Origin of the sequence: Mucilaginibacter terrae (assembly GCF_042679325.1) — a bacterium.
In the GTDB taxonomy this organism is placed as follows: Bacteria; Bacteroidota; Bacteroidia; order Sphingobacteriales; family Sphingobacteriaceae; genus Mucilaginibacter; species Mucilaginibacter terrae.
Genome location: NZ_JBHTMJ010000010.1, coordinates 172,626 through 223,585, shown reverse-complemented (window position 1 = coordinate 223,585; position 50,960 = coordinate 172,626). Strand labels below are relative to the sequence as shown.

General features: G+C 41.7%; 42 protein-coding genes and 1 tRNA gene (1 of these 43 only partly in view). 14 read left to right on the top strand and 29 right to left on the bottom strand.

The annotated features are described in order from the left end of the window. Window positions 1–77 precede the first annotated feature (77 nt). Window positions 78–153 (top strand) — tRNA-Gly (locus ACFQ3S_RS09565). Window positions 154–325: 172 nt separating this feature from the next. Continuing rightward, the gene (locus ACFQ3S_RS09560; RefSeq protein WP_377163703.1) at window positions 326–1,180 is read left to right on the top strand and encodes a hypothetical protein; all 855 of its coding nucleotides are present in this window, start codon (window positions 326–328) and stop codon (window positions 1,178–1,180) included. A 311-nt stretch (window positions 1,181–1,491) separates the two neighbouring features. Here the strand turns inward: ACFQ3S_RS09560 and ACFQ3S_RS09555 are convergent, their stop codons facing one another. The 3 genes from ACFQ3S_RS09555 to ACFQ3S_RS09545 are packed head-to-tail and all read right to left on the bottom strand — an operon-like array spanning window position 1,492 to window position 3,113. Continuing rightward, the gene (locus ACFQ3S_RS09555; protein WP_377163701.1) at window positions 1,492–1,875 is read right to left on the bottom strand and encodes a DUF2200 domain-containing protein; all 384 of its coding nucleotides are present in this window, start codon (window positions 1,873–1,875) and stop codon (window positions 1,492–1,494) included. 54 nt (window positions 1,876–1,929) lie between these two features. After that, window positions 1,930–2,511, bottom strand: a complete 582-nt coding sequence (locus ACFQ3S_RS09550; protein ID WP_377163699.1) for a YdeI/OmpD-associated family protein — start codon at window positions 2,509–2,511, stop codon at window positions 1,930–1,932. 35 nt (window positions 2,512–2,546) lie between these two features. Further along, window positions 2,547–3,113, bottom strand: a complete 567-nt coding sequence (locus ACFQ3S_RS09545) for a DUF4256 domain-containing protein (protein WP_377163697.1) — start codon at window positions 3,111–3,113, stop codon at window positions 2,547–2,549. Between the two features lie 256 nt (window positions 3,114–3,369). Between ACFQ3S_RS09545 and ACFQ3S_RS09540 the strand changes: the two genes are divergently transcribed. The 3 genes from ACFQ3S_RS09540 to ACFQ3S_RS09530 all read left to right on the top strand — a co-directional run bounded on the left by ACFQ3S_RS09540 (window position 3,370) and on the right by ACFQ3S_RS09530 (window position 6,423). After that, complete coding sequence (locus ACFQ3S_RS09540) at window positions 3,370–3,939, top strand: Crp/Fnr family transcriptional regulator (protein ID WP_377163695.1); 570 nt, start codon at window positions 3,370–3,372, stop codon at window positions 3,937–3,939. Between the two features lie 118 nt (window positions 3,940–4,057). Continuing rightward, entirely contained in the window at window positions 4,058–4,447 is a 390-nt protein-coding gene (locus ACFQ3S_RS09535) for a RidA family protein (RefSeq protein WP_377163693.1), read from the top strand. Between the two features lie 182 nt (window positions 4,448–4,629). Further along, complete coding sequence (locus ACFQ3S_RS09530; RefSeq protein WP_377163691.1) at window positions 4,630–6,423, top strand: ATP-binding protein; 1,794 nt, start codon at window positions 4,630–4,632, stop codon at window positions 6,421–6,423. An 89-nt stretch (window positions 6,424–6,512) separates the two neighbouring features. Here the strand turns inward: ACFQ3S_RS09530 and ACFQ3S_RS09525 are convergent, their stop codons facing one another. Next, complete coding sequence (locus tag ACFQ3S_RS09525; protein ID WP_377163689.1) at window positions 6,513–7,985, bottom strand: ComEC/Rec2 family competence protein; 1,473 nt, start codon at window positions 7,983–7,985, stop codon at window positions 6,513–6,515. A 231-nt stretch (window positions 7,986–8,216) separates the two neighbouring features. On the opposite strand from ACFQ3S_RS09525, the gene ACFQ3S_RS09520 reads away from it, so the two are divergent. Beyond that, entirely contained in the window at window positions 8,217–8,690 is a 474-nt protein-coding gene (locus tag ACFQ3S_RS09520; protein ID WP_377163687.1) for a VOC family protein, read from the top strand. A gap of 23 nt (window positions 8,691–8,713) precedes the next feature. Here the strand turns inward: ACFQ3S_RS09520 and ACFQ3S_RS09515 are convergent, their stop codons facing one another. Beyond that, window positions 8,714–9,169: a GNAT family N-acetyltransferase gene (locus tag ACFQ3S_RS09515; RefSeq protein ID WP_377163685.1), complete on the bottom strand. Its 456-nt coding sequence runs from the start codon at window positions 9,167–9,169 to the stop codon at window positions 8,714–8,716. Between the two features lie 34 nt (window positions 9,170–9,203). Next, window positions 9,204–9,665: a hypothetical protein gene (locus ACFQ3S_RS09510; protein ID WP_377163683.1), complete on the bottom strand. Its 462-nt coding sequence runs from the start codon at window positions 9,663–9,665 to the stop codon at window positions 9,204–9,206. Between the two features lie 128 nt (window positions 9,666–9,793). Here ACFQ3S_RS09510 and ACFQ3S_RS09505 point away from each other — a divergent pair, with 128 nt between their 5' ends. Continuing rightward, entirely contained in the window at window positions 9,794–10,009 is a 216-nt protein-coding gene (locus ACFQ3S_RS09505; RefSeq protein WP_377163681.1) for a VF530 family protein, read from the top strand. Between the two features lie 126 nt (window positions 10,010–10,135). Here ACFQ3S_RS09505 and ACFQ3S_RS09500 read toward each other — a convergent pair whose 3' ends face one another. From ACFQ3S_RS09500 to ACFQ3S_RS09470, 7 genes are all read right to left on the bottom strand, one after another. Beyond that, window positions 10,136–12,226, bottom strand: coding sequence for a PAS domain S-box protein (locus ACFQ3S_RS09500; protein WP_377163679.1), 2,091 nt, complete (start codon window positions 12,224–12,226; stop codon window positions 10,136–10,138). Window positions 12,227–12,268: 42 nt separating this feature from the next. Further along, window positions 12,269–13,036, bottom strand: coding sequence for a CHASE3 domain-containing protein (locus ACFQ3S_RS09495; protein ID WP_377163677.1), 768 nt, complete (start codon window positions 13,034–13,036; stop codon window positions 12,269–12,271). Between the two features lie 481 nt (window positions 13,037–13,517). Next, a complete protein-coding gene (locus tag ACFQ3S_RS09490) occupies window positions 13,518–13,850 on the bottom strand; it encodes a hypothetical protein (RefSeq protein ID WP_377163675.1) in 333 nt (110 codons plus the stop codon). 49 nt (window positions 13,851–13,899) lie between these two features. Next, entirely contained in the window at window positions 13,900–14,067 is a 168-nt protein-coding gene (locus tag ACFQ3S_RS09485) for a hypothetical protein (protein ID WP_377163673.1), read from the bottom strand. Window positions 14,068–14,195: 128 nt separating this feature from the next. Then, window positions 14,196–15,056, bottom strand: a complete 861-nt coding sequence (locus tag ACFQ3S_RS09480) for a hypothetical protein (protein ID WP_377163671.1) — start codon at window positions 15,054–15,056, stop codon at window positions 14,196–14,198. 267 nt (window positions 15,057–15,323) lie between these two features. Continuing rightward, window positions 15,324–16,637: a DEAD/DEAH box helicase gene (locus ACFQ3S_RS09475; RefSeq protein WP_377163669.1), complete on the bottom strand. Its 1,314-nt coding sequence runs from the start codon at window positions 16,635–16,637 to the stop codon at window positions 15,324–15,326. A gap of 332 nt (window positions 16,638–16,969) precedes the next feature. Then, on the bottom strand, window positions 16,970–18,049 hold the full coding sequence (locus tag ACFQ3S_RS09470) for an AI-2E family transporter (RefSeq protein WP_377163667.1): 1,080 nt from the start codon (window positions 18,047–18,049) through the stop codon (window positions 16,970–16,972). A 299-nt stretch (window positions 18,050–18,348) separates the two neighbouring features. Between ACFQ3S_RS09470 and ACFQ3S_RS09465 the strand changes: the two genes are divergently transcribed. Beyond that, complete coding sequence (locus ACFQ3S_RS09465) at window positions 18,349–18,648, top strand: ArsR/SmtB family transcription factor (protein WP_377163665.1); 300 nt, start codon at window positions 18,349–18,351, stop codon at window positions 18,646–18,648. Window positions 18,649–18,669: 21 nt separating this feature from the next. Next, window positions 18,670–19,776 carry an NADH:flavin oxidoreductase gene (locus ACFQ3S_RS09460; RefSeq protein ID WP_377163663.1) on the top strand — a complete coding sequence of 369 codons (1,107 nt, stop codon included), beginning with the start codon at window positions 18,670–18,672 and terminating at the stop codon, window positions 19,774–19,776. A 71-nt stretch (window positions 19,777–19,847) separates the two neighbouring features. On the opposite strand, the gene ACFQ3S_RS09455 is transcribed toward ACFQ3S_RS09460, so the two are convergent. The 5 genes from ACFQ3S_RS09455 to ACFQ3S_RS09435 all read right to left on the bottom strand — a co-directional run bounded on the left by ACFQ3S_RS09455 (window position 19,848) and on the right by ACFQ3S_RS09435 (window position 27,107). After that, window positions 19,848–20,834, bottom strand: coding sequence for a 2-hydroxyacid dehydrogenase (locus ACFQ3S_RS09455; RefSeq protein WP_377163661.1), 987 nt, complete (start codon window positions 20,832–20,834; stop codon window positions 19,848–19,850). Window positions 20,835–21,013: 179 nt separating this feature from the next. After that, window positions 21,014–21,310, bottom strand: coding sequence for a TIGR03643 family protein (locus ACFQ3S_RS09450; protein WP_377163659.1), 297 nt, complete (start codon window positions 21,308–21,310; stop codon window positions 21,014–21,016). Window positions 21,311–21,670: 360 nt separating this feature from the next. Then, window positions 21,671–22,579, bottom strand: a complete 909-nt coding sequence (locus ACFQ3S_RS09445; protein ID WP_377163657.1) for a glycerophosphodiester phosphodiesterase family protein — start codon at window positions 22,577–22,579, stop codon at window positions 21,671–21,673. 128 nt (window positions 22,580–22,707) lie between these two features. Beyond that, complete coding sequence (locus ACFQ3S_RS09440; protein WP_377163655.1) at window positions 22,708–25,158, bottom strand: TonB-dependent siderophore receptor; 2,451 nt, start codon at window positions 25,156–25,158, stop codon at window positions 22,708–22,710. 95 nt (window positions 25,159–25,253) lie between these two features. Beyond that, window positions 25,254–27,107: a PAS domain S-box protein gene (locus ACFQ3S_RS09435; protein ID WP_377163653.1), complete on the bottom strand. Its 1,854-nt coding sequence runs from the start codon at window positions 27,105–27,107 to the stop codon at window positions 25,254–25,256. 186 nt (window positions 27,108–27,293) lie between these two features. On the opposite strand from ACFQ3S_RS09435, the gene ACFQ3S_RS09430 reads away from it, so the two are divergent. Next, window positions 27,294–29,924, top strand: a complete 2,631-nt coding sequence (locus ACFQ3S_RS09430) for a glycoside hydrolase family 3 C-terminal domain-containing protein (protein WP_377163651.1) — start codon at window positions 27,294–27,296, stop codon at window positions 29,922–29,924. Window positions 29,925–30,038: 114 nt separating this feature from the next. Here ACFQ3S_RS09430 and ACFQ3S_RS09425 read toward each other — a convergent pair whose 3' ends face one another. From ACFQ3S_RS09425 to ACFQ3S_RS09410, 4 genes are all read right to left on the bottom strand, one after another. Beyond that, window positions 30,039–31,649, bottom strand: a complete 1,611-nt coding sequence (locus ACFQ3S_RS09425; RefSeq protein ID WP_377163649.1) for a S8 family peptidase — start codon at window positions 31,647–31,649, stop codon at window positions 30,039–30,041. 126 nt (window positions 31,650–31,775) lie between these two features. Continuing rightward, the gene (locus ACFQ3S_RS09420; protein ID WP_377163647.1) at window positions 31,776–32,237 is read right to left on the bottom strand and encodes a redoxin domain-containing protein; all 462 of its coding nucleotides are present in this window, start codon (window positions 32,235–32,237) and stop codon (window positions 31,776–31,778) included. Window positions 32,238–32,465: 228 nt separating this feature from the next. Then, on the bottom strand, window positions 32,466–33,746 hold the full coding sequence (locus ACFQ3S_RS09415) for an SGNH/GDSL hydrolase family protein (protein WP_377163645.1): 1,281 nt from the start codon (window positions 33,744–33,746) through the stop codon (window positions 32,466–32,468). Between the two features lie 62 nt (window positions 33,747–33,808). Beyond that, complete coding sequence (locus tag ACFQ3S_RS09410) at window positions 33,809–35,032, bottom strand: OmpP1/FadL family transporter (protein ID WP_377163643.1); 1,224 nt, start codon at window positions 35,030–35,032, stop codon at window positions 33,809–33,811. 217 nt (window positions 35,033–35,249) lie between these two features. Between ACFQ3S_RS09410 and atpD the strand changes: the two genes are divergently transcribed. Together atpD and atpC are read left to right on the top strand one after the other, a co-directional pair. After that, complete coding sequence (gene atpD, locus ACFQ3S_RS09405; RefSeq protein ID WP_377163641.1) at window positions 35,250–36,755, top strand: F0F1 ATP synthase subunit beta; 1,506 nt, start codon at window positions 35,250–35,252, stop codon at window positions 36,753–36,755. Window positions 36,756–36,846: 91 nt separating this feature from the next. Continuing rightward, complete coding sequence (atpC, locus tag ACFQ3S_RS09400) at window positions 36,847–37,095, top strand: ATP synthase F1 subunit epsilon (protein WP_377163639.1); 249 nt, start codon at window positions 36,847–36,849, stop codon at window positions 37,093–37,095. A gap of 204 nt (window positions 37,096–37,299) precedes the next feature. On the opposite strand, the gene ACFQ3S_RS09395 is transcribed toward atpC, so the two are convergent. The 6 genes from ACFQ3S_RS09395 to clpB form a co-directional block, all read right to left on the bottom strand. After that, on the bottom strand, window positions 37,300–39,792 hold the full coding sequence (locus ACFQ3S_RS09395; RefSeq protein ID WP_377163715.1) for a TonB-dependent receptor: 2,493 nt from the start codon (window positions 39,790–39,792) through the stop codon (window positions 37,300–37,302). 712 nt (window positions 39,793–40,504) lie between these two features. Next, window positions 40,505–41,044 (bottom strand): ferritin, encoded by a 540-nt coding sequence (locus tag ACFQ3S_RS09390; RefSeq protein ID WP_377163637.1) that lies wholly within the window; start codon window positions 41,042–41,044, stop codon window positions 40,505–40,507. 236 nt (window positions 41,045–41,280) lie between these two features. Then, window positions 41,281–41,646, bottom strand: a complete 366-nt coding sequence (locus ACFQ3S_RS09385) for a hypothetical protein (RefSeq protein WP_377163635.1) — start codon at window positions 41,644–41,646, stop codon at window positions 41,281–41,283. Between the two features lie 70 nt (window positions 41,647–41,716). Beyond that, window positions 41,717–42,907, bottom strand: a complete 1,191-nt coding sequence (locus ACFQ3S_RS09380) for a DNA cytosine methyltransferase (protein WP_377163633.1) — start codon at window positions 42,905–42,907, stop codon at window positions 41,717–41,719. Between the two features lie 6 nt (window positions 42,908–42,913). Continuing rightward, window positions 42,914–44,092 (bottom strand): HNH endonuclease, encoded by a 1,179-nt coding sequence (locus tag ACFQ3S_RS09375; RefSeq protein ID WP_377163631.1) that lies wholly within the window; start codon window positions 44,090–44,092, stop codon window positions 42,914–42,916. 150 nt (window positions 44,093–44,242) lie between these two features. Continuing rightward, window positions 44,243–46,834 carry an ATP-dependent chaperone ClpB gene (gene clpB, locus ACFQ3S_RS09370; RefSeq protein ID WP_377163629.1) on the bottom strand — a complete coding sequence of 864 codons (2,592 nt, stop codon included), beginning with the start codon at window positions 46,832–46,834 and terminating at the stop codon, window positions 44,243–44,245. A gap of 343 nt (window positions 46,835–47,177) precedes the next feature. Between clpB and ACFQ3S_RS09365 the strand changes: the two genes are divergently transcribed. Then, window positions 47,178–48,512 (top strand): ATP-binding protein, encoded by a 1,335-nt coding sequence (locus tag ACFQ3S_RS09365; RefSeq protein ID WP_377163627.1) that lies wholly within the window; start codon window positions 47,178–47,180, stop codon window positions 48,510–48,512. A gap of 489 nt (window positions 48,513–49,001) precedes the next feature. Here ACFQ3S_RS09365 and ACFQ3S_RS09360 read toward each other — a convergent pair whose 3' ends face one another. Next, window positions 49,002–50,423, bottom strand: a complete 1,422-nt coding sequence (locus ACFQ3S_RS09360; protein WP_377163625.1) for an ATP-dependent DNA helicase — start codon at window positions 50,421–50,423, stop codon at window positions 49,002–49,004. A gap of 65 nt (window positions 50,424–50,488) precedes the next feature. Here ACFQ3S_RS09360 and ACFQ3S_RS09355 point away from each other — a divergent pair, with 65 nt between their 5' ends. Beyond that, on the top strand, window positions 50,489–50,960 hold the 5' portion of the coding sequence (locus ACFQ3S_RS09355; protein WP_377163623.1) for a DUF3822 family protein. 344 nt of this gene lie beyond the right edge of the window; the window shows 472 of its 816 coding nt (coding positions 1–472); its start codon is at window positions 50,489–50,491; the stop codon falls past the right edge of the window.

Sequence of the window (50,960 nt, the reverse complement as noted above, 5' to 3'; positions counted from 1 at the left end):
CTTTTTAGACTTACTAAAATCTATGCCTAAGCTTTCGTTCCCCCAACTTTTCGGACTGATCCTTTTGTTATCTAAATGCGAAAGTAGCTCAGTTGGTAGAGCACGACCTTGCCAAGGTCGGGGTCGCGAGTTCGAATCTCGTCTTTCGCTCCAAAAGCCTTTCCTGTTTCAGGGAGGGTTTTGTTGTTTTATGGGGATTTGTTGATCTATGGTATATATAGGTTAATTAGTAGGCCACCATTACTTTAGAGCGGTGATTAATTTTCAAGTATAAATTCAAACAACTTGGTAAATACTGCTTTATATAAATTAAATTCATCCAATTATGAAAAACATTGAGGATGCTAATCAATCTTATATTGAGAGCTTTGTAAACAAGTGTGCTTCAGGTCATAAAAAGCTTTTTAGGGAAATGTTTGAAGAATTGGTGCACACAGGTTGGAGTTATAATATGGATTTTAATTTTAACAGATACTTACGGCATGATGCATTCGTCTATAATGTTTTACCCAACGATAAGCAGCTGTCAGCAATTCTACTTCGTTATCAGGAATTAATTAGCACGTCTTGTGAAATCTGTAGTGCATCGGCAAAGTTAGTTGACATAGACGGTTGTTGGTATATTTTATGCAAAGAGCATTACGTACTAAAATATCCCAAAATTTTAGATATCGACTATACAGGCTTTACTTACAACGAATCATACTTCTTTTCCAAGCAAAATAGATATTTATGGAAAGATATAACAGAAATTAAGTTTTTGGAATATTTAGACGCTCCTAATAACAACTTTACAGACAGAATATCTTGGGCGGAAGTGCGCTTCGAAAATGCAGATATGGTATTAATTCGCTGCTCGGACTTAAACTGGCTTATATTCCTTGAAAGTATTCCATCGAAACTTGTAACTGCTGATTTAGAGCCGTATTTGATAAATTTCAGAAACAACCTGATTGATTGCCAGGTTTGTGAATATCATGCAGTTCACGATAACAAATGCTTAAAGTGCAATTTATACGTTGATTTAATGAATTCTGAAAAAAAATATGCGATGGAGAATGGTAAGGTGTTTAAAGAATTTGATTGTATACAAGAAGATAAAGAATTGTTACCTAAAAATTGGTTTTACACTTTATTGATGCCTTTGGAGTTATCATTTAAGAGGAGCAAAATCAAATAAGTTTTTAACATTTTTTTTTCGTAAAGTAAAAATAAACTTCTGTTTAGTTCGATATTCTTCTCTCTCCCTTTATAAATTATATTTCCTAAAAACGCAAATATTCAGATCTTAAGAAAGGTTCAAAACCTGTAAATGCTGAAGTACAAAAGCTCCTTTTTCATATGAGCTTTTGTTATCTAAATGCGAATTAGCTCATTAGTAGACCCCCGACCTTGCCAAGGTCGGGGTCGCGAGTTCGAATCTCGTCTTTCGCTCCAAAAGCCTTTCCTGTTTCAGGTAGGGCTTTGTTGTTATATGGTTCGACTCCGGCGCTATGTACTGAAAAGGCCGTTCCCATCCCGCAATATTTTCTCCATCTTTCTCCCTTTCGCCAATTCATCCACCAGCTTATCCAAATACCGTACCTGCCGCGTTAACGGGTTGTCGATCTCTTCTATCCGATACCCGCAGATGGTTCCGGTAATAAGATGGGCATTGGGGTTGAGCGTAGCTTGTTGAAAGAAGGTTTCGAACGTTACTTTTTCGTTAATTAATTCCTGTAGTTGATCATCATTAAAGCCGGTTAACCAGGTGATCACCTCGTGCAGTTCTTCTTTGGTTCTGCCTTTCTTCTCCACTTTGGCAACGTACATAGGATATACCGATGCAAAGGTCATTTTGGCCATGCGCTGGTTGTGTGTATCGGTAGTATTCATTCTTATATATTCATTAGTGCATTAAACAATTCTCCTGATTAGTATCGCCTATTTTCAATCATCCAAACCCTTACCACTCAATATTTGCGGCAAATATTTTTCAACCCTGCCTTCGCGGGTTTTAGCTTGCTTGGGTGCGGAAAAATAAAGTAAGTAAGCCCTTTGCCTTCCGGGTGTCAAGTTTTCAAAAGCCGTTTTCAGGGCTGGGGTTGCTGCTAACTTCAACTGAAATTCTTCCGGCATTTTAAATTCGGTCGTTTTTTTCAGGCTTACCTGCAAGCCTGCCTTTTCCACTTCTACAGCTTCGTATATATAAGCCTTTATAACTGGTACCAACTCCTCAATTTCTTCGGCATGGCTAAACCTGAGCTGTCGCGCTGCCTGCACATTTTCCGTTTGCTGAACCAGGATGCCGTTGGCATCTTTCAACAAAGCACCCTTCATAAATAGCAGCGCGCAGTATTCCTTAAAATCGTGTATTAAAACAACATTGCTTTTATGGTGCGTATAACAAGGCTTACCCCACTTCAGTTCCTCAGTTAGCCCACAGTTTAAAACAATTGTTCGTAGTAATTTTACTTCTTGCTGCCACTTTTTGGCTTTGGTAAAGTAAAAATCAACCTCAAGACTCATCATAATATTTATTGATTAGGTGTTACTCTGTGTATAATTTAAAACTTTAAACAGCTCCGAAATCCCCTCACAGCATAGTAAGAAGACGCGCCATTATGGTACACAAACACCTGCCCGTAACGGTAATCGGCAAAAATAGAACCACCCAGCTTGCGAATAGCTGCAGGTGTTTGCAACCAGCTCGATGTTTTGGTATCGAACTTACCAAGCGTTTGTAAGTGGCGGTATTGCTCTTCTGTCAAAACTTCAATACACATTTCATAAGCCATACCTAAAGCACTGTTTACCGGTTTGTTTTCTTTGCGCGCTTCCATGGCCTCTTGATCATAGCACAGGCTCCGGCGGCTTTTAGGGCTTTCGGCCGAGCAATCGAAAAATATAATTTCGCCGGTTTGGCTATCCTCACCTACCACATCCGGCTCTCCCCCCGTTATTTCCATTTCCTTTAACGACCATAGCTTCTCGCTGTTAGCTTCCAGCCTGGCTTGCACCCTGTCCCAATCTACACCTTTATGGCGTTTAGTGTTGTTCTTAAAACGCGACTTCAGTATATCAAACAATTCAGTACGTTCATCTGCCGATAATCCCTTACTAACAGTTTTCATGGTTTAAATTTTACCGTTGGAATATACAATTTTGCAAATGTATAAAACGGGTATTATAAAAATTTCGGTTTGCTTTTTATACTACATAGGGTTATTGATAATCTCACTTAAACTTGCTACAAAAACGCATAACCGTAATTGCCGAACTGGCCGCTCAAAAGCTGAAATCACAGCAGTTAGGGTAAGTGGGTAACTTTTAAAATTGGGGTAAGCACTTCATTTATACTCATTTCAAAATACTAACTTTGCCTGTGGTATGAGCCATAAACTAAGAGACCACATAGAGAAAATTATACCGCTTACCGATGATGAGTTTGCATTGGTTAATTTAAACTTTATTACAAAAAAATACAAAAAACACCAGTTCCTGATTCAGCCCGGAGAAGATGTAAATTATCATCACTTTATTATTTCGGGGCTTTTAAAACTGGTTTACACCGACGATACCGCAAAACAACATATTGTTTCTTTTGCAATGGAAGACTGGTGGGAAAGTGATTTTTTGGCTTTTTATACACAAACCAAGGCTACACTATCTTTAGAATGCCTTGAAGATACCGAAGTATTATGCCTGTCGTTACCAAATTACAGAAAGCTATGCAACGAACTTCAAAAAATGGAAAAGTTTTTTTTAGAAAAAGCAACCTTTGGTTTTTTGGCCGCACAGCGGCGCATTATATCTTCACTAACCTCTAATTCAAAAGAGCGTTACGAGCAACTTATTCAACAATACCCTTCACTTGTTCAACGCGTACCTAAGAGCTTGCTTGCATCCTACCTGGGCGTTTCGCGTGAAACATTGAGCAGGCTTTATCTTAAAGTGTGATGTACATCACCTCATAATTGTGAGTTATCTCAACAGCAGTTTCCGGCTGTTATGATGAACTTTGTTGTGTAAATTTTAAACACAGCGCCGCTTTGGCGTAACACAAAAAATCATCAAAATGGAAACAAGAAGCATTAATCCCTGGAAATGGCAAGACGAACGTAGTTACTCACAAGCCGTTGAAGTAAAACAAGCAAATAGCACCCTATATATTTCGGGTCAGGCAGCAATTTACCCCGATGGCATATCGAGCAACGAAGATATGCCATCGCAAATAAAACTGGCCCTGCAAAACCTCAAACAGGTTATTACCGAAGCCGGCTACAACCTTAACGGTATTGTGCGATTGAACATATACACCACCTCAACCGCCGAACTATGGCCCAACTTTCCTATTTTTCAGGATTGGATAGCCAAACACGGTATTAAACAGGCAACCTCTATGTTAGAAGTAAAAAGTTTATTTGAAACACTAAAAGTTGAATTTGAAGCTACTGTAGTTAAATAAAAGTTAACTAAATCAATTGGGGGCTGTGCTATTTTTTTAAATAGCACAGCTTTTATTTTATATTCTTCACTATATTTATAATTTTATTTTAATAATTATAGCCATAAACAATTACCCTTTCATGATGTTGGTTTATTGAATTAGTAGCATACAAATTACATACCGTTCTTTTTCAGTTCAAGATGGATAACACTTTTGGTATAAATATCATCCCCGAAAACGATGAAGAACGGATCGCGGCTTTAAACCGTTACAAAATTTTAGATACACCTCCCGAGGGTGCGTTTGATAATGTGGCCCGCCTGGCCACTCAGATTTTTAAAGTACCAATTTCCCTGATATCGCTGGTTGATGCCGAAAATGTTTATTTTAAGGCTAATATAGGTATGAGCAATACACGTGTTACATCACGCGGAGTAAGTTTATGTTCCCTTGCCGTATTAAAACCCGAAGTTACGGTTTTTGAAAATGCCTTTACCGAACCCTGCCTGCTTACCAACCCCAATGTAGCGGGCCAGTTTGGGTTAAAGTTTTATGCGGGTGCGCCCATAACCACCCACGATGGCTTTTTGATAGGTACCCTCTGCATAATTGATAAATCGCCACGCGAATTTGATAGCCATCAACGAGAAATATTGCAAAGCCTGGCCGAAATTGTAATGGACGAAATAGAGCTCCGATTATCGGCCATTGAAGAAATTGAAAAGCAACAAGCCTACATTGAAGAAGCTGCCGCCACTTACGAAGAGTTACTAACCTCTAATGAAGAATTAGAACTATCGCAGCAACAGGTGAGCGCTTTGAATGAAGAACTGGCGGCAACCAACCAAGAAATAGCCAATGCAAATAAAGAACTACTTGTTACCAACAATGAATTAACCGAGACCCAGGAAAGGCTCCTGCTTTTAAACACACAGTTAGCCGATAGCCAGGAACTTAAAAACATAGCTATTGAACAAGCCAAACTGGGCATTTGGTATATAGATGCGGTAACACGCCAGTTTATGCCTTCGTGCCGTTTAAAAGAATTTTTTGGATATAACACCGATGAGGTGATGCCCTACGATGCCACCGTTGAACAAATAAGAGATGACTACCGCAATAAAGTTGTTAACGAAGTTAACGCGGCCATAAAACAGGGCAAAACTTACGATCTGGAATACCCCATTATACAATTCCGAACGCAGCAGTTGCGCTGGGTTAGGGCTACTGGTAAACTCAACCCTGCCCTAAATGGCAGAGACTCTTACTTTTCGGGCACTGTAATGGATATTACCGAGCAAAAAAAGGACGATCAGCGAAAAAACGATTTTATAGGCATGGTAAGCCACGAGTTAAAAACGCCGTTAACATCGTTAAGTGCCTACATACAAATGCTGCTGGGGAAAGCGCAGCATAATAAAGACAGCTTTACCGTTGGGGCATTAGAGAAAGCCAGGAGGCAGGTACAAAAAATGACCACCATGATCAACGGCTTCCTGAACGTTTCGCGTTTAGAGTCGGGCAAAATTCATATTGACAGGCAGCACTTTAACATGAAAGACCTGGTTAAAGATGCAGAAGACGAAGCCATAGCCACCAACATGACCCATCATATTGTATTTAAACCGGTAGAACCTACTTTTGTTAAAGCCGACCATAATAAAATTGGACATGTAATTAATAACTTTATAAGTAATGCTGTTAAATATTCACCTGTGGGCAGTACCATTAACGTGGCCTGTGTAACAGTTAACGGCAGCGCGCAGGTAAGTGTTACAGACCAGGGTATTGGCATAAAACCCGATGATATGGCCAGGCTGTTTGAACGCTACTATCGTGTGGAAAATAACTCTACCCAATCTATATCGGGATTTGGGATCGGCTTGTACCTGTGCGCCGAAATTATAGAGCGGCACAATGGCAGCATTTGGGTTGAAAGCGAATGGGGTATAGGTTCAACCTTTTATTTCAGCATACCGCTGGCTGCAAATTAATCGGCATTGTAATTAAGCTTATCTCAGCTTACCATTCAAAATTTATTAAAAAAGAGTATTTACGCTTAACAAAAAAGGCTTTGTTTTTACTATGATTTCTTATAAAAAAGTTTCCCATCCAGGCCGGGGTGCAGCTCATAAATAATAAATCCTCCGCCACGTTCTTCTTTCTTTTGAGCTATTATCACCTTTTCGCCATCGGTGCGCACGTTAATCATTCCGTACACCGCTATTACCCGTTCCATATTATATTTAATAGCTGCTATTTTTTTATCCAGCCCGGGTTTGTCATCGTCGGCGGCAACTTTTCTTTCTTCTATCAGTTTATATAATTCGGCAATGTCCTTATCGTTAACGGTTAGCTTTTCTTTTGCCGAGCGAGCCAGTTCGGTACTAAATATAAGCGGGCGTTTGCCCCTGCTGTGTTTGCCAATTGCACCCAGGGTATCGGGTCTTGGATGGGTGTGGCTTTCGTTATCGCCGCTGGAAATAACTGTGGCTACAGGATTAAAAAAACTCAAAAAATCATCGATAAATTTATGGCTGCCGTGGTGGCATGATTTTAACACATCCGATTCAAAAACCTCCCGCCCTTTACTAATCATATCTTCCCGTTCGGCTTCGGTGGTAATTTTTTTAGGATTATAACCGGTGTAGTGTTCGGCCAAATATTCTTCAGATGCATCATTGAGGTCGCCACCCAGCAAAATCTTCACCTTGCCCATTATAAGCTGTACTATTACCGAATGGCCGTTTTTGGCCTCACCATCGTTTTTATTAAAGTAACGCAATGCTTTTTTGCCATCCACCTGCTCGGTTACCGGGCCTAATATTTTGAATTGCACCTTATCCTGCTTACCATACCCGGCTATTTCCCCGCCTTTTTCCAGCATGCTGATATGAGGCTGAGGCTGCATTTTAAGTGCATTAAATAACAAGTTAGGATATTGTTTGCTGCCGCGCATGGCCGCATTTTCTACCAGGTCTTTTGCTTGCTGGTGGGTAGCGTACAAATCGGTTAAATATAGTCCGCTGGCATCAACCGGGCCCAGGTTTTTACCTGTGCGCTCAATAATGCCGTTATGGTAAATATTCTCGATACTAAAGCGGGGCGAGTTTACAATGTATTTAAAGCCGTTATAGTGGTCTTCATCAGGGTGCGAAATAATCAGGTGCTTAATGGGCACCCTAAACTGGTTATGATCGAGATTGAAACGCCATTTTAAAAAGCGGTACATATTATCGGCCACACCGGCATCTACCAATATGAACTCATCTTGCGGGGTTACTATAAAACAGCCGTCGCCCTGGCCAACGTCAATAAAATTTATTTCCAGGATCCGGTCTGTCTGTAGTTTGGTATGGTGTACCCATCCTACGGCATTTCGGCAATGTATCTTGCGGAATTCGCCATCGGTATCTACTACCTCGGCCCAATCGCCCCATAAAACCTTTTTAACCGTGGCCGATTTGGGTTCGGCGGTGGACTTTAGTGTAGCTTCGGGAAAACCAATATACATTACATTGCTCATAGCCAGTAATTTTAATTTAGGAGCAGCCATTAGTAAAAGTATGGTATAGTATAAATAAGGGTACGGATATAATTTTAACTATTATAAAATTAGGCATTAATATAGTAACAAGTAACCCGTTAAATCACGGTAATTATACAAACTGTTTTAACCTTTATTTGCCGTTAACACCCCCTTACATTGTCGTATTGGCACCACCAATGTATAGCGGATAAACAATACCTTTATTAAGACCAACAAACCAATTAATTAAAAAAAAATATGCAAAAGGTAAGTCCGTTTTTATGGTTCAGCAATAATGCAGAGGAAGCTGTAAATCATTATGTATCTGTATTTAAAAACGCAAAAATCACCAGCACTGCGCGCTATGGCGAGGGTGGCCCAGGTAAGCCCGGTTCGGTAATGACAATGGGTTTTCAACTGTTCGGACTTGATTTTACGGCGCTTAACGGTGGTGATTTTGCCAATTTCACACCGGCTATTTCTTTTGTGGTAAGGTGCGATAACCAGGATGAGGTTGACCATTACTGGGATAAATTACTGGAGGGCGGTAAGGCTATGCAATGTGGCTGGTTAACCGATAAGTATGGCGTAACCTGGCAAATTGTACCTGTTCAACTTTTTAAATTGATGGGCGATAAAGATGCTGACAAGGTCCGTAAAGTAACCCAGGCCATGATGCAAATGGTGAAACTGGACATTGCCGGTTTAGAAAAAGCATATAGTGAGGCTTAACTGCGCCTGTAAATGCATACTGATTATAGCTTTTTACGGAAACAAACGCTATCGGGCAGATTAACATAAGGTTCGTACAAAGGGATCTCGAGATAACCGGCTTTAGGATACAATGATAAGGCTTCTACCTGCTTTTTGCCGGTTTCGAGGACCGTGTACGTAAAACCCGACTCGCGGGCCCAGTTCTCCAAGGCCTGCAATACCTGCTTACTTAGTCCCTTGCCTCTGAATTGCGGTTGCACAAACATGCGCTTGATCTCTACCGCATGGTCATCGAACGGTTTAAAGCAACCGCAGGCGGCGGGAGTATTATTTACATAAGCAATAACCACGGTGTCAATTGCTTCGATCCTGTTATGCTGATCGTAAATATCCATCATCTCACCGTTACGGATGCGGAGGTCGTGATCCAGTTGGGTTACCAGCATGCAAAAATCCGGGTGGGCACTGGTAGTGCGTTTAAGTTGTATGGTATTCATTTGCAAAGCAACTAAGTTACGCAATCAGGGCCAATTAATAGCCAACCTTTTCAAAAGTAGACCTGGCAACCACGGGTGCATCGGCCGGGTAACTCAAGTATTTAAGGGCAAGAATGTTATTATTTAGCTTAAACGTAGCATTATCCAATACCTGACCATAAATTTTAATTTTCGAAATTACTTTATTATCGCGCTTGGTTACCGACTCATTAAAATTAACTTTCAAGCTATCCCCTTTAATGTTATAAGTACCGCTAAAATAGCTCTCCTCGTTAAAGTTCCCAATCGGTTTAAACATCAGGAAGATACTGTCTTGGGTCACCTTTAAAAACTTGTTAAAATTGGGGGTCGATTCCCTATCTTTCCAGGTACCCTGCAGCGTATTGAACTCCACATCGGGCCTTGCTTTGTCTTTTTTGCAGGCACTTACTAATAGTACAAGCAGCAATAATGCATACACTGCAAATTTTACTCGGGTAACGTCGGTTATTTTCATTAGTGAACGTGTTTAGTAACTATACGGCATTTTTGATTGATCTGCTACAGCCTGAAACAATATAACGAAACTCTCCTGAGCATATCACGCTCACTAACCTTCCATATTTTATTATACTTTTGTATCTTATGCCCACCCAACCCAATAACCCGCTTCACGGCAAAACACTTGAAAATGTGTTGAACGAACTGGTAGCACATTACGGTTGGCCGGAAATGGGCAGGAGAATCCGTATTAACTGTTTTACAACCGATCCGGGCATACCATCGAGCCTGAAGTTTTTACGCAAAACGCCCTGGGCCCGTAAAAAAGTAGAGGACCTGTATTTGGATACTGATTTTTAAATACCCGCGCATGGGGGTTTCGAAGTATAACACTTATATGTTAAGCTTGAACGCTAAGCAGCGTACCCCTGTTTGGCGTTGACGCCTGACAAGTGAAAACAGATCTTCCACAACAGGAAACCTTATTTAACTTGCCAATCTTAACTTTCCGGGTATAGGCAATAAAATACAGAACTCCGTACCCTTATCCAGTTCGCTTTTTACATGAATACTGCCACCCAGGGCTTCTACCTGAGTTTTTACCATAAACAGCCCCATCCCCCGTCCATCGCCGCTTTTATCATAACGGCGGTAAAGGCCAAACAAGGTAGGCCCGTTCTTTTCCAGGTCTATACCCCTGCCATTATCGGTAAAGGTTATTTCAAATAAATCATCAATAATATTGGTTTTAATTGTTATAACAGGCTGGGTGTCGGCATAACAATATTTAATACTGTTTTGTACCAAGTTCCAAAATATATTTTGTACGTAGTTGCTTATGCTATACAATTCATCGGCATGTTTAAAATCGCAAACTATTTTTGTTTTTTTATAAGCAATTAATGCCTGTAAACTAACTTCTACTTTTACCATCACATCATTTAGGTTCACGGTTTCCATTTTTTCGCTCATTTTTTCCCTAACCTGCAATACCATGTTTAAGTCGCGCACCATGTTATCCAACTTATCAACCGACGACAGTATTTTCTCAATTACACTTTGCTGGTGAGACGATACGTCGTCCTCTACTTCCAGCATTTGGCTGAGGCCTATGATATTAGCCACCGGCGCCCTCAGGTTATGCGAAACAATGTAGGTAAATTCTTCAAGCGTACGGTTACGTCTTACCAGTTCGGCAGTAAACCTTTCATGCTCCAGTAAAGCCTTTTTTCTTTCGGTAATATTAATTTTAGAAAGTATATAGCCTCTGTTTTTTTGATCGCCGGTGCTGGTAATTTTCACCCAGTGTGCCTCAAACCACAATAGTGAACCCTCATTTTGGGAGATAGAATATTCGTAATTAACACTTGGGCCGCGTTGTATTCTTTTTAAATACTGATATATTTCATTACGGCGTGCATAAGGGAAATAATTAAAAATAGAATACCCCGGCTCAAGCATTTTATCACTAAGCTTTTGAAAATGCTGTAAGGCTGGCTTATTAAATGAAACAATGTCCATGTTTTCACTTAACCGCACATAAGATATATCGGTGTTATCAAACAGGGTACGCAGGTTGGCTTCAGATTGTATAAGTGCTTCCTCATTCAGTTTACGCTGGGTAATATCGGTAACCATAGCCAGCATACCTATATACTTGCCGCTATCATTATGCAACGAACTGGTTGATAAGCTGGCCCAAACATCTTTGCCGGTTTTGCTTATAAACTTAACATCGTAGTTTTCATTACTATGCCCAGCATCATTCTGAGCCTGTTTTACTATCATGTGTTTACCGTTTTCATCTACCAGGTCAAAAAAATCTTTACCTTGTAGTTCTTCAGCCGTGTATTCCAGTAAATTACAAATCCGCTGGTTAAAAAAGGTAAGCTTATTATGTTCATCGGCGGTCCATATACCCTCATGGCTGGTTTCTACGATCTGCCGGTAACGCTCTTCACTTCGCCTCAACCTATCGTCGGCCGCAACACTGTCTGTAATATCACGTATCACGGCATCAATGCGTAACAGTTCGCCTTCCTCATTCATGGTAGGCACTATGGTATTTTCCACCCAACGTATTACCCCACTTTTACGAATAATACGGTAACGGTTAGTAATTTGATTACCCTGGGCCAACCGGGCATTACCTGTTGTTACTATGTGACGGTCATCGGGGTGTATAGTGGTTATCCAAAGGTCGGGGTTATCCATAAATTCGGCTGCGGCGTACCCCAGCAACTGGTTGGTGGTGTCAGATATCTGTATAAATTTCCCGTTAACCACGTCTCTCGAAAACAGCACATCTCCAATACGGTTCAAAAGCAGCGTAAGTTCATCATTAGCTTCTTTAAGCTTCACAGCCGATGTAATTTTTTCGGTAACATCCTGTACATAGCCGGTAATGCGTGAAAGCTCCCCGAAATCATCACGACTTACATTTACGCCCGATCGGAGGTATTTAACGGCGTTTCCATCCAACAAACGAAACAAATAGCTGTCCGCTTCTTTATGTGTGGTCAAAGTTTTAAATCTTTGCCTCACCATCTTCTGATCATCGGGGTGTATTCTTTTCACAAAATCCTCAATCACATACTGTTTACCGTCCGCATCCCACCCTCAAATACGGTACATACCTTCCGAGCCGTTAATTTTCCCGGTAACCATATCTAAATCCCAGGTTCCCAAAACAGCCATTTCTTCGGCCCGCTTGTTGCGCTCGTTATTATTAATCAAATCGGCCACTAAACGGTTATGTACCAAACTTTCATTATGAGCTTTCCGTAACAACATCATAATCATAGCCAAAATAAAAACCACTGTTACCACCAAGCTAACATTCAGCATCAGAAGCGCACTGCCCGAATCTGCTTTGCGTAAGGCCATTAAGCTGTTTTCATTTTGTTCAATCTTGTTTATGAAATACGTGGTTTTGTTTCCATAAACCTGCCCTTCGCCACCTTGTATAAATTCAACTGCATTTTGGAAACCATTTTTACCGAACAAATTTATCACGCGCTGATAAAAGAAAATACGTTTAGCAAGGTAAAAACTGAGCGAGTCAATAACGGGTTGTATGGAGGCATTATCTATCGTAAAATTTTTAACCGTATCTAATTGCCTTATTACAGCTGCATTGGTAGCTTTAAACTGTTTTACATAAATGGGATGACCCGACATCACGTAGTTGCGTGCCTGAATCTCACTTTCGGCAGCCAGAATCTGGACTCGACCGATATGAATAAATACCTCATCGGAGTGGTTAACCCATAGTTCCCGGCTATCGGCCCTCTTAATATTATAATATGTGGCAAAAAGCAAACAAACCAGTATAATGGCAAAAAGTTCTAAACTATAGATAATCCTTTTACTGAATGCATTCATCATAGGAAAATCTTTTAGTATGGGGTAAGTAGAAATTACATCGGTAGTAAGCTTGTATATAGGCTTAATTAGAATTTATATTACTTATACGAAATAAATGTACTTAATGTTTCTGTAAAACACACGATAATTCAAAACAACTTAAAACGATACTTAACCTAAAAAGCGATTTTTACAGGTTTAGCTAAGTTACTTAATAGATTTTTGGGTATAGAGAAAGTTTTTCATGAAGCTACAGATTTGGCTATTAGATATTTTTAGGGAGGTATTATATATTATTTTACAATATTTTTTGAACGTGGAAGCACACTAAAATATTTCCCGATTTGGAGCACATATTAACCGGACGGTACGTTGATTAACTAATAATCAATGCGGTTAATTACTCTTGAATTGCTGTTTCAATGCTTTTCTTTCTAAGTTGTGATGATAACTACTTTTACCTGTTTAATGTTATTGTTACCGTTTAAAGACCATGGCGGACTCAGCAACAACGACAAGGTAGATGCGCCGGATTTATTATTGATTTTTTGGTACGAAACCCATAACCCAAATTCAATTGGGCAAAAAGCAGATCGATACCCAATGTTGGGCCAGCATGAAAAAAATTTTTAGGAAACCCCGGTTCGTTGCTTATGGTATAACCGGCAGAAGCTTCGGCAAACAGGAACAAAAAACGATATCCCCCGCTAAAGGCAAAATCACCCGATCTGGTAGCCGGATAGTACCCGCCGCTTAGTTGGTAACTTGTTCCAGCCAGATAAGCCAGGCTGCCTAATGGCCCGCTACAATCACTTCCGCCGGCAGCATTTACCATTTTTACGCCTAAGGTACACCATGTTTTAAGGTACCATTATAATTATAACCTATAGCAGGTAAAATAAAAGGATTACAAGGTGTACCGCCGGTGCAGCAGTTATTGCGGGCATTACAATAGCTTTAAAGTCGTCATATACAAATTCTTTATCTATCTGCTTTTCAATTGAGCTATGCAACAACGGTTGTTGCTGTGCCGCTACGGTTAGTATTAACATACAAAGTACTAACAATACACATAGTGATAGTACGCTTTTTTTAAGGAGGTGTGTGCTTTTTTCATAACAAATAGTTTAGGTGATTTTTTCATGACGAGAATGTACAGGTTGCTTAATATTGAATGCGGCTACAGGTTAACGGTTCCAGCGTCGTCCCATTCATCATAAGTACTAACATTGTTTTTTGTAACGAGTATTTTCCTGGTATTCAAATCGTTATTTTTGAAGTAACCAACAACCGTCTTCATACCGTAACCAACATGTCCGGCCTTGCATTTCCAAGCTATCAGGTAAGCGACACTTTGCTCGTATTGTCCTAATGGCACAATTAAACCGGTAATTGTGGATGATGCACCCGATAAACTAACCTCTGTGCCATTTACAGTAATACTTAAAAACTTGGCTGCATCTTTATCCCCGGGAGGAGACCAGCCTATATATAAGGATAAATATACTTTGGTAAGTTCAGGTAGCCAATCCTTAGCCCAACCGTCGTCGGCTTTAATTTCGCTTAATTCATTGCTGGAGACCGGTAATTGCATACTAATCTCAGAAACCTGAGACCCGGCATATTCATCATTGGTAAAGTTATTAATTTGTTCTCCCTCAACAGTATAGGTATAATAGGTAACCGGAATGTAACCCGAATCTGTACAACTAAGCGATATCTTTCCGCCAGCACTAACATCAACAGTAGTGTACAGCTCTCCATAATCTATACCGCAGCGGTATGCATTTTTTACCGTAACCCGGTAGGCATTAAATTTATCGGTATTAAGTACATAGGCAAACTGCCCGCCCATGGCAAAACCGCAGTTGCCCTGAAATACTATTTTGTTTTTAAAAACAGGTTTTACCGCTTCAGCTTCATGATCGGGCTGGGTTTCGGCTGCTGTTATAAATTCTTCATCGGCAGAGGAAAGTGATGTGGCGGATCCAAAATCAGGATCCAATAATTTAACAATCTGTTCGGGAATAGATGGTTTCATGATATTGAGGAGTTATCGGTTTATAAATGGTTGTACGTACATGCTATTGCACGTAACAATGTTACCGATATATAATTAAATCTCCGATGGGTGAAAACACCTTTTTTTAGAAGTAAAATGCTTAAAAAAAGATTTTAATGACTCATGAAATGAGGAAGCTTTTATTTGAATAATAAGAAAGATTAAAAGCATAGTATTACTTTAATCTGTTAAATTTTATAGAACAAATACATTTAAAAAAACAAGATCTAAGGCAAGCGGAAATATCTACCCGTACTTTTTCTTTTTGTTCATTTTAGCCTTTTCGCCCGAACTGTAGTTATAGGTTTTGGAATTGCTGGCCTTTTTTTCATGAAAAGCTTCGCCGGCCACGGGTTCGTCGGCTTTCTTTTTAGTGGCTGCGCTTTTATCTTCTTCAGTAATTTTCTTCCGTTCTCTTTCAATAATTAAATCTTCTGGCAAATCGGCTACAGCTATTTTTTGCCCTATGGCCTGCTCAATTTTACGCACCATGCCCAGCTCCAGGTCTGTGGCAAAGATAATGGCCATAGTTTCTTCATCGGGGTTCAGGTTTTCATTCACCATGCGCCCCACATAAGTATCCTTATCGGCAGGCAATTCAAGGTGCAAAATAAATGGTACGCCATGCAAGGATATAGGCTCCAGCTCTTCATTTACCACAATTAGTAAACGGGCGTTGGGGTTTTGCTTAAAGTCGTCAACCTCGGCAAAGCTGTTCCAATCAAAAAACCAGGAGTTAAGCAGGGCCACACTGTTGTTTTCGCGCGTTTCGAAGCTTTTATATAATTTTTCGGCCGTATGGCGGGTATTTACAAATACAACCGTTTTGGTAAACAGCTCTGCATCGTTCATAAATAAGCGCAGCAAATTTAGTTTGGTACCAAAATTAGGAACATGGTACAATATCTGCGGATGCGTATCCATTTGCGCTTCCCCTATTTCTTCTACCTCAACAACGGCTGGCTGCTTCATAAAAGGTGCTATCATGCGGTTAAGTTTATCGTGCAGTACTTCGGTAAACACCAGATGCTGGCATTTGGGTATGCTATTGGCTAATTCGGCCACGGGTAGTTGTAAGCCTTGCTTTACAATAAGTTCAGCATCATCTAAAATAAGCAATTCTATTTTATTGAGATTTAAACCCAGTTTGAGATAAATGGCGCGGGCGCGGTCGGGGGTGGCCACTACAATGTCGGCACCATCGGCCATGGCATCCATTTGTGCTTCCATTGCAGGTGTGGCATAAAGACCTACTACCGATATGGTTTTGTTCCGGTTCAGTTCATCAATACGGGCAATTACCGTTTCCACACTTTCTTTATCGGGCACTAAAACCATTGCCCGGGTTACTCCGTCGGCAGCATAGTTAAAGCGATTAAGCATGGCTAAAATGTAGGTGGTGGTTTTACCGCAACCCTCTGGGCCAACGGCAACAAGGTCTTGTCCGCCGGCTATGCGTGCCAGCGTTTTTTGTTGAATCTCTTTAGGAACGGTGTACCCTGCTTCGTTCAAAGCGATTACTAATCCCTTCTTTAGCTTTAATTTATCCGACCACGCCATTCCATAATTATTAAAAATCCCTTAAATAGCAAAATTACCCTTTTTACCGCATACTTAAACCATATAAGCGCAACTACTTTGAAAATGCAACGACTTGTCCATGTATCCGTTTTAATTAAACAGGGTAAATTCGGAGCCTGTTTAAAACAGGATTGTGATCTCGAATGACAGGGAGAAATTCTTTTTAACTGCTTGTACGGCGTATTAGTGTAAAATTTTTTCATGCCCAGATAAACATCGGTATGCGAGTTTAATACGGCGCATTTATATTACTTGTTTTGCAGGGAACGGATACTTTTCAGTGCTATTTGAAGTTGTGTTTCAAACTTCACTTAATCCGCCAGCGGAATATCGCGTGTTTTGTTGATTAAAGAGGCATTACTTAACTTCTTTACATACAGTTCATCAACTAAAATAAATACGATAGCCAGCAGTGGCACCGCCATAATAACGCCCAACGCGCCCGATAGCGTACCCATTATAATTTGACTGATAATGGTAAGCGCCGGAGGCAGGTTGATCATTTTTTTTTGGATAAGCGGCGTAACTATATTACTTACAATGGTTTGCGATATAATATAAAGTAACGATACCGCTATAGCTGTATTAGTACTTATGGTTAAAGCCAGTAAAACACCGGGTATCATGGCCGCTAACGAACCAAAGTTAGGGATGATCTTGAGCATACCCGCAATCATGGCCAGTACCAGAGCCACCGGTATATGGGCGATGCTGAGGCCTATGGTTAGCATTATAGTGATGAGTACTATGGATAAAAGCATGCCCTTTAACCAGCCTTTAAGCGATAAACTGATACGGTTCATGATGTAACGGGCCATAAACTTTTTATCCTCTGGAAATAGTACCAAAATGCCTTCTTTGTATAATGACGGACTTGCAGTAAAAAAGATCCCCAGGAAAAAGATGATGTAAATGTTGCCCAGTACACCAAAACTGGTACTGAAAAAGCTTTGTGCAGTGGCAAAGATCTTTTGCGAGTTATCACCCGAAAAATATTCCAGTACTTTTTGGCCTATAGGGGTTTGCGACATTTTAGCCCTGGCCGTAGCAATGGTAGATGGTAAAGTCTCGCTCAGTTGCGATACCTGATTTTGAATTTTGGTCCCCATAAACCACAGCAGCAAACCCAGTATGGCAAACGAACCGGCCACCGATATAACCATAGCCCATTTACGCCCCATACGACTATGCCGTTCTATCATATCGCCCAGGCCATGAAAATACACCGATATCAGGATGCCGCATAACACCATTAACAACACGTTAAAAGCTACCCGTGCAACCAATATGACCACTACCAGCAAGGCTACTATAGCCACCGTGTACCACACTTTTTGTATATAGGTAAGCTCGTCTTTGGTGTTATCGTTATGATGATTATTATTTGGCATGGTGTGTTAAGAAATTATTATATAGAAGGGACAGCGTTTACTCTTAAATGTTTTAAGGAATTGAGGTTAGGTGCGGGGAGCGGGGGTGCGAGTAGCGGGGTTGGGGTGCGGGGTTTGAGGAGCGGGTTGCGAGAGTTGCGAGGAATTTAACTCAATTCCCGTAACCCTATCCCTCGCTACTCGCAACCTTCTACCTCGCTCCGCGCAACTTGCAACTTCCTACCCCGCCCCTTATCAAACCAATGTCATCTCTTATCAACAAATAGACATATCGAGAAAAACCGATATATATTTGCATTATGGATCAGGTAGAAATTTTTAAAGCACTTTCTAACAAGACCCGCCTGCAAATTTTAAACTGGCTTAAAGAGCCAGCGGTAAATTTTCCTGAGCAGCTGGCCAACGGTTTCGATCATGGGGTTTGTGTAGGGCAAATTCAAAATAAAGCCGGACTTACGCAGTCTACCGTATCCGAATACTTGTCTACCCTGCAACGTGCCGGGCTGGTAAAATCTACCCGTGTAGGTCAGTGGACTTACTACCAGCGTAACGAAGAGGCATTTGCAGCCCTGAGCCAATTAATTCAATCATCTATTTAATATCAACATAAATAATATACTATGAATACCGATAGCTTGTTCAGGCCTTTTAGCCTGAAATCTTTAAATATCAAAAACCGCATTGTAATGGCGCCCATGACGCGCTCATTTTCGCCCGATGGGGTACCTACCGACCATGTGGCCGCCTATTACCGAAAACGCGCTGAAGGCGAAGTAGGTTTAATACTGAGTGAGGGTACCGTGATTGACCGTCCATCCTCATCTAACGACAGTAGCGTACCGCATTTTTACGGTGAAAAAGCTTTAGCAGAATGGCAAAACGTAATTAACGGCGTTCATACCGCAGGTGGTGCTATGGGTCCGCAAATATGGCACATGGGTATTATGGATAACCATCAATCGGGCTGGGTGCCGCCTGTGCCATTTGAAGGCCCGTCGGGATTGAACCGTCCGGGTAATAATAACGGCAACACCATGACCGATAGCGATATTGCCGATACCATTACCGCCTTTGGCCGTGCCGCCGCCGATGCCAAACGCTTGGGTTTTGATACGTTGGAAATTCACGGCGCACATGGTTACCTTATCGACCAGTTTTTTTGGGATGCCACTAACCAGCGTACCGATATTTGGGGCGGTAAAACCTTGCCCGAGCGTACCCGTTTTGCTACCGAGGTTATTAAAGAAGTACGCAGGCAAGTAGGCGAAGATTTTGCGATGATTATCCGCTTATCGCAGTTCAAGCCATCGGCTTATGATAATAAACTGGCTACTACCCCGCAAGAAATGGAAGCCTGGTTACACCCTTTGGCCGATGCCGGTGTGGATATTTTCCATTGCTCACAGCGCCGCTTTTGGGAGCCTGAATTTGAAGGCAGCGACCTTAACTTTGCGGGATGGGCTAAAAAATTGACCGGCAAAGCCACCATTAGTGTAGGTTCGGTTGGTTTAACCGGCGAGTTCTTAGCCGCATTTGCTGGCGAAGCCTCACAACCCAGCTCGTTAGATGAACTGGTACGCCGCATGGACCGTGGCGATTTCGACCTCATAGCCGTTGGCCGTCCCCTCTTGTCAGATCCATCATGGGTTAAAAAGATACATGAAGGCCGCACCAGCGAATTAAAAGGTTTCTCGAAAGAAGCTATGGGTGAATTGGTATTGAGCTAAGCGATAATATATTTTAATACAAAGCCTGGTTGCAATAAGCGACCGGGCTATTTTATTTTTAAACCAGGCGGCTAAACGCTTACCCTGTTCAGCAACTCGTCTCCCTTAACAAAGGCATCCACATTGCCAAACGTAACGGTAGCAATTTGCTCCATAGCTTCCTTGGTAAAAAAGCCCTGATGCGAGGTAATGAGCACATTCGGGAAAGAAATAAGCCGCGTGATCAATTCATCGGGGATCACATCTTCCGAATAATCGTGAAAAAATAGTTTGCCTTCCTGCTCGTAAACATCCAGACCCAGGTAGCCCAGGTGGCAGTTCTTTAACGACTCTATCACGTCGGCCGTGTTAATGAGTCCGCCACGGCTGGTATTAATAAGCATAGCACCTTGCTTAAACAGTTTCAGTGTTTGCGCATTTATGAGGTGACGGGTGCTATCCATCAGCGGGCAATGCAGTGAAATAATGTCCGCATCGGCAAGAGTTTCTTCGAGTGTACCGTAGGTTACGCCCTGGGCGGCTAAATCGGCATCAGGATAAATATCATAAGCATATACCTTACAGCCGAATCCCTTTAAAATATGGCAAAACGCTTTACCAATATTGCCCGTGCCTATCACAGCCACTTTGCGATTATGCAGGTTGAAGCCCATTAGTTTTTCTAACGAAAAATTCCCCTCGCGAACGCGGTTGTAGGCTTTGTGTGTTTTGCGGTTAAGCGTTAAAATAAGTGCTACCGCATGCTCGGCCACGGCCTCTGGTGAGTAGGCGGGAACGCGCAGCACCGGGATGCCTAATTCGGATGCTGCTTTTATATCTACATTGTTAAACCCAGCGCAGCGCAGTACAATCAATTTTACGCCATTAGCATGCAGCGCATTTAAAACCCCGGCATTTACGGTATCATTAACAAAGATACAAATGGCCTCGAAGCCTGCAGTTAGGGCAACGGTTTGCTCGTTAAGGGGCAAAACCAAATAATTAATATCATGACCAGTATTAAATTGGTTAAAAAAGTCCTGATCGTACTGGTGAGTGCTGAATACGGCTATTTTCATGGGGATATATGTTAAGGATTTACCTTTAGCAAGGTAAGGGAACTTAACTGATTTGAACCAGTATTACTTCAATATATATATACCACTAAATTTTACCTGTATTATTCATATACAAGGAAAATCCAGCACAAGTATGCTGAAATTATGAAATCAACGCAACCTATATATGCTAGAGCAAGCTATTTCCGTTTACTGATCTTATTTAGCGTAACCTGGCGTTGCAGGTTACATTTAAACCGGTCTACATCCTTACCGCGCAACTGCTGGTGTTTGGTGGAACGTCCTTGTACTCTTTGGCGCCACATTTTAAAACTGGAAAGTTTCATTTCACGGCGCATCAGTTTTATAACCTGCTGTTCGGTTAAGCCAAATTGCATGGTAATAGCTTCAAATGGCGTACGGTCTTCCCAGGCCATTTCTATAATACGGTCGGTTTCAATTGCAGAAAGCTGTATTACAGCAGATAAAGAGGGCATATATGTTTAAGAAATTTAAGCAATTATAGTTTTTAAAATTTACTGTAATCGTAATACCAGCATATATAGATTTTTTTTTGAAAGCGGAAATTGTGGTAAAGATAAGCACTTTAATTTAAGTTACACCGCGCTGAAACACATCCTCATTTAACAATGCCGGCAGCCATTTGCAAGCAACTCTCACAATTTATTTCTGTTTGATGAAAAATATAGAAATTATCCTGCTGTATTTTGACCATTAGTCAGTTTCGGGGTCGGTCGGAAGATGTGTAATAGTGCACAGTGGGCTGGAGCCGAGCGTGTGCAAATACTGTTTTCTTTAAAGCCCTCCCTCCCTGGGGAGGGAGGGGAGGGGCTTTATTATTTTATCACCAGGTGTTTGGTCTTCAATTTTCTATCGGCGGCATATTGGCTAAGTGTTTTGCCAGCTTCCATGCTCCTGTCGCTCGATAGGATGTCGGCACCGTTATCTATAAGGTTGGTATAAATCTGTTCGCCGTTGGCTTGGGCGCTTTTGTCTAAGTTGCCCATGGTGCCTTGTATACACCAAATTCCTTTAGTGTGCAGGTAGTCGTAAACTGCCTTATCGGGGGCCGATGTACCAGTGAACGCCACAATACGATCATTAGGCACACCCATAGCATTCAAACGTTCCAGGTCGGCCACACTACGTACCGATGCCGAAATCATCAGATCGGGGGCCAGCTTGTGTACCTCTGCAGCCTGGTTAGCATTGTAGGTAATCATGATGATATAAGCTTCGGCCTTGTTGCGGCGTACGGCATCCACCATCATTTTGTAAGGCACGCTTCGTTTTACATCCAGCGTAAACAGCACCTTGTTTCTTCCCCATTGCAATACCTCATCCAGGGTAGGAATATGGAATGTGGTTACTGTGCCGTTATCGTCTTTTAATAATAAGCTTTTAAGTTCGGCGGCTGTTTTTTCCCTGATAATGCCGGTGCCGTTCGAGGTACGGTCGAGGCGGTCATCGTGCATCATTACCAAGGCCGAATCTTTGGTCAGTGTGGCGTCACACTCAATAATGCTGGGGTGAAACTTAGTGCTGTTGGCAAAGGTTTCTATCGCGTTTTCGGGGAAACCGGGTACCGGTCCGCCGCGGTGGCAGCTCAGTAAAGGCACGCGGGCGGGTGTCCACTGCATAAACTGCTGCAGCTCGGTTACCGATTTAAACTGTAGTAAATGCTGCTGAGCCGATACCTGCATTGAGCAAAAGCCCGCCGCCACAAATAGTAAAATACGTTTCATATCAATTAAAAATTGCAATTAAAGTAACCGTGAGCCGGCTGACTGAATTGCAATAATACCCATTTAGTGTTTACTTAATGTTAGGTGTGTGTACTGCCACTAAGTTTTTACATTAGCGTATAAATTTCTTAAAATTTATACGCTAATGTGGTTACCAGCATACGCGGAGGTATAGGGTTAATACTGTACCTGTCGTGAACTATGTAATTCAGTTCATTAAATATGTTGGCTACTTTGGCAATTAATGAAACTTTGCGGTAAGTGTAACCGGCACTGATATCTACAGTTGCAAAACCGCTTAATGGTACTAATGCATTGTAAGAAGTCAAAGCGGCGGTTGTGTTGTTCAAGCCACCGTTTAATCCTACCACATTGTTATTACCGCCTAAACGTTTACCGGTATAAAAGGCGGTCGCGCCAAGTTTCAAACCCTTAATTTTGTAACGGTCAAAGGTGTAAAATATAGCGCCATTGGCAGTATGCTTAGGATTGTTGATCAAACGCTCACCTTCCACTTGCGCACCGGTTTCGCCAGTGGTATTGGTATAACGCATATTGTTATAACCGTAACCCGCAATAAAGTAAAAGTTTTTTGATAAAGTTCCGTTAAAATCAACCTCTAAACCATCGCTGGTAGTTTCACCGTTTAGTTGTCTGAAACCGGGTTGATTAATTACGGGTTGTGAAAAATTACTATTTATAATTTTATAGACGCTTAGGTTAGCTGACAATTTACCGTTGAAGAACTGATTTTTAACGCCTACTTCGTACTGGTCAATAATAGACGGCTCTAACGGCTTATTGTCAACATTGGTGCCGGAGTTAGGCGTAAAGTTATTTGTATAACTGGCGTATAATGACGATGTTTCTACAGGCTGGTAAATTAAAGCGACCTTAGGTGTAAAAGCCTTGCTTATTACAATATTACTAACAGAATTAGGGACTTCCTGTTGCGTAACAAAGTTATATATCGTAGGTATAAATGCTTCCTGATAAGACCATCTCAAACCGGCCAGTACTTTAAACTTACTGGTTAGGGTGATCAGATCCTGAAAATAAACCCCGGTACGGTTTTGCGGCGAAGTAGTTAACTGAACGGTATTATACGAAGGTAGATCAGTACGGGCATTTAACGTGGGGTTGTTGATGTTGATAGTACCGTAATTTGATGAGGTAGACCCGTTCTCCGAAAAGTAAGAGAACGTGTTATTTTCAGCTACTATTCGTACAAAATCAGCACCAAACAATAGCTGATGGTTTACTCCGCCTGTTTTAAATACACCGTTCAAATTTAACTGGCCGGTATAATCATCCTCAGCCGATTTTACCGCATTCAGGGTTCTGGCCCAATCGCCGTTGGCTGCCACAGTCATAGGTACACCAACTCCAAAACCTCTTACGGTAGTTTTTTGTGCCGAACCAATGGCGGTAAGTTTCCAATTATCGTTAAAGTGGTGATTGATGGTTAAAAACCCCGACCCTTGCCTGGTATTGTTATATGCCCAAACGCTGTTAATAAAGCGGTTGCGCGGTGCATCAGGAACTTCGGTTACGGTAATTCGGCTGTTAGGAATGCCCACACCGGCATCAGGAACAATGTTAGATTTCAGATAGTCGAACTCCAATAGTATATCGGTTTTATTGCCAACTTTGTACAATAACGATGGATTAACGTAACTACGGTTGGTGTTTACTACATCACGATAACTATCAGCCTGCTCATGCGTACCAATTAAACGGAAAGCCAGATTTTTAGTGATGGGGCCGTACACATCTACAGTGGGCTTGTACTGGTTAAAGCTACCAGCCAGCATGCTTACCTGTCCGCCCCACTCAAAACGTGGTTTTTTGGTTACTAAGTTGATCACCACACCGCCAGATACGTTACCATATAATAAGGCCGAGCTACCTTTCAATACTTCGATAGATTCGAGTGTGCTGGCATCGGGGAAACCTTGTGTATTGGTAATTACCCCGTTTTTGAAGATACTGCCACCTGCGCCGGCAATACCTATGCTGTAGCCACGTGCCGAAAAAGTTTCAGCAACGCCTCCCCGGGTTTGGGTTAACGATACACCGCTTACATTCCTGATCACATCACCTACCCTAACGGCCTGTTGATCGGTAATTACGGTATTGCTGATTACACCTGTACTTTGCGGCAAATCCAAAGGTTTAATACCGGCCTTGCCGAACGATACCGGCTTATTGATAGATCCCGATGCCGACAATACTACCTCCTGCAATTGCGAAGCATTTTCAGAAAGGGTAAAAGAAGGTTTCAAGGTTTCGCCTGCGGTTACTGTAATGCTTTTCACTTCGGTTTTGCTGCCAATAAGCGATGCTACCAGGGTATAGCTGCCCGGTTTAACATTTGATATAATGTAGGTACCATTAGCATTGGTTGATGTGCTCCGGTTAATTTCTTTAATGGTTACTGTTACGCCCGGCGCGGGCTGACCATCGCTGGTTGTAATTTTGCCGCTTACTTTTCCGGTGGTGCCCTGAGCCAGTACAGCAGTTGATACGAACAGAAAAATAATGAATAAGAACGTTGAAATGTTGTAGATTTTTTGCATAGCTATTTAGACTAATTCTAATTTGATGCAAAATTATACAAGAAATGTAATTTCGCAAGCTTTATTTAGAATTAGTTTAAATAAACTAATTGAATTTAGCAACAGTTTAAATTACTGTTCACTTCCAGTAACCAACGTAATGCTTCATCTTTATCATCAAACTCTTTCAAACATATACGTGTCTCAATTAATGCCACCGTATGCGAGGTTGAGAATTTGCTGAAGGTACTTGGCGAATAAATCCAGGCAAAATACTGCAGGCCAGCATCATCCATTAAGGGAAACCATTCTTTGGCTACCCAATCCATCGCATCGTCCCACGAACCCAAAACATCGAGGTTACTATTTAAAATGGCAGCACAACATGTTTCCTTCATAAAATGCAGGATTTTGTAGCAGTTATCCTTAATGCTGTATAGGTTGTGAAACCCTTTCCAGTTCACTTCAATGTAATTGTCTTCCGGGTGGTATTTTATTTCAGTACGTCCGTTTTGATAAACTGAAAAATCCGGTCGGCCGGTGGCTTTAAGCGTGGCAATGTTCGACAATGGGAACCGCATCATAAAGGTGGTACCCTTACCCACTTCGCTTTCAATCCACATGCTACCATGATGCTGCTGGCAAACCGCCGAAAGATGTTGCAACCCAATCAATATAGCAGTTGAAGCCTCCTTACTGCTCAAATCCACAAAAATATTTTTGAGATTTTCCCCTGTTATTCCTATGCCAAAATCATGTACCGATAATACTACATTTTGGTTTATTACTTCGCTATTCACTATTATTTTACCGGCGTTGAACGAAAACCTTATAGCATTTTTTATCAGGTACTTTACCGCTTTTTCTATGCTATGTCTGTTTCCGTAAAAGGCTATATCTCCCAAATTTCCGGCCAATACATTATGTATAGCCGAATACGTTTGCGCCTCATCAATCACTGTTTTGAGTAGCTCTTTAAATGAAAAATTTTCAATTGAAAGTTTTAATGAATGAACAAGCTCTTCTTCGCTGGCTTTGTTGTTTATCTCTTTTACCACTTCATCCAGCTCAACGCTGCAGTTGTGTATGTAAATAGCTACTTCCTTAAACTCTTCAGGAGCAATCAGTTCTTCCTTAACCAACTTACTAAGCCCCAATAAACTGGCAATGGGCTTACGCAAGGCATGCGAGTTTAAAAAAGATACTTCTTTAAGTCGTTGCACTTTTTTAAGTAAATCTTCTTCCGCTTTTTTATTGTGTGTTATGTCTCTAAAATGAACTATAATACCGTCTTCGGCGGGGTATGCATTGCAGGCAAACCAGTTTTGTGTAGGCCAAAAATAATCTGTAAAATCAATATTCGCGCGCGTAGTCATAGCCCTTTGCAAATACAAATGAAAATCGGAATGATAGATCTCCGGTAGCACCTCCCAAATATTACGGCCCATTACATCATTACTGCTGTAGCCGATGAGGCCCTCGGCAGCCTTGTTCCAGTAAGTTATGTTCCAGTTAAAATCAAGCTGTAAAAAACCAATAACCGTAGTTTCCAGTATTTGCATCAACTTGCGCTGAGTAAGATGTAGCTTACCGGCCAGTTCCCTTCGTTCGTCTATACTCCGGGCATATACCATACAAGCTTGCATGCCTTTATAAACTATACTGTAACCTGTAATATCGGCAAAGAGAATTTGCCCGTTTTTAGAAAGGTGCCGAAACTCACGTGTATGGGTTTCATACCCCTTCACAGCAGATAATAAGTCTTCCAGAAGATGAATATCCAATGTAGGCCGTAAGTCTCTTACGGTTAAAGTTAAAAATTCTTCACGCGTATAACCATATCGCTTGGTTGCCGAAGTATTTACCTCCAGCATTTGCAATGAATGGATATCATATATCCACATAGGCTGTGGATTGCCATAAAAAAGCATATCAAATCCGCTTTCATCAGCAACTCCTTCTGCTCCCATATATTCTGCAGCTGTGTAATTAGGATCTAAATATCAACGCAAAATTAGGAATAATAATCAGTTGTTAAATAAACATAATTTTGATAAAATTTTTTACGATTAGCAGGAATATTTACAATCGATTACATAGATTTACCATTAATACCGATTGATGATCTTACAGTTGTTATTCATAAACTAATAAAAATGAAGAAAATCTTATACCTTTTTTTTCCGTGCTTACTATTAATTACCGTGTCTGCCTATATACCGGCAAGCAAACCGAATTATAAATATTCTTTTCAAAACCCGGAACTAACTATCGAGCAACGTGTTAACGATCTCGTATCGCGCTTAACCCTGCCCGAAAAAGTAGGTCAGATGCTGAACGCCGCACCTGCTGTTGAACGTTTAGGCATACCTGCCTACAACTGGTGGAACGAAAGTTTGCACGGTATTGCCCGCACCCCTTTCAAGGTTACAGTGTACCCGCAAGCCATAGCCATGGCTGCCACCTTTGATGTGAACAGCATGCACCAGATGGCCGAATACACTGCCGATGAAGGTCGTGCCGTTTATAACGAAAGTGTAAAAAGCAACCGCCGGGGCATTTACCTGGGCCTTACTTACTGGACACCCAACATCAACATATTCCGTGATCCTCGTTGGGGCCGCGGACAGGAAACCTACGGTGAAGACCCTTACCTTACCGCCTCGTTGGGCAAATCATTTGTTACCGGTTTGCAAGGGACCGACCCGGTTTACCTGAAGGCCGCCGCTTGCGCCAAGCATTATGCCGTGCATAGCGGACCCGAGCCATCGCGCCATGAGTTTAATACCGATGTAAGTAATTACGACCTGTGGGATACTTATCTGCCAGCTTTTCATGACCTCATTACCGAGAGTAAAGTGGCGGGCGTAATGTGCGCCTATAATGCCTTTAGGGGTGAACCCTGCTGCGGCAGCGGTATTTTGCTGAATGAAATTTTACGCAAGGAATGGAAGTTTACCGGCTACCTTACCTCTGATTGCGGTGGTATTGACGACTTTTACCAGAAACATAAAACCCATGCAGATGCCGAAGCCGCCGCCGCCGATGCGGTGTTGCACGGTACTGATGTAGAGTGCGGTAACGTAACCTTCCTGTCGTTAAATAAAGCGGTTGAGCACGGTAAAATCTCCGAGCAGCAAATAGATATATCGCTCCGTCGTTTATTTACCATCCGTTTCCGTTTGGGTATGTTCGATCCGGCTGGTAAAGACAAATACGCGCACATTGGTGCCAATATGCTGGAGACGCCCGAGCATAAGGCTCATGCGCTAAAAATGGCCCGTCAATCTATCGTATTGCTAAAGAATCAAAACAACGTTTTACCACTCAGTAAAAAGTTAAAGAAAGTAGCTGTTATAGGTCCCAATGCCGATAACGCGATTAGTGTATTAGGTAATTACAATGGCACGCCATCGGCTATTAGTACGCCTTACCAGGCCATAAAAGCTAAATTGAGCAATGCTGATGTGTACTACGACCAGGCCATTAGCTATACCAGCGCCAGCTATACCCGCAATGTAGATTTAGGTGGGGTAGGTGTTGTAGATGGGCAAAAAGGCTTTAAGGCCGAATACTGGCAAAACGGCACTTTAACCGGCAAGCCAGCAGTTACCCGCCAGGAAAACGCTATCAATAATATATGGCGCGATGGTACTTTTGTGGTAGGCGATGTAAGCCAAAAGAATTTTTCGGCCAGGTGGACAACCGATTATACCGCTGCTACCAGCGATGACCTGACCTTTGAACTAACCGGTAACAAGCCTTACCGTTTACTGATAGATGGCGAAGAACGCACCCTAAGCGGCGAACCTGATGGTTTTGGCCCTAAAACTTATACCCTAAAAGCAAGCAAGGGCAAAACTTACCGCATTGTAATGGAGTACCGCCAAACCGAAGGTCGGGCTACGTTCAGCTTTAAATCGGGTGTACAGGTAAAAACCAATTTAGATGCCGTGGTACAAAGTGTAAAAGATGCCGATGCCGTTGTTTTTGTAGGCGGTATCTCTCCGCAATTAGAGGGTGAAGAAATGCGCGTGAACCAACCCGGCTTCAACGGCGGCGACCGTACCTCCATTGATCTTCCTAAGGTACAAACCGATTTATTGAAAGCACTGCAAAATACCGGCAAGCCTGTTGTATTTGTAATGATGACCGGCAGCGCCATTGCCATACCCTGGGAAGCGCAAAACACACCGGCTATTTTAAACGCCTGGTATGGTGGCCAATCGGCAGGTACAGCCATTGCCGATGTGCTTTTCGGCGATTACAACCCGGCTGGCCGTTTACCGGTTACGTTTTACAAAAGCGATAAAGACCTGCCATCGTTCGATGATTACTCCATGAATAACCGCACGTACCGCTATTTTACAGGCAAGCCGCTTTATGGCTTTGGTTACGGGTTAAGCTATACCACTTTTAAATACGATGCCTTAACTATACCTGCTTTAACACATACTAACAAAACTATTCCGGTAAGTGTAAAAGTGACCAACACCGGCAAAATGGGCGGCGAAGAAGTGGTGCAGCTCTACATTGCCCACCGTGGCCTGAGCACTAAAACAGCGGTACGCGCTTTAAAAGGATTTAAACGCATCTATTTAAAAGCCGGCCAAAGTAAGCTGATCACCTTTAACCTCACCGCCAAAGAACTGGCGGTAATAGACGGTAACGGCCGCAGTACTCACCCAGCCGAAAAGCTGCTGGTTAGTGTAGGCGGCTCACAACCGGATGCGCAAACGAATATCAGCAAAAAAACGGTAGAGAAATTAGTGCAGATCAAAGGATAAGCACATACAAGCGTCCACCCCGAATGCAAAAAGCAATCAGCGTGGACGCTTACAAATTATTTTACTGAAAGGGGACTAAGAAGCTGAAATAATGTCCTGAAACTTACTAATATTTTAATTAGCACCGTCCATATTTGCTGCCAGTTGCAAGGCATTATAAGCATTTACAATACCGCCGGTTTTACATAACTCTTCAAAAGCTATACTCTTTTCCCGGTTACCTTCTTTAATATTAACCTTGTGGCTGATCTTGATCACCGATTTCAAAATGACATCTTTTACCTGTATCGCAGTTAATTTAGGGTAGTAAGAACGTATAAGGGCGGCTAAACCGGCTACTACCGGTGCTGCCATACTGGTACCATCGTGCTCGGAGTAAGTTGAATTTGGTGTGGTTGAATTAATGGCAACACCCGGTGCAAATACATCAACCGTATTTTTTCCATAGTTAGAGAAAGAAGCTTTAAGTGTTTTATCGTCCTTGAACCCCGAGGCGCCTACCTCTATCCAGGCATCGGCCATGCCGCTCTTGTCTTCATAAACTGCCGTTGGAAAGTGTGTTTCCTTATCAATGTTCTGGTTATCGTTACCGGCCGCATGTATTAGCAATACATCTTTGCTAATGGCGTACTTTACGGCATCGTCTACCACTTTTTTATCCCAGGAGTAAGGCTTTCCAAAACTCATGTTCACTACTTTGGCACCATTGTCGGCCGCGTAGCGTATAGCGTTGGCTACATCCTTATCTCGCTCGTCGCCGTTAGGCACGGTGCGTACCGACATAATTGCCACATCATTAGCTACACCTTTAATTCCTAACGTATTATCCCTCACCGCGGCAATAATGCCCGATACATGCGACCCATGATCGGCATCGGGGCCGGCCACATCGTTGTTGCCATAATAACGCTCATTACTGTCGGCGTAATTATCGCCTACCAAATCGCGCGATTCGTAATCCAGGTTTAAATGATAGGTCAACTGTTCATTATAGTGGTCGAAGCCTTCGTCAATTACCTTATTTTTAAATTCTTTGTAATCCTTAAAGGTGGGCATTAACCTTAATACAATGCTCTTCACCTGCGCATCGGCATTTGATTGCGGTATCAAGTCTTGAAAATCCCTTAATGTTGGATTATCGTTAGCTAACTTTCCTTGTACACTCTCCAGTGCTTGCTTAAACCCAGCAATATTTTGCAGGTTAGCTTGTGCCTCGTTACGTTTTTTCTGCAGCTCATCAGTCAGTTTTTTATGCTGTTTATAAATAATCAAATCCGCCGGTTTCAGGGTATCAGGATTAACGTAAGCAAACTTTAGCCAGTCCTTTTTCAAAATGCGGGTAAGCTCCATGTTATCATAATGCACATTCCCTTTGGCCGATCCTATAAAATCCCAGCCGTGTAAATCGTCGGAATAACCATTTTTATCATCGTCGGTATTATTGGTGGCTGTTTCTTTAGGGTTCACCCAAATAATATTTTTCAGGTCCTCATGGTTAATATCCACTCCACCATCAATTACAGCTACAATTACCTTAGTTGATTTTTTACCTTTCAGCAAATCGGTATATGCACGTTCGGTACTTATGCCAAACATGCCGTCGGTTTTAAGATCGAGATTTTGCCAGTTGGGCTTGGGCTTTTCGTTTGTTTGAGCTTGTACAGCTACCGTGATCAAAAAAGAACCGGCCAGCAGTAGGTTTTTGAATAAGGAAATACTATTCATTAATCAGGGGGTAAATCAAAAATCTATTTATTAGAATTATCTATCAATTATATACAGAAATTTCTAAATAAAAAAGCGCCGTTTGCTTTAATTACAGACCGCGCTTTTATTATTACGGAAAAGCAATTATTTGATCAGCGCTTCAATAGCGTCAAAATCGGGAAGATCACCGGCCGATTCCAGTACTTCGGCGTAGATAATATTCTGGTTCTCATCTATTACAAAAGCAGCACGTTTAGATACGCCTTTTAAACCGAATACAAATTCCTCGTAAATGGCACCGTAAGCGGTTGATACGATCTTGTTGAAATCGGACAATAAAGGGAACTGGTATTGGTTATCTTCTTTAAACTTAGCCAGGGTAAACGGCGAATCGACAGAGATACCGAATATATGGGCATCTATACCTTCGTAAAAGCTAAAGTTATCACGCAGGGTACACAGTTGCGTGGTACATACGCCTGTAAAAGCCATCGGAAAAAAATGTAGGATCACTTTTTTCCCTTTAAAATCGGCTAATGATGTTTCTTTTAATTCAGATGATACTAACGTAAACTGTGGTGCCGGCTGGCCTATTTGTAATGACATGGATGAATGTTTTTTTCAAAATAAAGCTTTGTAAATGACATTTGAGTAAAGAGCCTCTATCTTTTAAATGAATATGAGATTAAAGTTATAAAGTCGGGAGAGTCCGGGAGTTGAGTCGGGTGGTCCGTAAGTGGAATGACAAGAAGCAAAAAGTCCGTTGACCAAGAGCTGAAAGGCAATTACCTTTCTACTCACCGACTAATGGACTTCCCAACTCTCCCCGACTATTTAAGGAAACGTAACGCTCGCAAAAGCTGAAACGCTGGCTAATGGCACGCTCGAATTGTATTTTGCATTAATAGTTTTGATGAACTCATTAGCTTCGATAGCATAACCTTTGGGCGTTAAGTGAACACCATCTAAAGAGAAAACACCACCGATTATAAAAGAGGCATTGAGATTTACGCCATCAATTACAATACCTTTTTTAAGATTATTTAAGAAGCCAAAAGCATCAAACACGGCCAAACCTTTGGCAGCAGCTACGCTATTAATGGTTTGGTTGTAGGCTATTACATGCTCCTGTATAAGTTTAACCTCGTTGGCATCCAGTATGTATTTGTTTTCGATAGGGTTTGCGGGGGTCAGACCATAAAACGCAGTACCGCCAATGAGGGTTGTTGGAAAAGTTAAGATCACCAAATCGGCTGCGGTGGCTTCTCTAACGGCATAAGTTGTGTTAGTCAAATCAGATGTGGCGCGTGCGTTGATGTACAATTTGGCAGTTGGCACTGCCCTTTGTACACTGGCCAAAATAGCCGGTACAGTAACCGTAGTAAAATAGGGTATGGCAGTTACATCGGGAATGGTAGCCACCGCGCCTTTTTTACCGCCTGTGGTAAGGCGATCAACAAGGGCGGTGTACAACGGTACAAATTGGGCGGTTGGGGTAAGTGTTTCGCCTACGCCACCATTTACCGCATAAAGTAACGCATCGTTATTACCCAACCAGCAGGTAAAAAAGGTGTATGGCTTGGCCGTTATAAAATCGAGATAAGTAGTGTTGTTAGTTGGGAAAGATCCCGGTAACATGCGCTCGAAATAAGGATTGGCATTACCTACCTGCGGCGCGGTTATTTGCTGAACCTTTAATGCCGGGATACCATAATTATTGTTATTGCCGGTGTACTTGGTAAATAGCACAATGGGTATGGTTGTCCTCACTGCGGTAGCCTGCACATCGGTTATCACCGGTGAGCCGTTAACAAAACTGCTTAACTTCTTATAACCCGAGCCATCGGCCTGCGCCTCGCTGAACAGCGGCTGATTAAACGTACCACCGCCTACGCTTTTTAATTGCGTAGCTATAATGTTAGGGAAAGAGTTGATTTGCCCGGCGCGATATAAACCGTTATCGGCAAAACCAGCCGTTTGCGAATCGCCCACGGCTATGTACGCTGAAAAATCAGCCGAACCACTGGTAGCAGGTTCCACATCTACCTCTGGTTTACATGCCGATAAAACCAGCAATCCTGCTAAAAATATATTTTTGTAATTATTCAATTTCATCTTCAAATTCTTTTAATGTTGTCTGTCTTATTATCCCCCTTCAGGGGGCCGGGGGGCTTGGCCTACCAGTGGTAAACCAGCGCTATACCCGGTATATATACGTTACTTTTAAATGTCCCGGCTAATTGCGATTCGATATTAGTTTGTGTGCGACTGCCCAGGTATTCATATTCGAACGACAGATCCAGATCGAAGTGTTTGCCGGCCATATAAGTTAAACCGGCTGTGTAAAACTGGCGGTTGGCATCGGGCACTTCGGGGGTTACGTAACCATCTTTTACCGGGGTTGTGGCATAACCACCACCGGCACGAAAGGTAAACTTATCGGTTGCTTTGTATTGTGCCCCTACGCGCAAACTAACTGCATTTTTATAATTACGCGGTGAATAAGTGTCCTGCAAAGTAGCGGTGTTTTGTCCATAATCGAAAGCCAGGGCCTTATAAACATCCCATTGCACATAGTTGGCATCGAAAGCTAAAAGCCATTTGGCGGCCGGGGTATAACCAAACCCAATGGAGGTTGTAGCCGCCAATGGTAACTCGGCACTAAAAGTGTTAGGGCTCGGGAAGTTGGCTTTTAAACTATTAGGTACCGTAAATATGGCATCGCCGTCATTAAGCTTAGTATTTACTTTAGAGCGGTGCGTAATACCAATGGTCAACCCCTTTTTGGTATCAATAAATACACCCGCGTTAAACCCTATGCCACTGCCGCCGCCTTTTAATTCAGCTTCACCCGATGGATTATTAGCATCAGCCAGCGGAATAGCACGTTTTAAGTTTACGCTGCCTTGGTTGTACACAAAACCAGCGCCTATGCTCATAACATCGGTCAGTTTATAACTGAAGGTAGGTTGAAAAAATATGGTTTTCAAGTCTAAAGAAGTAAGCACATACTTGCCAGCCCAATCATTACCCCAGTCGGTTAAACCGCCGTAAGGTGTGTACACGCCAATACCTGCTTTCCAGCGGGCACCTTTAGGTCCCCACACGGCATATACATTAAATGGAGGCGCAATTTTATCGGCAGTATTATATTGCACATTAGAACCGGTTTGCACAAAACCCGATTTAAACAGCAACGGACTAACCCCAGCCTGAATGTAGTTTTGTGGCAGGTTGGCAACGGCACCAGGGTTAAAGAACACTGACGAGCCATCTAACAACAAGCCTGTACCGGTATGGCCCATACCAATTTGCTTCTGCCCTTCCAGGTTTACCTGAAACCCTTGGGCAAATACCGCAAAAGGCAAGCAAGCCATTAATAGCAGTAAAAATTTTCTCATAACTTTTAATTGGTTTTAATTATTTAGATAATTTATAAAAAGGCAGCAAATATATGTAAATTAACAAAGTGTGTATAAGCCAAATTTTAGTTAAAAATGTTTTAGATATGTAATCAAAAAATCATTATAAAGCTTAACTTTGCGCTCCGAAATAGTGTCATTCGTGTATATAAATCTATTTCATTATCAATTTTTTTAAAAATTACGTAGGGTATATATGCCAAACATTGGAAAAATCTCACAAATTATTGGTCCGGTAGTTGACGTAAACTTTGGCGATGATGCACATCTTCCCCGAATTTATAATGCATTGCAGATCACCAAAAGCAATGGTCAAAAAATCGTTTTAGAAGTTCAGCAACACTTAGGCGAAGATCGCGTACGTGCTATTGCTATGGACTCGACCGACGGTTTATTACGCGGCATGCCGGTACTTGACCTGGAATCACCTATCCGTATGCCAATTGGCGACGATATTAAAGGCCGCGTATTTAACGTGGTTGGTGAAGCTATTGACGGTTTACCATCTTTAGATACAACTCAAGGTCGTGGTATACATGCTAACCCTCCAAGATTTGAAGATCTATCTACCGAAACTGAAGTACTGTTTACCGGTATTAAAGTTATCGACCTTTTGGAGCCTTATGCAAAAGGTGGTAAAATTGGTTTGTTTGGTGGTGCCGGTGTAGGTAAAACTGTATTAATTCAGGAACTGATTAATAATATTGCCAAGGCATACTCGGGCTTATCGGTGTTTGCCGGTGTAGGTGAGCGTACCCGTGAAGGTAACGACTTACTGCGCGAGATGCTGGAATCGGGCATTATTAAGTACGGTGATGCGTTTATGCACTCTATGGAAGAAGGCGGATGGGATCTATCTAAAGTAGACAAAGAAGAATTAAAAGACTCTAAAGCAACCTTTGTGTTCGGTCAAATGAACGAACCGCCGGGTGCACGTGCACGTGTAGCTTTATCGGGCTTAACTATTGCCGAGTATTTCCGCGATGGTGACGCTGATGGTAAAGGCCGCGATATCCTTTTCTTTATCGATAACATTTTCCGCTTTACACAGGCAGGTTCTGAGGTTTCGGCATTATTAGGCCGTATGCCATCGGCTGTAGGTTACCAGCCAACACTGGCTACCGAAATGGGTGTGATGCAAGAGCGTATCACGTCGACCAAACGTGGTTCAATTACATCGGTACAAGCGGTTTACGTACCTGCCGATGATTTAACTGACCCTGCGCCGGCTACAACCTTCGCCCACTTAGATGCTACTACCGTACTTTCACGTAAAATTGCTGAGTTAGGTATTTACCCTGCGGTTGACCCTCTGGATTCAACTTCACGTATCCTGAGCGCCCACGTTTTAGGTGATGAGCACTATAATACCGCACAACGTGTTAAAGAAACTCTGCAACGTTATAAAGAGCTGCAAGATATCATCGCCATTTTAGGTATGGATGAGTTATCGGAAGAAGATAAGCTGACCGTATCACGCGCCCGTCGTGTGCAACGTTTCTTATCTCAGCCTTTCCACGTGGCCGAGCAGTTCACCGGTTTAAAAGGTGTATTGGTTGACATTAAAGAAACCATCAAAGGCTTCAACATGATTATGGACGGCGAAGTGGATCAATACCCTGAAGCCGCGTTTAACTTAGTAGGTGGCATTGAAGATGCTATTGAAAAAGGTAAAAAACTGTTAGCAGAAGCGAATAACTAAATCCTACACTCCTCCCCGAAGGGGAGGAGTGTAGGATTTAGATAACAAATTTATATAACCTCTCCCCTTTGGGGAGATTAGAGAGGGGTCCATGACTTTAGAAATTCTTACTCCCGATAAAAAAGTGTTTGAAGGTGAAATTACCTCGGTTACTTTGCCAGGCACAATGGGATCATTTGAGATATTAAATAACCACGCTCCTATTATTTCTACCCTGGAAGACGGCAAACTTGTAGTTCGTGGTAGTGGTAAGGATGATGTGTTTTTCATTAAAGGTGGTGTGGTAGAAGCTAACAACAACCAGGTAATGGTTTTAGCCGAAGGTATTACCCACCGGTAGTATTATCTTAATATGACATTGAAAACGCCCGGCTGCACAGCCGGGCGTTTTTTGTTGGGTTGATATGCGGATAGCAAATTGCTACTAACTCGTACAAATTCATTGCACAAAAAAGTAGACTCAACCGAGCCTCCTTAAAACTAAATAAACTTCCCTACAAAATTTACAACTATAGTTTTAACAATACTTGCAGGTGCGCTGTTATTAAAATGAGTATCGTAGTGTTATACCAAAGGTCCGTTGGTCGCCCAGTACGGCGGCATACTGACCGGCATTGCCACCTGCAGGCAGTAATTGTTCAAAATAGTTTTTGTTGAATAAGTTACGGCTCCATATAAAGGCAGAAACACTATGAGCAGCCCGGAAGCCGGTACGTGCATTAGTGATACTGTACCCATCAATGTTCAGGTAAGCTGAAGGCGAAGGGCTTGAAGAAAATGAAGAACGGAAATACTCATCAACGGCAAAGAAAAACTTGGTGTCGTTGTTAATGAATTTAGCAATTGTACTAAACTCGCCGCCAAATGATCCCGCCCATTTGGAGATACCCGGTAGTTTACTTCCCGAAATATCTTTAAATGCTACCTGCTGACCATTTATGGTTAAACCTGTTTCTTCGAGCGGTAGCGGCGCATTGGTAAACTTCACATATTTGGCATCGGTATAGGCAGCGGCAGCGTTGAAGGTAAAGTTTTGATTAGCTCTAAAATTACCATCAAATTCCAACCCTTTTACATTTACCTTGTCGGCATTGGCTATATAACCACGGTTAACGCCTAACTCGGGCGACTGTACGTTGGTTTGATAATCTTTAATATCTGAGTTATGGAAGTTGATATTCAGAATCAAGTTATCTGAAGGTGTGGTTTTAACACCGATCTCGTAATGTTTAGTTTTTTCGCCTTTAATAACTGCTAAGCTCAAATCAGGTGCGGTACCGCCAACAACGCTCGGAAGTCCTGCCACATTTACACCAACCGGTTTATAGCTGGTAGAATAGTTAGCAAAAGCGTTAATACGTTTGCCGGGCCGGTAAGCGGCAGTTACCGAATACGTAAAGTTTTTTTCGTCGGCATCGGCCACATATTGCTGGCTACTGTAAACGCCATTCTTAATTTTTTGCAGTTCAGCTTTTACCGCAGCACTATTGTTACTGTTTGCAACATCCAATCCTCCACGTGCAACCCGGTCATAAAAAACGTCTTTATTGTCGTAATTTATACGCACACCGGGTAAAAGGTGAAAACTTTTAAATACCTCCCAATCGACGCTGGCGAAAGCTGCTGCACTTTGCGATTGGATAGAAGCGTTGGTATATATGCCATACCCTTCTAATAAACCAGGGGTAGCCCATAGCTGATCGTTAGTTACACCCGGCGTGTTGGCGTTATTACCGGTTGAGCTTTTGGCAAACCTTGCCTGAGCCGATCCCGACTCTTCGGTGCCTGTTATCTTTACTTCCTGATCAATATAAAATAAGCCGATTACACCGCTTAACTTTTCAAAGAACTGACCGGCGTAACGTACCTCCTGCGACCAGTTTTTGTGCTTGGCCGGGTTTTGAGATTTGGCCAGTACAGGCAAACCGGTAAAATCCCTATCGTTAGAGGGGTCCCAGTTCCAGTAGCGGTAAGCTGTGGTAGAGGTTAAGGTACCGGGACCAATTTTGAAGTCGGCGTTTAACGATACGCCGCCCAATTGGTTGCCCGATCTCCAGGGCGTGTCATGGTCAATTACACGTTCAAATGCGTTCAGGCTGGGTAAAGTGTAATTCAGGTCGGCCGTTATGGCGTTGAACTGGCGGTAAGCAGCGCGTTTGGTAGGCACCACACCCGCAACCACCTGTGCGTAACCATCGGGTTTTTGGTCGGTTATATCACCTGCAAGCGTAAGCGCCACCCGGTCACTCGTTTTGTAAAGGAATTGCGCCCGTCCGCCCAGGTTATTCAAATCGTTAGTAGCTCTTCCGGTACGTATATTATCCACCAGGCCGTTACGCTGCGTACCCGAAAACGATACGCGGGCAGCAAGTGTTTTACTCAGCGGACCAGATACCGAAGCCTTTGCCTGAATATAACCATAATTTCCAAAGCTGGTTTCAAACGTGGCCTCGGGCGTAAAACTGGCTTTACGGGTAGTAATGCTTATAGCACCCGCACTTGTGTTTTTACCGAACAACGTACCTTGCGGACCCCGCAAAACCTCAATACGTTCCAGATCCAGAAAGTCGAGCGTAGCAGCTGCCGGACGTGCATAGTACACCCCATCTAAATAAAAACCTACACCCGGATCTAAACCATCATTGGTAAGGCCAAACGGCGACCCGATACCGCGTATGTTAATTCCAGTGTTTCGTGGATTTGATGTATAAAGCTGTACGGAAGGAATGAGTTCCTTAACGCGGTTCACATTAAAAGCACCCGCCTGATCAATTTGCGCGCCACCAATTACCGAAATAGGGATCGGCACATCCTGATTGACCTCTATACGTCTGCGCGAGGTAACCACGATTTGATCGAGCAGGGCACTTTCAACCAGCACAAGGTCTAAAGGCTGATCCTGAAATTTAAAAATCTGGAAATCCTGGGGCTTAAAACCAACTGAGCTTACCTGCAAATAAAATGGTGGTTGCTGCTTGGTTTCAATACCAAATTCCCCACTTTCATTAGCACTTGTTGCTATTTTAGTATTACGTATAATAATAGTAGCGTGTGATACAGGGGTACCATCGGTTCGTTTAACTACTATTTGATGGCATGCTGGGCAAATGCCAGGCCAGACGTTAATAAAAACAAAAAAATAATAAAAAACTTTTTTTTCATGACGTGCGAATATGAAGGTTAAATGGTTGTTTTAATAGAATTAGCCCGCCACCTATCCATGTTGCTGCTATTACTTTATAACACAGCATACCTATGGCCTTTTATGGCAACGAAAATTAAAATGAAGATTTAATGAGCTGTTATTTAATTATGGATTATTGAAAACGTGTACACAAGAGTTCGGCATCAACAGCAACAACAGGCAGTAGAGCACTGCGGGGTTAGGGTAAAAGAAACACATTTTAAATAAATACTATACATAGTCTACCGATTAAGTAGACAAATATATTTTACTTAATCTGCTTTTAATAATAAAATAAATTTTATATGAAATTGATAATTTTATGGTTTTCTAATAACATAGTTATTAGCATTATACTAACAATACCTGATTAGTTGAAGATACTTTGTATTTCAAACGCAAAGCTTATAAGAATTACCTTAACATCTAATACTAAAATCTCTCTGTACGGCGTACACACCATATTACACTGTGAACTTTCACGCTCACAGTGTAATATGAAGCAAAAACTAAAAAAGCCGATACATGAAATGCACCGGCTTTATACTTTATAACCTAATTAAAATTATTCTCCAGCCGCTTCGCTGTTGTAAGTAATTTTATTAACGTGTTTGTCAATTTCCCAGCGACCGGTACCTTCTTCGCCAATAACTTCGAATAGTTCCAACGCACGGCGAGCTTTATACTCTTCTTCGCGTTGTTCTTTCATAAACCAGTTCAGAAACTCGAAAGTAACAAAGTCCTGCTCACGCATGCACGTGGCAGCAATGTTTTTTAACGACTGTGTGATACTAATCTCAGCTTCTAAAGCATCTTCGAACACTTCGCGGAAAGCGGGGTAATCTTGTTTAATATTGGCAACATCAGGTGATACCGCACGCCCGCCCATATCTAAAACATACTTGAACAGTTTTAACTGGTGCATGCGCTCCTCTTCAGATTGCTTAAAGAAATAGTCGGATGAATAATCGAAGCCATTTTGGTTACACCATGAAGCCATGGCCAGGTACATTGACGATGAATGAGCTTCCTTTTTTATCTGTTGGTTCAAAAGTGTTTCGATATCCTCGGATAACAAACACTTGATGCGCATAATGTCTTTCATAATGTTTTACAGTTTATTACTGTACTGATGAGAATACCTACAATAATAGTGCTATAAAACTTAAGCACACTATATAAGCGCAATATGAAATAAGTCTAAATATGGGGAGAGGAGGAGAATCAAGAATATAGATTACAGAATAAAGATAGAGGACATAAAAAAAGAACACATCACACAGATTAAGGATAAAGACAAGAGCATCTTGATTCCTGATTGTATATTCTTGCCTCTGATCCTTAAATCACTATCCTGCTCAACCTATCATGAATGATCTGGTTGAGTTCGAACATGGCAAAGGTGCCTTCTAACAGTTCTTTAAGAGAAATGATCTGTACCAGGTTGAGGAAATAGCAGTGGTTACAGGCGCAAATAAATACCATTTCAATTTCGGGCTGCTTGCTGCTATCTAACAAGGCAGCTTCAATATCCACACGATAAATGGACTTCTTCAATTTTAACAAGCCACGGTAATCAAAACGAACCAATTTGCCGGCGAAGTCAATATACCAGCAATTCTCACGGTCGTTTTGGTAAACAGTACCTTTTTTAGTGCTGAACACTTCAGTATAGTTGGTAGCAGTAGCAGTTTTAACCCCAGTCATCACATCACAAATATAAGACTATTTAGAAGCAGTCCAAATACTAATTGAGGAAATCAATATTGTGGAACTATTAAAAGAAACTTTCTCTAATGCACTGTCCTATTTGAGCGGCCAGTGCTGGTGGCACAGCATTTCCTACTTGTGTAAATTGTCGAGCTGAAGGTCCCAAAAACAAATAATCATCGGGAAAGGTTTGTATCCGCGCACATTCACGTACACTTAGTGTACGTGGTATTTCGGGGTGTAAATGAGACCTTCCACCTCCACTTGTACCTCCTGCTATTACTGTCTTTGATGGTAACAAAGGATCAAGTCTATCCACCCTACCCAATTGATCTCTTTGACCATATTTGAGACGCATATATCTTAATACCGATTCAGATTTATGCTCTCTTGTCTCATTGTTATTTAAGCCATCAATATTACTTAAAACACTTCCTACACTTACTTTACTTAAATTTGGCGGAGGCAGTTTAAAAACACCACCACCACGAGTACCTATTACAAATAATCTTAACCGTTGTTGAGGAAGACCGTAATGCGCCGCATTAACCACAAATGGCTGTGTTACATTATAACCAGCGCTTTTTAACAATTTTGTAGCTGTGGATAACTGCTCGCCATCATCAATATCTCGTAAACCAGGCACATTTTCTATAACAAAAGCTTTAGGTCTAAATTCCATTATCAACCGTATATAGTCAAACAGTAAATTTCCATTCTTTTGATGTGAAAAGCCTACACGTTTAAAATTGTCATTAGACTTGGAAAATCTTTGATTAGATGCAATAGAGAAAGGCTGACAAGGAGGACCTCCTATGAAAATCCCGTCAAATGAAGATGTTAATATAGGAGTTATGGCATCAGCTATTTCTTCAAATCTTGACACATCACCAGAATGAGTTGGCGGACCAAATACGTTCCACTCTGGCCGATTGCGACGAAGAGTTTTACAACAAAGTTCATTGAATTCAAATGCTGCTAAATGTTCGTAGCCAACAGCCTCAAACCCTAAATCCATTCCACCACAACCGGTAAAAAAACTTACAACTTGTTCTGAATTACCTGGTAGTCTAAATTTATCAAGTACGGATTCATTTGTACTGACATGTTTTTTTATATTTGATTTCTCATATATTAAATCATTATAAGACCATCCAGCCTCTGATAGGATATCCGTCAAAGCATCTCCACTCTGCTCTGATCTTTCAAGAAGTTCTATTTGTTTCTCTAAATGAGATTTTGTTATATTAAATGCCATTTATAATCATATAATCAATCCGGAAAACTGTGTTTTTACTTCTTGATATACGCTCTTTGCTTCGCTACCGCTTATAAAGTCCTTTCTATTGTTTCTATCAAGCCAAGTATCGTAATAACGATGAACTGCTCTATGACAATTAGGACAAACAGGCACAAGATCATTTAAGGTTGTATTTTTTCCTTCTACACGTGTTCCAGAACAAAGTGGCAGTAAATGATGAATATCAAGAACACGCTCAGTCCAGTGATATGTTTTCTTTGTATTCAGGTGGCAAATATCGCAAATTGCTGTGGAATTTGCTGAAAAAAATTGATTTCGTAAACCGCTATTTCTTTCTATAGTGATGTGAGTCTTTTTTATTTTATTTCCTTCTCTAAAGCCGCTTTCAATAACTGCCCCAATGATTGTGTTAGGATAATCCAATTCTAATGTACTCCCACCTTTAAACAGTGATGCTAAACGGCGAATTTCCGCATTGCGATCAGTAGAACGAGGACCTGATATTGGAACCAAATCGTCAAAAATTTCATATGCATCTGCCGGATTTAAAGACACGATTATTTTATCACTATGGATATGCAAATATGAAATTTGTGATATAACTTTTAGACTTTCTTTCGCCTGCCTCCTTAACTCACTCGGTATCGCTCTTCCTATTGAACTATAATCTTTTGAAGAATTAATTGCTGATATAAACTGTTCTTGTCCCTCACCTCCAATATATTTGCTATCAACATATGCACCTATAATTTCGTCAAGACTCGCGACAGGTATATCACTTGTAGCAGTCTTTGCTAAAAGATATTTTATTGCAAAAAGAAGAGGGTATCGAAAATTTGCATTAGGTTTCCAATTTGCTAATGCTGGGGATGGCTCTGTAAATGCACAAAGCAAAAAATGGAGATACTCATCACATGTAACAGTTCCAGCATTTGAAAGTAAAAATGCAACAGGGGTTGCTTTAGCAACGTTATTCTCTTCACTTACCAAAAGCATTAATTTAAGAACACGAGAATAATTTCTCCAAGGTGTGTAATTCATAGGAGCAAACATCAATCCAGTTTCATGAGACAAAATACTTCTATCTCCATTCTTAAAATCATTTTTAACAACATATGAAGCAATTTGACGCAATGCATCAAATTGAAAATACTCTAAACGTCCTTGATCCCAGTGCCACATACTTAAGCAAATTAAATCTATTAAAAATTTTACAAAATTATTGATAAAATAATTTAATAATTATTACTAAAGGTAACCAAAAAAGGGAGCCACGCAAAAACGCAGCTCCCTTTACTATATAATGACTCCCCAACCGGGAACAATAGGCATTTACTCGTTCAAAAACACGAACTGGTTATCGAACATATCCAGTTTGATCTTGGTATCCCTGTCTACTTTACCGGCCAATATTTGTTTACTTAGTTCGTTCAGGATCTTCTTTTGAAAAACCCTTTTGAGCGGGCGGGCACCGTATTGCGGATCATAACCCAATTGGGCCAGCCAGTCTAATGCCTCGTCGGTGGCTTCAATTTTTACGCCCATTTCGTCCAGAGTATGTTGCAGGCCTTTGAATTGCAACTTCACAATTTCGGCAATCTCATTACGACCCAGCGGGGTAAACATAATGATCTCGTCTATCCGGTTTAAAAACTCGGGGCGAATGGTGGCTTGCAGTAGTTCGAATAACTGGCTCTTCGTTTTGGCCATTACCTCTTCCTTATTACTATCCTCAAAATTCTGGAAGTTTTCCTGAATAATGTGCGAACCAATGTTAGAGGTCATGATGATGATGGTATTCTTAAAGTTCACCACCCTACCCTTGTTATCGGTTAGGCGGCCATCGTCCAGTACCTGCAATAAAATGTTAAATACATCGGGGTGAGCTTTTTCTATCTCATCCAGCAAAATCACACTGTAAGGTTTACGGCGCACGGCTTCGGTTAATTGTCCACCTTCATCGTAACCTACGTAGCCCGGAGGCGCGCCAATTAAACGGCTCACCGAGTGGCGTTCCTGATACTCCGACATATCTATCCGAACCAATGATTGCTCATCGTTAAAAAGGAACTCGGCCAGGGCCTTAGCCAGCTCAGTTTTACCTACACCGGTAGTTCCTAAAAATATGAAGGAGCCCAATGGTTTGCGTTTGTCCTGCAACCCAGCACGACTACGGCGTATGGCATCTGCAATAGCTTCAATGGCTTCTTCCTGGCCGGCTACGCGTTTATGCAACTCATCTTCCAGTGTAAGCAGTTTTTCACGCTCGCTCTGAATCATTTTCGATACCGGAATACCTGTCCAGCGTGAAACTACGCCAGCTATATCATCAGCCGTAACTTCTTCTTTCAGCATGCGATGATCGGCCTGGTTTTCTAACAAGGCAGCTTTCAGCTTTTCTACTTCGGTCTCGGTATCTCGGATGCGGCCATAACGCAGTTCGGCAACCTTGCCGTAATCTCCGGCACGTTCGGCCTGTTCGGCTTCGTGCTTGTAACCTTCAATAGCTTCTATCTTTAAATTGATGCCATCTACTAAATCCTTTTCACTTTGCCATTTAGCACGTAAAGAGTCCCTGTCAGCCGACAGGTTGGCAATTACTTCGCTCAGGTCTTTGATCTTGCGGTCGTCGCCCTCGCGTTTAATGGCCTCGCGCTCAATTTCCAGCTGCATAATGCGGCGTTCCAGTTCGTCAACCGCTTCTGGGACCGAGTTCATTTCCATGCGCAGCTTTGAGGCTGCCTCGTCCATTAAGTCGATCGCTTTATCGGGTAAAAAGCGGTCGGCAATGTACCGTTGCGACATTTCCACCGATGCAATAATGGCTTCATCCATAATGCGCACCTTGTGGTGAGCTTCGTAGCGTTCTTTCAAGCCACGCAATATAGATATGGCATCGGCAGCATCAGGCTCTTCTACTAATACCCTTTGAAAACGACGTTCTAAGGCTTTATCTTTCTCAATATATTTTTGATACTCGTTTAAAGTGGTTGCACCAATGGCACGCAGTTCGCCGCGGGCCAGGGCTGGTTTCAGAATGTTTGCAGCATCCATAGCACCTTCGCCACCACCGGCACCTACCAGCGTATGAATCTCATCAATGAAGAGAATGATCTCGCCATCGCTTTTAATCACCTCGCTAATTACAGCTTTCAGGCGTTCTTCGAACTCACCTTTATATTTGGCACCTGCCACCAGCGCACCCATATCTAAGGAGTACACGGTTTTAGTTTTCAGGTTTTCGGGCGCGTCTCCTTTGATAATACGGAAGGCAATACCCTCGGCAATAGCAGTTTTACCTACACCGGGTTCACCAACCAATACCGGGTTATTTTTGGTACGGCGGTTCAAAATCTGTATCACACGCCGTATTTCCTCATCGCGACCAATTACCGGATCCAGCTTGCCCGATTCGGCATACTCGTTGAGGTTGCGGGCATATTTGTTGAGCGAGTTGTAAGTAGCCTCGGCGTTTTGGCCGGTTACCTTAGCATCGCCACGTAAACCGGTGATAGCCAATTTCAAATCCTTTTCGTTAACGCCGTAATCTTTTAACGCACTGCTTACTTTATCGTTAACCGATAATATACCCAGCAAAATATGTTCAACCGATACAAACTCGTCTTTAAATTCTTTTAAATAGTTGTGCGCTTTTTGCAGCGCGCTATTGGTGTTCGATGAGAAATAAATATCGCTGCCACTCACTTTAGGGTACGATTCAATTTGTTTATCGAGCGCTTGGTTCAGGCGACTAATATTTACGTTCAGCTTTTTAAGCAGATAACTGATCACGTTTTCATCAACCAATAACAATCCTTTTAGCAAATGGGCAATTTCTATAGCCTGCTGCTGATTGCCGGTTGCTATTTCGGATGCTTTTTGTACAGCTTCCTGGGCTTTGATGGTAAAATTGTTGAAATTCATGGTATTAAGTACTGTTCAAACTACTTGCCATAACGCATTTTATGTTAAAAAGTCAGGATAAAAGATTTACAAAGGACAAATTGTCTCATAGCTTTACCATAAAAACAAAACGCCTGCGTTTAAAGTAGTTGTCTACACCAACACTATTAACCCATGAAAAAACTACTCACCCTTGTATTAGCTTTTTTGATGCTGATATTACTTTTTCTTACTTACGTTTTTACCGCAAAGGATACCATTAGTTAATTAGAAATTAAACCTTGTTACCCTAACATCAATTAGCAACATGTTGTTGCTATGTGTATTAAAAAACAATTAGTTTTGATAAACTAATTAACACACCTTGAACACCTATTACTTTAAAAGTATTCCTAAAGCTTACCGGGCCGGATACCAAAAGTATTACATGTTTCAAAACTTGAATACCGTGCAGGTTGCGTGTATCCTGTTTTTTTGTTTAAATCTTGCTATACGCGTATTTGCAACCGTTTTACCGCCGGGCATTACCCATATACACAATTACCCCGAGTTTAGTGCCACTAACTGGGTTTGTCTTTTAGTTACTCCTGGCTTTTACTTGGCTGGCTACCAGCTCATCAGGCAATATGGCAAGCGGCGTAATATTGTAACCTTATCACTTATTTATGTCATCGCTTTTTGCGTGTTTTTGCTGGCTTGTGGTATTATGTTTAATTTCATTGCCACATCCGATCCCAGTAACAGTATCATTATTTACCTGGTAGCCTTAATTGCCGTAGCAGGTGTATATACGCTGGAATACCAGGAAACCCTTTTGCTTACAGTTATTAATATAGTGCTATTTACCCTGCTCCTGCTTTACGTAAGGGCTGATCCAACCGAGATAGTTTACAACGAATTATTACTCGTTGTGCTCATGGGAATCTTCTTTTTTGTATCGCGGCATGTGTATTCGTACCGGGCAAGTCATCATTTACAGTACTGGGTAATTAAAGAAAAAAATTTAGAGATAGAGAAAGCAAGTGCTTTTAAGAATGATGTACTGGGTATGGTGGCTCACGATCTGCGTAACCCTATCGGGGCTATAGAATCTATTGCCCTGCTGATGGAGATGGATGAACTGGACGATGATACGAGAGAAAACACCGGGATGATCAAGGTATCGTGCCGTAAGGCGCTCTCCATTATAAATGACCTGCTGGAAGTTGCCCGTAATGACAATAGCGATATTATGAGCTATACATTAGTAAACATGAACGATTTTTTAAAAGACATTGTACACGTTTGGCAGCACATAACCGAATTTAAAAACGAACTTGTTTTAGTAACTCCCGATTACCCTGTACACGCCGAAATAAACCAGGAAAAATTTCACCGGGTAATTGATAACCTGATCAGCAACGCTGCTAAGTTTTCTAAAGAAAAAGACCGAGTTGAAATTTGCCTGAGCGAGCAAAATCAACAGATCTATATTGAAGTGAAAGATCACGGTATGGGGATTCCACCTGCCCTGCTGCCACAGGTATTTGACCGTTTTTCAAAAGCCGGGCGAAAAGGTTTAAAGGGCGAAAAGTCTACCGGCTTAGGTTTAAGCATCTCGCGCCAAATAGTAGAAATGCACCACGGCCGTATAGAGGTACAAAGCCAGGAAGGCATAGGCTCTACCTTTACAATTAAGTTACCGCAGGTAATTAAATAAGATCAATCGGTACGCTGTTATTGCTTTTTAAAGCTATGTATTAAAGATTTACAGCACTTATTATTAAACAATTAAAATCCAGTATTATATACACTGTTTAATTATATATACACATTAGCAAATTGTAAAATTATCTATTCAATAACGTTAAGTTTCGTTATTTGAATATTCTTCAAGCATACCCAAAAAGCTATATCAATTTCTAAAATATTAATTATTGGTAAAAATTTTGTGTTATATAGATTGTTAATACAATGTTTACTATAATTATTTTACCTAATTAAGATATGAAGAAGGTATTTACATTTGTTTCAGGATTTGTTACGATTCTTTTTTTATTGGTGGTGATATTCATTAAAATAAAAGACCCACATTATTAAAATACCGCTGCCAAATTTATCAAAATCAGCATCTGCCTAAAAAAGAAATGACCAATACTATTTTAAGCAGATGCTTTTTTATGGCATAAGGTTTTTACTAATACAGCAATCATTCCATCGGATCAGAATAAAATTTACTATTAAAATTTACCAAAAAAAGCTCTTTAGTGGCGCGGGTACAAGCGGTATAAAACCAACGTAAAAAATCAGTATTTACCATTTCATCAGTAAGGTAACCCTGATCCACAAATACAGCCTCCCATTGGCCGCCCTGTGCTTTATGGCATGTAACGGCATAAGCGAATTTAATTTGTAAAGCATTATAATATGGGTTAAGCTTCAATTCTTTTAATTTATCGCGCCGGTTGGGTATATGCTCATAATCTTTCATCACTTCTAAATAAAAGCGTTTCTGATCTGTGGATTGAAGCGCTGGCGCATCCGAATATAAAGCATCCAATAACACTTTACAGTCTATTACCGGATCTTCAGCATAATCTATAAACTCCAATTGTACATCTGCAAAGCGAAAACCGTAGATCTCTTCAAAACGACGCACCTTTTTTATACGAGCAATATCGCCATTGGCAATAAACCCGGTACTATCTTCTTCCTGCTCTTGTAACCAAAAGTAATTGTTGCGTACCACCATAATCTGGTCGCCGCCGGTCAGTTCTTCTTCGCGCATAAGTATCCGGTTACGAATCTGCCGGTTGTAGAGATTGGCGTTCTTGTTCGACCGGCATATTACCAGTGTACCATCATGCCCATATTTTTGATAAGCATAGTTCAGGCCTTCTTCCAATCGCTCGCCCGTCATCCTGAACACGTCCTTATATCCCTTGGTAATAATTTGAGGAAATGATTCTTCTTCCCGCCGTATAATATCGCGCACGACTGTTACATTATATAATATACCCGAATTTTTTTCCTGGCGCAGTACTTCGGTAAGCTCAAAGCTGTGCACATCTAAGGCAAACTGGTCTTTTAGCAGTGCGGCATTCAAGGCTGGACTATGATCGCTACCTACCGGGGGCAGCTGCGCGATATCGCCTACTAACATTAACTTGCAATTCTTGGTATTGTAAACATAGTCTATGAGGTCTTTCAGCAGGGTTTCGTAGTTGTTGCCGCTAATATCATCCGATATCATAGAAGCCTCATCAACAATAAACAGGGTATCCTCGGCCAGGTTACTTGCAAGCATAAATGATTCATCCACATTCATGGCCGATTTTTTACGGTAGATGCGTTTATGTATAGTATAGGCCTTGCGCCCCGAATAAGCCGTGATTACTTTAGCCGCCCTGCCAGTTGGCGCCAGTAATACCGATTTTAACCCGTACGATCGTAAGGCTTTCACCAAAGCACCTACTATGGTAGTTTTACCCGTGCCCGCATAACCACGCAGTAAAAAGCACTCGTAGCCATTATTACTTAATAAAAATGCATGAAGCTTACCAAATAACTCATGCTGTTGGGCGGCTGGTTCATGAGGGAAAAACTGGCTTATTCGTTCGTATGGCGGCATGGTACAATTTTGGCGTTGAGCCAATAACAAAACAATGAAAAAATAGTTACTTTTGCGCATCACTCATGAACGATACATTATATCATTACATTGACCCTGATTTTAACCACACCCAGGTTGGTAATTATACTTTATTGTTGCTGTTAAGCTCCGATAATTTTTCGCTGGCGGTTATGCACCGGCAAAAACTAATGGTTTGGCGTAAAACAGCTCCACTTGCCGAATTTACCCAACCCGGTGAGGTGCAGGAAGTGTTAAACTTTGCTTATCGTGAAGTTATCACAGGTTTAGTATCACCTAATTTCACCCTTATTCCCCAAAGTTTATTTGAGGAAGATGGCGTTTCTGATGTAGCCCGTTACCTGGACGTGCAACCAACCGACCATATATTTGTTCAACCCTTGGATGCTGACAACCAGGTGATATTTAAAACCGTAGAAGCTATAATTACAGCAGCGTCAAGGTTTGATCTAAATAATGCATTATTTGGTGCCACCGGCTGGATAAAGGCTATTGCCGCCAATCAGCCTTCGGCTT

Coding starts and splice junctions, on each gene's coding strand:
- ACFQ3S_RS09560 (WP_377163703.1), top strand. CDS start 326: ATGAAAAACATTGAGGATGCTAATCAATCTTATATTGAGAGCTTTGTA.
- ACFQ3S_RS09555 (WP_377163701.1), bottom strand. CDS start 1,875: ATGAATACTACCGATACACACAACCAGCGCATGGCCAAAATGACCTTT.
- ACFQ3S_RS09550 (WP_377163699.1), bottom strand. CDS start 2,511: ATGATGAGTCTTGAGGTTGATTTTTACTTTACCAAAGCCAAAAAGTGG.
- ACFQ3S_RS09545 (WP_377163697.1), bottom strand. CDS start 3,113: ATGAAAACTGTTAGTAAGGGATTATCGGCAGATGAACGTACTGAATTG.
- ACFQ3S_RS09540 (WP_377163695.1), top strand. CDS start 3,370: ATGAGCCATAAACTAAGAGACCACATAGAGAAAATTATACCGCTTACC.
- ACFQ3S_RS09535 (WP_377163693.1), top strand. CDS start 4,058: ATGGAAACAAGAAGCATTAATCCCTGGAAATGGCAAGACGAACGTAGT.
- ACFQ3S_RS09530 (WP_377163691.1), top strand. CDS start 4,630: ATGGATAACACTTTTGGTATAAATATCATCCCCGAAAACGATGAAGAA.
- ACFQ3S_RS09525 (WP_377163689.1), bottom strand. CDS start 7,985: ATGGCTGCTCCTAAATTAAAATTACTGGCTATGAGCAATGTAATGTAT.
- ACFQ3S_RS09520 (WP_377163687.1), top strand. CDS start 8,217: ATGCAAAAGGTAAGTCCGTTTTTATGGTTCAGCAATAATGCAGAGGAA.
- ACFQ3S_RS09515 (WP_377163685.1), bottom strand. CDS start 9,169: ATGAATACCATACAACTTAAACGCACTACCAGTGCCCACCCGGATTTT.
- ACFQ3S_RS09510 (WP_377163683.1), bottom strand. CDS start 9,665: ATGAAAATAACCGACGTTACCCGAGTAAAATTTGCAGTGTATGCATTA.
- ACFQ3S_RS09505 (WP_377163681.1), top strand. CDS start 9,794: ATGCCCACCCAACCCAATAACCCGCTTCACGGCAAAACACTTGAAAAT.
- ACFQ3S_RS09495 (WP_377163677.1), bottom strand. CDS start 13,036: ATGATGAATGCATTCAGTAAAAGGATTATCTATAGTTTAGAACTTTTT.
- ACFQ3S_RS09490 (WP_377163675.1), bottom strand. CDS start 13,850: ATGGTAAATGCTGCCGGCGGAAGTGATTGTAGCGGGCCATTAGGCAGC.
- ACFQ3S_RS09485 (WP_377163673.1), bottom strand. CDS start 14,067: ATGTTAATACTAACCGTAGCGGCACAGCAACAACCGTTGTTGCATAGC.
- ACFQ3S_RS09480 (WP_377163671.1), bottom strand. CDS start 15,056: ATGAAACCATCTATTCCCGAACAGATTGTTAAATTATTGGATCCTGAT.
- ACFQ3S_RS09475 (WP_377163669.1), bottom strand. CDS start 16,637: ATGGCGTGGTCGGATAAATTAAAGCTAAAGAAGGGATTAGTAATCGCT.
- ACFQ3S_RS09470 (WP_377163667.1), bottom strand. CDS start 18,049: ATGCCAAATAATAATCATCATAACGATAACACCAAAGACGAGCTTACC.
- ACFQ3S_RS09465 (WP_377163665.1), top strand. CDS start 18,349: ATGGATCAGGTAGAAATTTTTAAAGCACTTTCTAACAAGACCCGCCTG.
- ACFQ3S_RS09460 (WP_377163663.1), top strand. CDS start 18,670: ATGAATACCGATAGCTTGTTCAGGCCTTTTAGCCTGAAATCTTTAAAT.
- ACFQ3S_RS09455 (WP_377163661.1), bottom strand. CDS start 20,834: ATGAAAATAGCCGTATTCAGCACTCACCAGTACGATCAGGACTTTTTT.
- ACFQ3S_RS09450 (WP_377163659.1), bottom strand. CDS start 21,310: ATGCCCTCTTTATCTGCTGTAATACAGCTTTCTGCAATTGAAACCGAC.
- ACFQ3S_RS09445 (WP_377163657.1), bottom strand. CDS start 22,579: ATGAAACGTATTTTACTATTTGTGGCGGCGGGCTTTTGCTCAATGCAG.
- ACFQ3S_RS09440 (WP_377163655.1), bottom strand. CDS start 25,158: ATGCAAAAAATCTACAACATTTCAACGTTCTTATTCATTATTTTTCTG.
- ACFQ3S_RS09435 (WP_377163653.1), bottom strand. CDS start 27,107: ATGGGAGCAGAAGGAGTTGCTGATGAAAGCGGATTTGATATGCTTTTT.
- ACFQ3S_RS09430 (WP_377163651.1), top strand. CDS start 27,294: ATGAAGAAAATCTTATACCTTTTTTTTCCGTGCTTACTATTAATTACC.
- ACFQ3S_RS09425 (WP_377163649.1), bottom strand. CDS start 31,649: ATGAATAGTATTTCCTTATTCAAAAACCTACTGCTGGCCGGTTCTTTT.
- ACFQ3S_RS09420 (WP_377163647.1), bottom strand. CDS start 32,237: ATGTCATTACAAATAGGCCAGCCGGCACCACAGTTTACGTTAGTATCA.
- ACFQ3S_RS09415 (WP_377163645.1), bottom strand. CDS start 33,746: ATGAAATTGAATAATTACAAAAATATATTTTTAGCAGGATTGCTGGTT.
- ACFQ3S_RS09410 (WP_377163643.1), bottom strand. CDS start 35,032: ATGAGAAAATTTTTACTGCTATTAATGGCTTGCTTGCCTTTTGCGGTA.
- atpD (WP_377163641.1), top strand. CDS start 35,250: ATGCCAAACATTGGAAAAATCTCACAAATTATTGGTCCGGTAGTTGAC.
- atpC (WP_377163639.1), top strand. CDS start 36,847: ATGACTTTAGAAATTCTTACTCCCGATAAAAAAGTGTTTGAAGGTGAA.
- ACFQ3S_RS09390 (WP_377163637.1), bottom strand. CDS start 41,044: ATGAAAGACATTATGCGCATCAAGTGTTTGTTATCCGAGGATATCGAA.
- ACFQ3S_RS09385 (WP_377163635.1), bottom strand. CDS start 41,646: ATGACTGGGGTTAAAACTGCTACTGCTACCAACTATACTGAAGTGTTC.
- ACFQ3S_RS09380 (WP_377163633.1), bottom strand. CDS start 42,907: ATGGCATTTAATATAACAAAATCTCATTTAGAGAAACAAATAGAACTT.
- ACFQ3S_RS09375 (WP_377163631.1), bottom strand. CDS start 44,092: ATGTGGCACTGGGATCAAGGACGTTTAGAGTATTTTCAATTTGATGCA.
- clpB (WP_377163629.1), bottom strand. CDS start 46,834: ATGAATTTCAACAATTTTACCATCAAAGCCCAGGAAGCTGTACAAAAA.
- ACFQ3S_RS09360 (WP_377163625.1), bottom strand. CDS start 50,423: ATGCCGCCATACGAACGAATAAGCCAGTTTTTCCCTCATGAACCAGCC.